The organism is Streptomyces sp. YS415, assembly GCF_023544665.1.
In the GTDB taxonomy this organism is placed as follows: domain Bacteria; phylum Actinomycetota; class Actinomycetes; order Streptomycetales; family Streptomycetaceae; genus Streptomyces.
In genome coordinates this window covers 338,350-391,227 of record NZ_JAMJFL010000002.1, presented here as the reverse complement: position 1 = coordinate 391,227, position 52,878 = coordinate 338,350, and the positions used below count along the sequence as shown (strand labels likewise).

Below are 52,878 nucleotides of genomic sequence, written 5' to 3'. Positions count from 1 at the left end.
TCGCGGTGGCACGTCCGAGATCGCGATGGCCACCGCCCGCCGGATGATCGCCCGGCGCACCCGCACGGTGTGGCTGGCGGGGCGTCCGACGCCCGCCCTGGAGGAGTCGGCCGAGCATCTGCGCGCGCTGGGCGCCCGAGTGCACACCGTCGCCTTCGACGCGCTGGACACCGAGTCCCACGAATGGGTGCTCGGCAAGATCTTCGCCGAGGGGGACATCGACCTCGTGCTGCTGGCGTTCGGCGTCCTCGGCGACCAGGCCCACGACGAGCGCGACCCGGCGGCGGCGGTGCGCGTGGCCCGGACGAACTACACCGGCGCGGTCTCGGCGGGCCTGATCTGCGCCCGCGCGCTCCAGGACCAGGGCCACGGCTCCCTGGTCGTGCTGTCCTCGGTGGCCGGCGAACGCGCCCGCCGCGCCAACTTCATCTACGGCTCCAGCAAGGCGGGCCTCGACGCCTTCGCCCAGGGCCTCGGCGACGCCCTGCACGGCACGGGCGCCCACGTGATGGTCGTACGCCCCGGCTTCGTACGCTCGAAGATGACCGCCGGCCTGGAGGAATCCCCCCTGGCGACGACCCCGGAGGCCGTGGCGACGGCGATCGAGCTGGGGCTCCGGCGGCGGTCGGAGACGGTGTGGGTGCCGGGTGTGCTGCGCGTGGTGATGTCGGCGCTGCGGCACCTGCCGCGTGGCGTGTTCCGGCGGCTGCCGATCTAGGCCTGCGGAGCTAATTCGCCGGGATGGACCCGCGCTCCACATGGCTCGCCTGCGGCGGCACCACCGCCCCGCCGAAGGCGTACTCCCGCAGCTTGCGCCAGACGCCGTCCGCGCCCTGCTCGTAGAGCGCGAACCCGGTGCAGGGCCACTCGGCCTCGTAGTCGGCGAGTTCCTCGAACGCGCGGTCCATCGCCGCGTCGTCGATGCCGTGCGCGACCGTCACATGCGGGTGGTACGGGAACTGCAGGTCACGCGAGACGGGACCGGACGCGTCCCGCACCTGCTTCTGCAGCCACGTGCACGCCTCCGCCCCCTCGGCGACCTGGACGAAGACGACCGGTGACAGGGGCCGGAAGGTGCCTGTGCCCGACAACCGCATCGGGAAGGGCCGCCCGGCCGCCGCCACCTCCCTCAGATGCGCCTCGATCGCCGGCAGCAGCGAGGCGTCCACCTCGGTCGGCGGCAGCAGGGTGACATGCGTGGGGATGCCGTGAGCCGCGGCGTCGCCGAAGCCCGCGCGCCGCTCCTGGAGCAGGCTGCCGTGAGGCTCCGGGACCGCGATCGACACGCCGATCGTTACGGTCCCCACGTCGTCTCCTGTCGTCGTGACGGTCGGTTCTCTCAGCCGTCGGCTATCGACTGTACGGCCACGGCTGTGCTGGGGGCAGGCGCAACCGAAGTGATGTGCAGCGCTCTGCCCAGTGGTACGTGTGTGCGGTGGTGCGCCTCAGTGCTTGGCGGGCAGGAAGCCGACCCTGTCGTAGGCCTGCGCCAGCGTCTCCGCGGCGACGGCACGCGCCTTCTCCGCGCCCTTGGCCAGGATCGAGTCGAGCGTCTCCGGGTCGTCCAGATACTGCTGGGTCCGCTCCCGGAACGGCGTCACGAACTCGACCATGACCTCGGCCAGGTCCGTCTTGAGCGCACCGTAGCCCTTGCCGTCGTACTTCTGCTCCAGTTCCGCGATTCCGGCCCCCGTGAGGGTCGAGTAGATCGAGAGCAGGTTGCTGACGCCCGGCTTGTTCGCGGCGTCGTAGCGGATGACGGTGTCGGTGTCGGTGACCGCGCTCTTGACCTTCTTCGCGGTGGCCTTGGGCTCGTCGAGGAGGTTGATCAGGCCCTTCGGCGTGGACGCCGACTTGCTCATCTTGATCGACGGGTCCTGGAGGTCGTAGATCTTCGCCGTCTCCTTGAGGATGTACGGCTTGGGGATCGTGAAGGTCGCGCCGAACCGGCCGTTGAAGCGCTCGGCGAGGTCGCGGGTCAGCTCGATGTGCTGGCGCTGGTCCTCGCCGACCGGGACCTCGTTGGCCTGGTAGAGCAGGATGTCGGCGACCTGGAGGACCGGGTACGTGAACAGGCCGACGGAGGCCCGCTCCGTGCCCTGCTTGGCGGACTTGTCCTTGAACTGGGTCATGCGGGAGGCCTCGCCGAAACCGGTGAGGCAGTTCATGACCCAGCCGAGCTGGGCGTGCTCGGGGACGTGGCTCTGGACGAAGAGCGTGCAGCGCTCGGGGTCGAGACCGGCGGCGAGGAGCTGGGCGACGGCCAGCCGGGTGTTCGCGCGCAGCTGCTCGGGGTCCTGCGGGACCGTGATCGCGTGCAGGTCGACGACCATGTAGAACGCGTCGTGGGTCTCCTGGAGGGCCACCCACTGGCGGACGGCGCCCAGGTAGTTGCCGAGGTGGAACGAGCCGGCGGTGGGCTGGATTCCGGAGAGCACGCGGGGTCGGTCAGAAGCCATGCTCACCATTCTCTCAGGTCCCGGCGCCCGATCCGGAACCGATCGGGAACTGGTCCGCAACAGGTGGGAACCGATCCGTCTGCCGCGGTGTAACAAGGGTGTGAGAACGCGGGAGGGGGGCCGCATCGTCGATGAGGCCGTGGTGATCGCTCGCGTACGCGCCGGGGATCCGGAGGCGTACGCGGAGCTGGTGCGTGCCCATACGGGCATCGCCCTGCGGGCGGCCGCCGCGCTCGGAGCCGGTGCGGACGCGGAGGACGTGGTGCAGCAGGCCTTCGTCAAGGCGTACTGCGCGCTGGGGCGGTTCCGGGACGGCTCTGCGTTCCGGCCGTGGCTGCTGTCGATCGTCGCCAATGAGACGAGGAACACGGTGCGCACGGCGGCCCGGCAGCGCACGCTCGCCGGCCGGGAGGCGGCCTTCGTGGAGGCCGAGCCGCTGATACCGGAATCGGCGGATCCGGCGGCGGCGACGCTGCGCACGGAGCGCCGCGCGGCCCTGCTGGCCGCCCTGGAGAAACTGAGCGAGGAGCATCGCCTGGTCGTCACCTACCGCTATCTGCTGGAGATGGACGAGCCGGAGACGGCCCAGGCACTGGGCTGGCCCCGGGGGACGGTGAAGTCCCGGCTCAATCGCGCACTGCGCAAGCTGGGAAGGCTGCTGCCGGACTTCGAGCCCGGGGAAGGGGGTGAGGAGCATGAGTGAGGAACGCGAGGCGTACGACGGTGACCGCAGCCGCGGGCTGCCGGAGGAGCTGCGGTCGCTCGGGCGGTCCCTGGACCGGCCGGGGGCGGACGGCGCCGAGACGATGGCCGAGCGGGTGCTGGGGCAGATACTCGCCGAGCGGATCCCGACGCCGGTGGCCGAGCCGGCCGGGGCCCGGGAGCGGGTGCGTGCGGCACGGCGGTGGGCGCGGGCGCGCCGGCGTTCGCTGACGGCGGGGCTGTGCGGTCTGCTCGCGGTGCTCGTGTTCACGCCCCCGGTGCGGGCGGCGGTCCTCGACTGGTTCGGCTTCGGCGGGGTCGAGGTGCGCTACGACCCGTCGGCCCGGCCCTCGGCGAGCGCCGAGTTGCCCCGCTGCGAGGGCACGGGGTCGGTGTCGCTCGCGCAGGCCGGGCGCCGGGCCGGGTTCGAGCCCGCCGTTCCCGACGCCCTGGGCGCGCCGGACGCGGTGACGGTGACCGGGGAGCCGCAGGGGCGGTTCCTGGTGAGTCTGTGCTGGCAGGAGGGCGGCCGGACGATCCGGCTGGACGAGTTCCCGGACCGGCTGGACACCGGTTTCATCAAGACCGTGCGGGAGCAGCCGCAGTGGCTCACGCTGGAGGGCTCCTCGGCGTTGGAGCCGGCGCTGTGGTTCGCACGGCCGCATCTGCTGAGTTTCTGGCTGGTGGGGGCGGACGGTGGCCCGTACGCCCGCAAGGAGCGGACCGCGGGGCCGACCCTGCTGTGGATGCACGGGACGGGCACGGCGGACGACGACGTCCTCACGCTGCGGCTGGAGGGGGTCACGTCGAAGGAGCGGGCGGTGGAGATCGCGACGTCGCTGGAGGCAGCGCAGTCGCCGGAAGAGACCTCCGAATAGTCCGACGGGGGTGGGAACTCCGGCGGGCCGGGCGGTGTACCAGAAGTGACACGCGGCTCGCGGACGGGCCGCTCGGTGATCGACTGCTTGGGGGTTCGGATGCGCAGGCGAGTGCTCGGCTCGAGAGGCGGACGGCGGCGGCTGACGGCGCTGGCGGGGGTGTTGACCATGGCGCTGGGGATGTCGGTGTGGGGTGCGGCGCCGGCCTCGGCCGGGGGGCCGACGAGTGCGTTCCTGGCCTCGCCGGAGACCGGGAAGGCGGCGGGGCTGTACACCACGGACCGCAAGTACGCCCAGCTGGACTCCCTCCTTCTGGCGGGCACCCTGGGCGCCCCGCCCAAGGACGCGATGGCGGACCGGCGCGTCACCGTCACCTGGCTGGTGCACGACACCTCTCCCTGGCGGGTCGATCACATCTTCCCCGCCACCGAGGGCACGGACGTCTGGGTGCACCGGGCCATGAACATCACCGAACCGACGGAGGGCAGCTGGCACCGCGCCCCGAAACCCGAGCGACTGCGGGCCCTGCTGACGGATCTGGGCGTGCTGGGCAGGGGGGACGACGGTGCGGACCTGACGTCCTTCTCGCTGGCGGAGATGTACACGACCGACGGGGAGCAAGGGAGTGTCCCGGATACGGATACGGAGGCGGGGACGGAGACCGAGGTGCCGGCGGAGGGCGTCGCGGCGGCCCGGCCCGCGGCGGCGCCGGGGACGAGCGAGGACACCGACTGGTGGTGGGCCCTGCCCGGCGGAGCGGCCGGGGCGGTGCTGGCGCTGACTCTGCGGCCCTTCGCCGCACGGTTGCCGCTGGGCGGCCGGAGAGGCGAGCCGGGGCCCCGGCAGGAGCTGCGGGACGCGTGACGGGCACGGGCGGACGGGATCGGCAGGGGGAGGTCGAGGGCGGATGAGCGTGCCCAGGGGGCGGATGGCCGCGCGGCTGGTGCTGCTGGGGCCGGTGTCGGTGGCGCTGGCGCTGTGCGGCGGGGCACCGGCGGCCGGGGCGGTGGGTGCGGCTCGGGCCCCCGATCTGGCGATGGTGGCCGCGGGTCGCGCGGGGCAGCCGACCGTGATGCGGTCCGGGGAAGAGCGGTTCGCCCGGCTGTGGCAGCTGCTGGAGCCGACGTACACCGGGACCGAGCGGGTGCCCGAGGCGTGGAGCGAGGGCCGGCATCCGCCGGTGCGGCTCACGGTGGTGTGGGGGCTGACGGGGGTGGGCGGCCGGTCCACGACCGGCAGTACCCCGCGCGGGGGCGTGGCCCTGGAGCGGCGGGATCAGCTGTTCGTCGCCGAGGACGGCACACCCTGGGTGCGGTCCGATCCGGCGCCGCATGTGGAGGACGACGATATCCGCTGGCATCGGGCGCCGCGCTCGGTCTTCGAGCGGCTGGACCGGTCGGGGCTGTTCGGCGGCCCGGTGCGCGGTGCCTCGGCCGGGGCCGGGGAACCGGTCCCGGCGGTGGACGCCGTGTGGTGGGCGATACCGGGACTGGCCCTGGGCTTCGCGGCCGGGGCGGGCGGCACCCTGGCGATACGCCGCGCGGCGGCCCGCCCTGGAGGGGGGCCGCCGCGGGAGGAGCCACGACAGGAGCTCATCGACCTGTGACCGTCATCGGTCTGTGAAGCGGCACCGGTCTGTGAGCGGCACCGGTCTTCGAGCGGCACTGATCTTCGAGCGGCACCGATCTTTGACAACTCGACAGGGAGCGCCGGTTCAGCCGAGGTCGATCTCCGGGTACAGCGGGAAGCCGGCCACCAGGTCGGTCGCCCGGCGGGAGATCTCGTCCGCGATCTTGGGGTCGAGGACGTGGGCGGCCTTGGAGGGGGCGCCGGACTTGGTGGTGCCGGCCTCCGCGGTGGTCAGGACGCGGTCGATGAGACCGGCGACCTCGTCCATCTCGGCGGTGCCCAGACCGCGGGTGGTCAGGGCCGGGGTGCCGATGCGGATGCCGGAGGTGTACCAGGCGCCGTTGGGGTCGGCCGGGATGGCGTTGCGGTTGGTGACGATGCCGGACTCCAGCAGCGCGGCCTCGGCCTGGCGGCCGGTGAGGCCGTAGGAGGTGGCCACGTCGATCAGGTTGAGGTGGTTGTCCGTGCCGCCCGTGACCAGGGTCGCGCCCCGGCGCATCAGCCCCTCGGCGAGGGCGCGGGAGTTGTCGACGATGCGCTGGGCGTAGTCCTGGAAGGAGGGCTGCCGGGCCTCGGCGAGGGCGACGGCCTTGGCCGCCATGACGTGCGGGAGCGGGCCGCCGAGGACCATCGGGCAGCCGCGGTCGACCTGGTCCTTGAGGGAGTCGTCGCACAGCACCATGCCGCCGCGCGGGCCGCGCAGCGACTTGTGGGTGGTCGTGGTGACGATCTGGGCGTGCGGGACCGGGTCGAAGTCGCCGGTGAGGACCTTGCCGGCGACCAGGCCCGCGAAGTGGGCCATGTCGACCATCAGGGTCGCGCCGACCTCGTCGGCGATCTCCCGCATGATCCGGAAGTTCACCAGACGGGGGTAGGCGGAGTAGCCGGCGACGATGATCAGCGGCTTGAAGTCGCGGGCGGAGGTGCGCAGCGCCTCGTAGTCGATGAGGCCGGTGGAGGGGTCCGTGCCGTAGGAGCGCTGGTCGAACATCTTGCCGGAGATGTTCGGGCGGAAGCCGTGGGTGAGGTGGCCGCCGGCGTCCAGGGACATGCCGAGCATGCGCTGGTTGCCGAAGGCCTGGCGCAGTTCGGCCCAGTCGGCGTCGGAGAGCTCGTTGACCTGACGGACGCCGGCCTTCTCCAGGGCGGGGGCCTCGACCCGGGCGGCGAGGACCGACCAGAAGGCGACGAGGTTGGCATCGATGCCGGAGTGCGGCTGGACGTAGGCGTGACGGGCGCCGAAGAGTTCCCTGGCGTGTTCGGCGGCGAGCGACTCGACGGTGTCGACGTTGCGGCAGCCGGCGTAGAAGCGGCGGCCGACGGTGCCCTCGGCGTACTTGTCGCTGAACCAGTTGCCCATCGCCAGCAGGGTGGCCGGGGAGGCGTAGTTCTCGGAGGCGATCAGCTTGAGCATCTCGCGCTGGTCGTGGACCTCCTGGCCGATGGCGTCGGCGACCCGCGGTTCCACGGCGCGGATGACGTCGAGGGCGGCGCGGAAGGCGGTGGATTCGTGGGAAAGGGGCTGCTCGGGCAAGTCGGCCTCCGGACGGCGTGGTTCCAGCGTTCACGGTTCGGCCCAGGCGCACGGCACACAGTCACGACCGGGCCGCTCCCCGATGGTCGGTCCCATCCCAGCGCGCCAGTCACGGCCCGTCGTCAGCCTACCGGGCGCGCCGCCGGGTGAAGGTCCCGCGTCCACCATCCGAGCAAGGATAGGAAGGGGGTCCGCTTGTCTCCCGGTGTCTTCTGGAGGTCCCGTGACCACTACGGAAACCCTCATCGCCGCGGCCGAGGCGCACGGTGCGCACAACTACGCGCCGCTGCCGGTCGTCGTCGCCTCGGGCGACGGGGCGTGGATGACGGATGTGGAGGGGCGGCGGTATCTGGATCTGCTGGCCGGTTACTCGGCGCTCAACTTCGGTCACCGCAACCGGCGGATCATCGAGGCGGCCAAGGCTCAGCTGGAGCGGGTGACGCTGACGTCGCGGGCGTTCCATCACGACCGGTACGCCGCGTTCTGCGAGGAGCTGGCGGGGCTGTGCGGCATGGAGATGGTGCTGCCGATGAACACCGGCGCGGAGGCGGTGGAGACCGCGGTGAAGACGGCCCGGAAGTGGGGCTACCGGGTCAAGGGCGTGCCCGCGGAGATGGCGAAGATCGTGGTCGCGGGCGGCAACTTCCACGGTCGTACGACGACGGTCGTCAGCTTCTCCACCGACCGGGAGGCGCGCGCCGACTTCGGGCCGTACACGGCCGGCTTCGAGATCGTGCCGTACGGGGATGCGACGGCGATGCGGGAGGCGATGACGGAGAACACGGTCGCGGTGCTGCTGGAGCCGATCCAGGGCGAGTCGGGGGTGATCGTGCCGCCGTCCGGTTATCTGCCGGCGGTGCGGGAGCTGGCCCGGGAGCGGAACGTGCTGTTCGTGGCCGATGAGATCCAGTCGGGGCTCGGGCGGACGGGGCGGACCTTCGCGTGTGAGCACGAGGGGGTGGTGCCGGACATGTATGTGCTGGGCAAGGCGCTCGGCGGCGGGGTGGTGCCGGTGTCGGCGGTGGTGTCGTCGGCCGAGGTGCTGGGGGTGTTCCGGCCCGGGGAGCACGGGTCGACGTTCGGGGGCAATCCGCTGGCCTGTGCGGTGGCGCTGGAGGTGATCGCGATGGTGCGGTCGGGCGAGTACCAGGCGCGGTCCGCCGAGCTCGGCGCGCATCTGCACCGGGAGCTGGCCGCCCTGGTGGACACCGGGCGGGTGACGCAGGCGCGCGGGCGCGGGCTGTGGGCGGGGGTGGACATCGCCCCGGCGTACGGGACGGGCCGGGAGGTGTCGGAGAAGCTCATGGAGCGGGGTGTGCTGGTGAAGGACACCCATGGCGCAACGATCCGGATCGCCCCGCCGCTGGTGATCGGCGAGGAGGATCTGGACTGGGGGCTCGCCCAGCTGCGGGCGGTGCTGGGGGTCTAGGGGCCTAGAGGATCACGTGCGGCAGGAAGCGGGCGTACTCGTCGGTGATCAGTCCCGCCGATTCGCGGATGCCCAGGCCCGCCGCTTCGTTCTCGACGACCCAGGCGCCGAGGACGACCCGGTTGCCGTCGAAGTCGGGCAGGGGTGCCAGCTCCTGGTAGCAGCAGGGCTCGTCGCGCGGGGCGGGGTCGGTGCCCGGTTCGTGGACGGTGACGCCCGCGCCCTCGCGGCCCAGCAGGGGCTTGGCGACGTAGCCGGTGGTGCGGGCGAGGTCGCGGGGGCCGTCGAGGTGGGCGGGGAGCAGGTTGGGGTGGCCGGGGTAGAGCTCCCAGAGGATCGCCAGCAGGGCCTTGTTGGACAGGAGCATCTTCCAGGCCGGTTCGATCCAGAGGGTGGATCCGGTGCCGCCGCCGTTGTCGAGGGTGGCCAGGACCTGCGGGGCGAAGCGGTCGGTGGTGAGCCACTCCCAGGGGTAGAGCTTGAAGCAGCTGCGGATGAAGCGGAGCCGGTTGTCGACGAAGCGGCCGGAGAGGCGGTCCCAGCCGATCTCCTCCATGGAGATCCAGTCGGTGTCGAGGCCGGCCTGCTCGGCGGTCTCCTTGAGGTAGGCGACCGTCATCAGGTCCTCGCCGAGTTCGTCGGCGGCGGAGTGCGCGAAGTACAGGGGGCTGCCGGGCGGGAGGAGGGCGGCCTGGTTCCTCCAGGCTGCGACCAGGCGTTCGTGCAGGGAGTTCCACTGGTCGGCGCCGGGGAAGCGCTCCTCCATCCAGAACCACTGCGGGGAGGCGGCCTCGACCAGGGAGGTGGGGGTGTCGGCGTTGTACTCCAGGAGCTTCGCCGGGCCGCGGCCGTCGTAGCGCAGGTCGAAGCGGCCGTAGAGGGAGGGGAGTTCGGCGCGGCGGTGCCAGGCCTCGGTGACCGCTTGCGCCACGCGCGGGTCGGTGATGCCGAGGTCGGCGAGGCGCCCGGAGGTGACGATGTGCTCCGCGGCGCGCAGGCACATGCGGTGCAGTTCCTCGACGACCTCCTCCAGCGCCTCGACCTCCTCCAGGGAGAAGACGTAGTGGGCGCTCTCGTCCCAGTAGGGGCGCAGGGAGTTGTCGGGGTAGCGGGTGAGCGGGTAGATCAGGCCCTGTTCCTCGACGGTCCGCTGCCAGCCGGGGCGGGGTTCGATGGTGCGGCGTTCCACGGTGGACGTCCCGACGGGCCGGGTCAGCCGCCGCCGCTGCCGGAGCCCGAGCAGCCGAAGCCGCCGCGGTCGACGGCGTCGCTGCGGCTGAAGGTGCCGTAGTCGGCGTAGCCGCCGTCGACGTCGGCGTCGTAGTACCAGGCGGCGTCGGTGCTGCCGCCCTTGCCGGTCTTCTTCTTGCCGCCCTTGCCGTACGAGGAGCCGGAGGAACCCGAGGAGCCCGACTTGCAGTTCTTGTCGGCGATGACCTTGTAGCCGTCCCAGGTGTAGCTGTCCCGGTCGACGCAGCGGCGGTCGGGTTCGGAACCGCAGGAGGTCAGTGCCGCCGCAACGACTCCCATCCCGCCCAGCACCACTGTGCTGGACCGCAGTCGGCGCTTCGTCCGAGCCATGTCCCGTCTCTCCCCCGTGTCCTTCGGCTGGACGAACACCTTACGGCAGCACCCTGCACAGGGCTTCGAGGGCCCCCGCCCAGGCATGGTCGGGCGGGGTGCCGTAGCCGACGACCAGGGCGTCGAAGGGCTCGGCGACGGCCTGTTCGTGGCGGAACCGCGCCAGGCCGAACAGGGACAGGCCCTGCCAGTGGGCCGCCTGGACGACCGAGGTCTCGGTGCCGGGCGGCAGACGCAGGACGGCGTGCAGACCGGCCGCGATGCCGGTGGCCCGGACCGTGGGTGCGCGTTCGGCGAGGGCGGTGACCAGGGCGTCCCGGCGTCGGCGGTAGCGCAGCCGGGAGGAGCGGACATGGCGGTCGTGGGCACCGTGGGTGATGAACTCGGCCAGGGTCAGCTGGTCGAGCACCCCGCAGCTGTCCACGTCGCCCTTGGCCCGGGTCACCGGTTCCACCAGGTCGGGCGGCAGGACCAGCCAGGCCAGGCGCAGGCCGGGGGCGAGGGACTTGCTGGCGGTTCCCAGGTAGACGACGTGCTCGGGGTCCAGGCCCTGGAGCGCGCCGACGGGCTGGCGGTCGTAGCGGAACTCGCCGTCGTAGTCGTCCTCCAGGATCAGGCCGCCGGTGCGGCGGGCCCAGTCCACGGCGGCCGCCCGCCGGGAGCGGTGCAGGACGGCGCCCATCGGGAACTGGTGCGCTGGGGTGAGCAGTACGGCGCCCTCGTCGGACAACCCGGCCGGGTCGGTGCCGAGTTCGTCGAAGGGCAGGGCGGTGGTGGCGAGGCCGGTATCGGCCAGGACGGCGCGGTGTTCGGGGAGTCCGTACGACTCGACGGCGATCGTTCGGGCTCCGCGGGCCCGCAGGACCGTGCCGAGGAGGCGCAGGCCGTGGGGGAAGCCGGCGCAGACGACGATGCGTTCGGGGTCGGCGCGGACGCCGCGGGCACGGGAGAGGTAGGTGGCGAGGGTGGTGCGCAGTTCGATGCGGCCGCGTGGGTCGCCGTAGCCGAGGACGTCGTAGGGGGCGGTGCTGAGGGCGCGGCGGGCCGCCTTGAGCCATTCGGCGCGGGGGAAGGCGGCGAGGTCGGGGGTGCCGGCGGTCAGGTCGTGGGTGGGGCGGGGGCGGAGGCGGCGGGCAGGAGCGGTGGCCGTGGGGGGTGTGGAGCGGCCCTCGGCGACTCGGGTGCCCGAGCCCTGGCGGGCGGTGAGCCAGCCCTCGGCGACGAGGTCGGCGTAGGCGTCGGCGACCGTGTTGCGGGCGATGCCGAGGTCGGCGGCCAGGGAGCGGGAGGAGGGCAGCCGGGTGCCGGGCGCCAGGCGGCCCGTGCGGACGGCCTCGCGCAGCGTGTCGGTCAGGCCCCGCCGCAGACCCGGTCCGGTGGCCGGGTCCAGGTGGAGGTCGATCCCCAGGGCGCTCGAAGTGGCCCACGCATCCGCCATGGAAATGGACCATACCCCTGGGTCTTTCCCTTCGTAGGGTCGAGGCATGACGATGACCAGTGATCACACCGCCCCCGCCGAAGCCACCGCTGAGTACGCGCCCGAGCACGCTCCCCGGCTGCGCTGGGCCGACCACGCGCCCGAGGTCTACAAGGCGATGGTCCGGCTCGACGCGGCGGCCCGGCGGGGCCTGGACCCGAAGCTGCTGGAGCTGGTGAAGGTCCGCGCCTCGCAGCTCAACCGCTGCGCCATGTGCCTGGACATGCACTCCAAGGACGCCCTGGCGGCCGGGGAGAGCGTGGAGCGGATCGTCCAGCTGTCCGCCTGGGAGGAGTCGGCGCACTTCTACACCGAGAAGGAGCTCGCGGCGCTCGCGCTGACCGAGGCGGTCACCGTCCTCACGGACGGTTTCGTGCCGGACGAGGTGTACGCGAGCGCCGCCGCCCACTTCGAGGAGCCGGAACTGGCCCAGTTGATCGCCGCGATCACGGTGATCAACGCCTGGAACCGGTTCGGCGTGACCTGCCGGATGACGCCGGGCCACTACAGCCCGGGCCGGCACTGACCGACGGGGCCTCGCCCGCCCGGGTCACCCCCGGGCGGTGAGCGTCAGGACAGCCACGGCCGCCAGGTGGACTCGTGGCTGTCCACCCACTTCTTCGCCGCCTCCTCGGGGGCCAGCTTCTGCTCGGCGATCAGCAGGGAGACCTCGTTCTGGTCCTCGGTCGTCCAGCGGAACTTCTTCAGGAAGGCCGCGGCCTCGCCGCCGTCCCGCGCGAAGCCGGCGTTGAGGTACTTCTGCAGCGGGGTGTGCGGGTAGGCGCAGGCGACCTTCTCCGGGTCCGCGTCGCAGCCCTCCTTGTAGGCGGGCAGCTTCACCTCGGTCATGGGGACCTTCCGGAACAGCCACTGGGGGGCGTACCAGTAGGTCAGGAAGGGCTTCTTCTCCTTGGCGAACTGCTTGATCTGGGTGATCTGGGCGGCCTCGGAACCGGCGAAGACGACCTGGTAGTCCAGGTCGAGGTTCTTCACCAGCGCCTTGTCATTGGTGACGTAGGAGGGCGAGCCGTCCATCAGCTGGCCCTTGCCGCCGCTCTCCGGGGTGCGGAGCCGGTCGGCGTACTTGTTGAGGTTCTTCCAGTCGGTGACGTCGGGGTGCTGCTTCGCGAAGTAGGTGGGGACGTACCAGCCGATGTGGCCGGTGACGCCGAGGCCGCCGCCGTTGACGATCGTCTTCTTGTCCTTGACGTACCGCTGTTCCTGGTCGGGGTGGCCCCAGTCCTCCATGATCGCGTCGACCCGGCCCTGGCTGAGCGCGTCCCAGGCGGGGACCTCGTCGACCTGGACGGTGTCGACGCGGTAGCCGAGTTCGTGCTCCAGCAGGTACTGGGCGACGGCCACGTTGGCCTGGGCGCCGACCCAGGACTGGACGGACAGGGTGACCGTCTTCGCGCCCTGGGCGTTGGCGAACGGCGAGGCCTGCCGGGTCATGTCGGCGGCGCCGCAGCCGGTGAGCAGGAGCAGCGCACCCAGCGCGGCGGTCGTGGTGACACGGACGCGCATGTCACGCTCCCTTCTTCGTGCGGCGTTCGGTCGGCTGGGTCACCCGGTCGAGCATCAGGCCGAGGCAGACGATCGCGGCGCCGGCCACCAGGCCGGTGGCCAGGTCGCCCTGGGCGAGGCCGAAGACGACGTCGTAGCCGAGGGCGCCGCCGCCGACCAGGCCGCCGATGATGACGACGGCGAGGACCAGGACCACGCCCTGGTTGACGGCGAGCAGCAGGGAGCGGCGGGCGAGCGGGAGCTGGACCTGCCACAGCTGCTGGGCCGGGGTCGCGCCGAGCGAGCGGGCCGACTCCAGGGCCGCGGGGTCGACGTGGCGCAGGCCCTGGGCGGTGATGCGGACGACGGCGGGCAGGGCGTAGACGACGGCCGCCGCCACGGCGGGGGCGCGGCCGACGCCGAACAGCGCGACGACCGGGATCAGGTACACGAACTGCGGCATCGTCTGGAAGACGTCCAGGACGGGGCGCAGAGCGCGGTCCACCCGGTCGCTGCGGGCCGCGGCGATGCCGGTCGCGACGCCCAGGACGAGGGTGACGGCGACGGCGGCGAGCACCTGGGACAGGGTGTCCAGGGACGGCTCCCACACGCCGAGCACGCCGATCGCGGCCATGGCGCAGGTCGCGGTGAGCGCGGTGCGCCAGGTGCCGATCAGCCAGGCGAGGGCGGCGACGACGAGCAGGACGGCCCACCAGGGCAGCCACTGCAGTCCGTCGCGTACCGGGTCCAGGACCCAGGTGGTGAAGCGGCCCGCCCAGTCGGCGGTGCCGCCGACGACGGGGACGCCCGAGTAGAGGTGGGCGGTCATCCAGTCGACGGCCCGGTTGACCGGCTCGGCGATGTTCAGCACCCAGGCGTCGGGCCAGTCCAGGCGCCCCATGAGGCGTCCGGCGACGGCGACGGCCAGGGCGGCGGCGAGGGCGTACGCCCCTGCCGTGCGGCCCGTCCGTTCGGTCCCGTCGGCCGCCGCGGCGGTGACCCGGTCCAGGACGACCGCCAGCAGCACGATCGGGATGCCGGCCGCGAGGGCCGCGCCCACGTCGACCGAGGCCAGTGCCTGGTAGACGCGGTCACCGAGGCCGCCGGCGCCGATGACGGACGCGATGACGGCCATGGACAGCGCCATCATGATCGTCTGGTTGACGCCGAGGAGGAGTTCCTTGCGGGCCAGCGGGATACGGGCGGTCAGCAGCCGCTGGCGGGCGGTGGCGCCGAGGGAGTCGACGGCCTCCAGCACCTCCTTGTCGGCGCCGCGCAGGCCGAGCGCGGTGAGGCGGGCCATGGGCGGGGCGGCGTAGACGACGGTGGCGAGGACGGCGGCGGGGACGCCGATGCCGAAGACCAGGACGACCGGGAGGAGGTAGGCGAAGGCGGGCAGGACCTGCATGGTGTCCATGACCGGCCGCAGGGCGCGGTCCATCCGGTCCGAGAGGCCCGCGGCGAGCCCGAGGAGGGCGCCGACGGCGACGGACGCCAGCACGGCGACCGCCATCAGGGCGAGGGTCTGCATGGCCGGCACCCACATGCCGAGGGCGCCGCAGGTCAGGAAGGCGGCCGCGGTGCCCAGGGCGAGCCCGGCGCCTGCCACGCGCCAGGCGAGGAGCGCGCCGAACGCGGTGACGCCGGCCCAGCCCGCGGCGAGCAGCACCAGGTAGACGGCGCGTACGGCGAGGACGACCGCGTTGCTGACGTGGCCCAGGAAGTGGAGGAACAGCGGGTGGCTGTCCCGGTTGTCGATGATCCAGTCGCTGGTCCTGGTCAGCGGGTCGGTGAGGTCGACGGTGAGGGCGGCGGGCCAGCTGCCGCTCGCCCAGCGGGCGTGGGCCAGCGGGACGATGACCGCGGCGGCGAGGGCGAGCAGGACGAGCTTGGCCGCGGCTCGGTTTCTCAGGACGCGCGGCAGGGCGCGGGGCGTCGGTGCGGTGATCGTCGCCATCAGACCGGCTCCGGGGTGGCATCGGTGGGCGCCGGACCGGCGGCGCGGCTGCCCGGGCCGGCGGCGGATGCGCCGGCCACGACGCCCAGCAGGGCGGCGGCGTCCACCACGCCGAGGCAGCGGCCGTTGTCCACGACCCGGGCCGGGCTGCCGGTGCGGGCGACCGCCTCGATGGCCTCGGACACGGTGGCGTCCGGGGCGACCGCCGGGCCGCTGCCGGCCTCCTCCGCGGACGCGGGCCGCATCGCCGTGCGCACCGTCATGACCTGCTCGCGCGGCACGTCCCGGACGAACTCCCGGACGTAGTCGTCGGCCGGGGAGCCCACGATCTGCTCGGGGGTGCCCAGTTGCACCACCTCGCCGTCGCGCATCAGCGCGATGCGGTCGCCCAGCTTCAGGGCCTCGTTCAGGTCGTGCGTGATGAAGACCATGGTGCGGCCCTCCTCGCGGTGCAGTCGGACGACCTCCTCCTGCATGTCCCGGCGGATCAGGGGGTCGAGGGCGCTGAAGGGCTCGTCGAAGAGCAGCACCTCGGGGTCCACCGCGAGGGCGCGAGCCAGGCCCACGCGCTGGCGCTGGCCGCCCGAGAGCTGGCTGGGCCTGCGCTGTTCCAGGCCGGCCAGGCCGACCTTGGTCACGATCTCGGCGGCCCGCTCCCGGCGCTCGGACCTGCCGATGCCCTGGATCTCCAGGCCGTAGGCGACGTTGTCGAGGACCGTGCGGTGCGGCAGCAGGCCGAAGTGCTGGAAGACCATCGCCGCGCGGTGGCGGCGCAGCCGGCGCAGCCGGGAGGTGTCCATGGCGCGGACGTCCTCGCCGTCGATGGCGATCGTGCCGGAGGTCGGTTCGATCAAGCGGGTAAGACAGCGGACGAGGGTGGACTTGCCCGAGCCGGACAGGCCCATCACCACGAAGACCTCGCCCTTGCGGACGTCGAAGGAGACGTTCCGGACGGCCGCCGTGCAGCCGGTGCGGGCGCGCAGCTCGGCGGGGGCGAGCGCGGCGAGTCCAGGGTCGGCGGGGACGCGGTCCGCCTTGGGGCCGAAGACCTTCCACAGGCCCTCCACGGAGAAGACCGGGGTGCCGTTCATCGCGCGTCACCGCCGATCAGGTCCACGGCGCGTTCCCCGACCATCAGCACGCCGATCATGGGGTTCACGGCGGGCATGGTCGGGAAGACGGAGGCGTCGGCGATGCGGATGTTCTCCAGGCCGCGGATGCGCAGTTCCGGGTCGGCCACGGCCAGTTCGTCGTCGGCCGCGCCCATCCGGCAGGTGCCGGCGGGGTGGTAGACGGTGTGCGCGGCCTTGCGGGCGTACTCGCTGAGTTCCGCGTCGCCGAGGACCTCGGGGCCCGGGCAGACCTCGCGCTTGAGCCAGCCGGCCAGCGGCTCGGTCCGGGCGATCTCGCGGGCGATGCGGATGCCGTCGACCAGCGTCCGCGCGTCGTAGTCGTCCTCGTCGGTGAAGTAGCGGAAGTCCAGCGCGGGCTTGACCGAGGGGTCCGGGCTCGTCAGGTACAGCCGGCCGCGGCTCTTCGGCTTGGGGATGTTCGGGGTCATCGAGACGCCGAACTCCGGGCGTTCGTAGCCGAGGCGCTCCGGGTTGTCCGTGAAGGGGATCTGGTAGAAGTGGAACATCAGGTCGGGGCCCGCCTGTTCGGGGTCGCGGCGCACGAACAGGCCCGCGTCGGAGTCCATCGCGGAGTTCTCCGGGATGGGACCGTCGGTCTCCCACACGATCACCGACTCGGGGTGGTCGAGCAGGTTCTCCCCGACGCCGGGCAGGTCGAGCGCCACGGGTATGCCGAGCGCCTCCAGGTCCTCGCCGCGCCCGATGCCCGAGTGCAGCAGCAGCCGCGGCGAGTCGACGGCGCCGGCGCACAGCAGCACCTCGTTGCGGGCGCGGACGAGGAACTCCTCGCCGTCCTGGGCGCGTACGTGCACGCCCTGCGCGCGGGTCCCGTCCAGCTCCAGCCGGTACGCCCAGGTCTCCAGCAGGATCGTCAGGTTGGGGCGCTCGTCCATCACCGGGTGCAGATACGCCACCGAGGCGGACGACCGCTTGTTGTTCTCCGGGTGGTAGGCGAGGTCGAAGAAGCCGACGCCCTCGGTGAACGGCTTCTCGTTGAAGCCCTCCACGCGCGGGACGCCGAGCGCCTCCTGGGCCGCGTCGACGAAGTCGCGGGCGATGGCGTTCCGGTCCTTCTCGTCGACCGGGACGATGTTGTTCAGCAGCCGCGTGTAGTACGCCTCCATCGGCACCGCGCCCCAGCCCTTGGCTCCGGCCGCCTCCCACTCGTCCCAGTCGGAGGGCAGCGGCTTGAAGGCGATCAGGGTGTTGTGCGACGAACATCCGCCGAGCACCCGGGCGCGGCTGTGCCGGATGTGGGAGTTGCCGCGTGGCTGCTCGGTCGTCGGGTAGTCGTAGTCGAGGTCGCCGCCGAGCAGGCCCATCCAGCGGCGCAGGGTCAGCACGTCGTCGCGGCCGACGTCGCTCGGGCCGCCCTCGATGACGGCGACGGTGACATCGGGGTCCTCGGTCAGCCGGGAGGCGATGACCGAGCCGGCGGTGCCGCCGCCGATGACGACGTAGTCGTAGACATGGGTGTTCGCGGACGCGGGGGGCACAGGGGGCATGGGGGCGCTCCAGAAGGTGCGGGGAGGAGGAGGTCGAGGAGGGGTCAGCCGGCGAACCAGCGGACGGGCTTCGGGGCGAGGTTCTGGTAGACGTGCTTGCTCTCGCGGTACTCGGCGAGGCCGGCGGGGCCCAGCTCGCGGCCGACGCCGCTCTTGCCGAAGCCGCCCCACTCCGCCTGCGGGAGGTAGGGGTGGAAGTCGTTGATCCAGACGGTGCCGTGACGCAGCCGGCCGGCGACCCGGCGGGCGCGGCCGGCGTCGGCGGTCCAGACGGCGCCCGCGAGGCCGTACTCGGTGTCGTTGGCGAGGGCGACGGCCTCGTCCTCGGTGCGGAAGGTCTCGACGGTGAGGACCGGACCGAACACCTCTTCGCGGACGACCTTCATCTCGCGGTGGCAGGCGTCGAGGACGGTCGGCTCGTAGAAGTAGCCGGCGCCGAGCCCTTCCGGGCGCTTGCCGCCGGTGCGCAGGATTGCGCCCTCCGCCAGCGCGGAGGCGACGTACGCCTCGACCTTCGCGCGCTGCTGCTCGGAGACGAGGGGGCCGCACTCGACGCCCTCGTCGGTGCCGCGGCCGAGCCTGATCCGGCCCGCCCGGCGGGCGAGTTCGGTGACGAAGCGGTCCCGCACCGACTCCTCGACGATGAGGCGGGCACCGGCCGAGCAGACCTGGCCGCTGTGGATGAACGCGGCGTTGAGGGCCTGGTCGACGGCGGTGTCGAAGCTCTCGTCGGTGGCGCAGGCGTCGGCGAAGACGACGTTGGGGTTCTTGCCGCCGAGTTCGAGGGCGACCTTCTTGACGCCCGGTGCGGCGGCCTGCGCCACCTTGGTGCCGCTGATCAGGCCGCCGGTGAAGGAGATGAGGTCGACATCGGGGTGCTCGGCGAGCCGGGCGCCGACCGAATGGCCCGGCCCGGTCACGATGTTGGCGACGCCGGCCGGCAGCCCTGCCTCGGCCAGCAGGCCGATCAGCGCGACGGTCGTCAGCGGGGTGATCTCGCTCGGCTTGACGACGAAGGTGTTGCCCGCGGCGAGCGCCGGAGCGATCTTCCAACTGGCCTGGAGCAGCGGGTAGTTCCAGGGGGTGATCAGGGCGCAGACGCCGACCGGCTCGTGCACGACGACGCTGTGGATGTCGGGCGAGCCCGCGTCCACCACCCGGCCCGGGGCCTCGGCCGCGACGAGGTCGGCGAAGTAGCGAAAGGCGTCGGCGACGCAGTCGATGTCGACGCGGCCCTCTTCCAGGGTCTTGCCCGCGTCCTGGCTCTCCAGCGCGCCGAGTTCCTCGCGGTCGCGCACCAGCAGGTCGGCGACGCGGCGCAGCAGCGCGGCACGTTCGACGGCCGGGGTGCGCGGCCAGTCGCCTTCGCGGAAGGCGCGGCGGGCGGCCTCGACCGCCAGGTCGGTGTCCTTCTCGTCGCCCTCGGCGACCACGGCGAAGGGCCGGGCGACCGCTGGGTCGATGATGTCGCGGGTCGCGCCGGAGACCGCCTCGCGCCACTCGCCGTCGACATGGATCGTCCGTCGTTCGTGCTGCCTTGCCATGATCGGTATTGCCTTCCGTTCCTGTTCGGCGCCCCTGAGTCACCTGGGTGTCACCTTCTGGGACCGGCAGCACCTGCCCTGGCTTCCTCGATGCATGCGCGATCGGGGCCGGAAGTGGGCGGCGTCACGGAACATGCGGACATATAGGGGCGAATGGCGTGCCTCACTTGCGCAGACACCTCGACGCCTTCGAGAACTTTGACTAAAGTCAAAGAAATATGGAGCCCGTGTCGACGGAGCAAGTGACGGCCTTCCGCCGCTTCAACCGCTATTTCACGCGCCGGATCGGCGCCCTCGACGACCGCTACCTCGGCCAGGACCGCCCCCTCGGCGAGGCCCGGCTGCTGTTCGAGATCGGTGACGGGGTGTCCCTGCGGGAGCTCAGAAGCCGACTCGGCCTGGACGCCGGGTACTTGAGCCGGATGACCAGGGCGCTGGAGGCGCAGGGCGTGGTCCGGGTCCGGGTGCATCCCGACGACAGCCGGTCACGGATGGTGGAGTTGACGCGCGCCGGACGGGTCGAGCTCAAGGAGCAGCAGCGGCGGGCCGACGCCCTGGTCGCGGACCTCCTCGGCGGCCTCACCCCGGGGCAGCGCGCCGAACTCACCGAGGCGATGGCCACCACCCGCCGCCTCCTGCGCCTCGCCGCCATCACCGTGCGGCACGTCGACGGCGCGAGCGGGGACGCCCGCGCGTGCCTCGACGCCTACGCCGCCGACCTCGACGCCCGCTTCCCGGAAGGCTTCGACCCCGGCGCCCTCGTTCGGCCCGAGGAGGTCTCCGGGGACGCCGGGGCGTTCTTCGTGGCGTACGAGGAGGGCGTGCCGGTGGGGTGCGGGGCACTGCGGCGGCTCGAGCCGGGCGTCGGCGAGATCCGACATGTGTGGGTGCACCCGGACGCCCGCCGCCTGGGGCTGGCCCGCCGGCTCCTCGGCGCGCTCGAACGCGAGGCGTCGGAACGGGACTTGGCGGTCGTACGACTGGACACGCACGTCGTGCTCACCGAGGCGCAGGCGATGTACCGGGCGTGCGGGTACCGGGAGATCCCGCGGTACGACGACAACGTGTACGCCGGGCACTGGTTCGAGAAGCGGCTCTGACGGCCCGTTCGGGGACGCGAACAGGCGACAGGCCCCGTTCCGGTGGAGACCGGAGCGGGGCCTGTGCGGGGTACTGACGAAGAACCGGGGCTCAGATGAGGCCGAGGGCGCGGACCGCCTCGCGCTCCTCCGCGAGCTCGGCCACGGAGGCGTCGATGCGGGTGCGGGAGAACTCGTTGATCTCCAGGCCCTGGACGATCTCGTACTTGCCGTCCTTGCAGGTGACGGGGAAGGAGGAGATCAGGCCCTCCGGGACGCCGTAGGAACCGTCCGACGGGATGCCCATGGAGACCCAGTCGCCGTCGGCGGTGCCGTTGACCCAGGTGTGGACGTGGTCGATGGCGGCGTTGGCGGCGGAGGCGGCCGAGGAGGCACCGCGGGCCTCGATGATGGCGGCGCCGCGCTTGGCGACGGTCGGGATGAAGTCGTCGGCCAGCCACTGCTCGTCGTTCACGACCTCGGCGGCGTTCTTGCCGGCGATGGTGGCGTGGAAGATGTCCGGGTACTGCGTGGCGGAGTGGTTGCCCCAGATGGTGAGCCGCTGGATGTCGGCGACCGTGGAGCCGGTCTTCTTCGCGAGCTGGGTCAGCGCGCGGTTGTGGTCCAGGCGGGTCATCGCGGTGAAGCGCTCGGCCGGTACGTCCGGGGCGGCGGCCTGGGCGATGAGGGCGTTGGTGTTGGCCGGGTTGCCGACGACGAGGACCTTGATGTCGTCCGCGGCGTTGTCGTTGATGGCCTTGCCCTGCGGCTTGAAGATGCCGCCGTTGGCCTCCAGAAGGTCGCCGCGCTCCATGCCCTTGGTGCGGGGGCGGGCGCCGACGAGGAGGGCGACGTTGGCGCCGTCGAAGGCGACGTTCGGGTCGTCGCTGATCTCGATGCCCTGGAGAAGCGGGAACGCGCAGTCGTCCAGCTCCATGGCCGTGCCCTCGGCGGCCTTCAGCGCCGGGGTGATCTCCAGGAGGCGCAGCTTGACCGGCACGTCCGCGCCGAGCAGCTGGCCGGAGGCGATGCGGAAGAGCAGGGCGTAACCGATCTGGCCGGCCGCGCCGGTGACGGTGACGTTCACGGGAGTGCGGGTCATGGCGTTCTCCGTATGACAGCTGGCGGTGGGGCGTCCCTGCCCCGGATGTTTGATCGATCTCTTGGCGTCAAGAGAGATCCAGCGGTCAGGCTATCGCGCCTCCGGCATCCCGGACGTCCGGGTCGGTGTGGCCCAGCCCACAGACCCCCAGAAGGGGGCGGCCGCCCGTCCGGGAGAGGTGGAACGGGGCGGCCGCCGAGTGGGGGTGCCGGGTTGCCGGACTCCCGTGGGGGTACGGTGCGCGTGCCCGCGATGGGGAGGGCTAATCCTCCGTCCCGGATTTTCTTTCCCGCTGCCGTCGCGCCCCGTCCCCTGACTCGGGGTCAGTCCGCCGCAGCGCCCGTCCCCCGTCGGGGGATGCCGCCCGGCCGCCCCCGCATCCCTGACGCGGGGAGACACCTGCCGCCCCGCCCGCTCACCACGGGTTTCACCGGCGCAGCGCACGTTTCCTGCCTGGGGAGGCACCGTGCCGCCCCCGCGCCCGGAACACATCCCACCGCGGTGCCTGACCCGCGCCCTGAACACACCCCGCCGCCTGCGCCGGGCCCTCGCCCGGAACGCATCCCGCCGCCACGTGTGCCCGGCGGCCCCGACCCGCCGCGCCACATGTGCCCGGCGGCCCCCGTGGCCCGCCACCTGCGCCCGGCCGCGCCGCCTCTGCCCGACCGCCCCCGTGACCCGCCCGCCGCTACTTCGTGCAGCCCTCCTGGCCCGCCGCGAGGGTTACGCAGGCCTTCGCGTCGCCCGCGTCCTTGACCGCGACCATCGGGGTGTACGCGATCGTGTCGCCGGTCACCGTGATCGCGCCGGTCTGTTCCGACTTGCCCGCGCTCACCCGGACCTGGTCTCCCTCGGCCCCCTGGGTGACACGGCCCCACGCGGCGTTGCAGGTCTTGCTGTACCGGACCTCCACCACCGTCGTGCCCACGGTCGCCGTCTTCGCGGTCGTCACCAGGTCGCCGCTGCACCCCATGGCCTCGGCGTCCTTGCCGGTGCAGGACGCCCCGCTGCACTCCACGCCCGGAGGCAGCTCCGCGTCCGTCGTCACCGTCGGCGCCGGGGACTTCGTACCGCTCTCGTTCTTCGACCCGCCCCCGCCGTCCGTCAGGAAGAACGCGGCGGCGACCACCACCAGCACGCCCACGACGCCCGCAAGGAACATCGTCAGCCGACGCTTGCCCCGGCTCTCGCCCGAAGGGGCGGCGGCGTGCCCGCCCCGAGGCCCGCGCGGGGGTTCGCTGTACGACGGAGTCGGCTGCGGAACCGGTGCCGGGCTCGCCGACGGTGTCGTACCGCCGCCGCCCGCACCCGCCGGCCGCGACGGGCCCCGGTACCCGGCCATGCCCCAGGAGTTGCCGCCCGACGCCGCCGCTTCCTCCACGGAGTCCCGGACGACATCGGCGTCCACGGACCGCGGCGGCACCGTCGGCGCCACCCCCGCCGGACCCGCGATGCCCGGCGTCGCCGTCGCGCTGCCGTTCCTGCGGGCCGTCCGGGCGCCCTTCGCGTTCGCCGGAGGCGCGCCGAACTCACCGAGCGCGGCACGCGCCTGGGAGATCCGGATCGCCTCCATCGTCATGTCGTGCCGCATCTCCGAACGGCTCCACGCGCGCTCGGCGAGCTCCCACATCGTCGTGAGGTGGACCGGATTGGTCCCGGTGACCTCCGCCAGCGCCACGATCGCGCCCTTGGGCGCGAGCAGCCGCCCGTTCAGGTACCGCTCCCAGGACGTCTTGCTGTAACCCGTCCGGTCGGCCACCGCGGCGATGCTCAGACCACTGCGGTCCACGAGCCGGCGCAACTGGCTGGCGAACTCTCTGACCTGCGGATCCAGTTCATCCGGCAAGTCCTTCCAACGAGGCATTGCTTCCCCCCTCTTCCCCCCGGTTCGTGCTGTCTGTTCCCCGCGCCTGCACCCTCTGCGAGTACCGTTCCTGGCTACCCAAAGGGATGCGCCGAGTCAGGATCTCAGTTCCCGGGGTGGGGGCGCACGGGAGCGTAGGGGGCCGTGGGCATGCACCGTCGCACGCCTGGCGGGCCGCGGTCCAGTCTCCCACCGCCCGTTCCCTCTGGGCCCCACTCCCCCCGGTGACATCGTCGACGGCCGTGCGGGACGTCCCGGACCGTCCCGATTGGCAACGCTAGCCCGACTGTCGTCCGACTTCCGTCGAAATCCGCAAACTTGTCAGCACATCGTCACACAGACCGCACATATCCCGTCACGGAATGCACATGACGCTGATCCCTCCCCACCGGTTCCCGACATCCGCACGCTGTGGCAGGCCGCGCACACCGTGGCGGAACGGTCACCGCTGTGCCACAGCGCCCTGCCAGCCGTTGAACAGGCGCTTCGAGGCGCGGGAAGGTGAACGCACGGCGGCGGCCCGTCCTTGCTCGGGGGAGAGGACGGGCCGCCGTCGTACGGACGTGCTAATTGTCGACCGTGAAGTGCAGGGTGTCCTTGAGGAACGGGATTTCCAGCAGGGGCTTCGGCTGCACCATCAGTGCCAGCAGGACGATCGCGGTGCCGAGCACGCCGTAGGTGACGATGTCGGTGAAGCGGGAGCGGACCGCGAGCATGCCGACGTCCGGGACCAGCCAGCGCAGCAGCCCGCCACCGATCAGGGCCACCCCGATCAGCAGGGTCCCGGCGCGGAAGGCGTCCAGGGCGGTCACGAGCAGGCCGGTGCCGACGAGTACGAGCACCAGCAGGATCGGCCACTGGCGGGCCGGCGCCGGGGCGTCGCCGGGTGCGGCACGGCCGCCGCCCTCGGGGCGCGCGGTGTCCCGCGTGAACAGAGGGAAGCGGCGGGTCGTACGGCGCGGCCTGCCCTCGGCGTCGGGGGCGCTGACCGCGTCCCGTACCTCGAGGTCGTCGTCCGGCTCGAAGGGCCGCTCAGCCGACACTGCGCTCCGCCGCCTCGACCACGTTGACCAGCAGCTGGGCCCGGGTCATCGGGCCGACGCCGCCGGGGTTAGGGGAGATCCAGCCGGCCACCTCCGCCACGTCGGGGTGGACGTCGCCGACGATCCTGCCCTCGGCGCTGCGCGAGACACCGACGTCGAGCACGGCCGCGCCGGGCTTCACGTCCTCGGCGCGGATCAGGTGGGCCGACCCGGCGGCCGCGACGATGATGTCCGCGCGCTTGAGGTGCGCCGACAGATCGCGGGTGCCGGTGTGGCACTGGGTCACGGTCGCGTTCTCGCTGCGCCGGGTGAGCAGCAGCGGCATCGGGCGGCCGATGGTCACACCGCGGCCGACGACCACGACCTCGGCGCCCTTGATCTCCACGCCGTAGCGGCGCAGGAGGGTGAGGACGCCGTTGGGGGTGCAGGGCAGGGGGGCCGGCTCGTTCAGGACGAGACGGCCGAGGTTCATCGGGTGCAGGCCGTCCGCGTCCTTGTCGGGGTCCATCAGTTCCAGGATGCGGTTCTCGTCGATGCCCTTGGGGAGCGGCAGCTGGACGATGTAGCCGGTGCAGGCGGGGTCCTCGTTCAGCTCCCGTACGGCCGCCTCGATCTCCTCCTGGGTGGCGGTGGCGGGCAGTTGGCGCTGGATCGAGGCGATGCCGACCTCGGCGCAGTCGCGGTGCTTGCCGGCGACGTACTTCTGGCTGCCGGGGTCGTCCCCGACCAGGATCGTGCCGAGGCCGGGCGTGACGCCCTTCTCCTTCAGCGCCGCCACGCGGGCGGTCAGGTCGGACTTGATCGCGGCTGCGGTGGACTTGCCATCGAGAATCTGGGCGGTCATGGCCCCATCCTCCCGGATGACGGGGTCCCTCTTCCAATCCGGGTCCCCGGCCGGCTGTCCGCCCGCGTCCGCCCATGATCAGCCGTGTTGCACTTGCACAACACATAGGGAGTACGGCTGGACAACGAACCGGCCGCTGAAGAACGATTGTGGCCACAGTGCCGCGGGCAGTACCGGGGGGACGAACCGCATCTGTTGACCTTCCTCCGAACCGTGCCGCTCGTCGTCCCCGCAGTCACACGGAGGAACACCGCCATGAGTTTCGGCGAACCCAACAGCCCCTACGGGCCCCCGCCCCAGCAGCCCAACCCCGGTTACGGCTATCCGCAGCAGGGCCAGCCGCCCGGCGTCCCGCCGCAGGGCTACGGCGGCTACCCCGCGGGTCCTCCGGTGCACCCCGGCGGTTACGGCTACCCGCCGGCCGGCCCGGCCCAGATGCCCGGCATCACCCGTGCCGCGCAGATCATGCTCGGCGTGATCGCCCTGTGCCACATCGTCATCGCCGCCGTGTACGGCGTGGCGCTGGCCGACTGGGACCAGACCATGCTCGAAGCGGGCGTCACCGGTGACGCCGAGGCCGAGCGCTACGCGGACCTGGGCAAGGGCGTCGTGGTCTTCTTCCTGGGCCTGGCCGCCGTCTTCGCGATCCTCGGGCTGGTGCTGCTGCTGCAGTACGCCAAGGGCCGCAACGGCGTCCGCGTCTGCTCGATCGTGTACGCGTCGTTCGCGATCGTCAGCGGCATCTTCGCACTCGGCATCTACCTCCTGGGCCTGCTCATCCTGATCCTCGCGATCCTGGTGATCGTCTTCGCGGCGAAGCGGTCGAGCGGGGAGTGGTTCAAGCGCCCGCGGTACTGAACAGTCGGCGCCCGAGCGCACCGAGGGCCGTGTCCCACCCGGATCAGGGGGACACGGCCCTTTATGCGCGGACTCAGTGGAAGAAGTGCCGCGTCCCCGTGAAGTACATCGTCACGCCCGCCGCCTTCGCCGCCTCGATCACCTGCTCGTCACGGACCGAACCGCCGGGCTGGACGACCGCCTTGACGCCGGCCGCGGTCAGGATCTCCAGGCCGTCGGGGAAGGGGAAGAAGGCGTCGGAGGCGGCGTAGGAGCCCTGTGCGCGCTCCGCGCCGGCCCGCTCCACCGCCAGCTTCGCGGAGTCGACCCGGTTGACCTGCCCCATGCCGACACCGACCGAGGCGCCGTCCTTGGCGAGGAGGATGGCGTTGGACTTGACCGCCCGGCAGGCCCGCCAGGCGAAGGACAGTTCGGCGAGCTCCGCGGGGGAGAGCGCCTCGCCGGTCGCCAGGGTCCAGGACGCCGGGTCGTCGCCCTCGGCCTGGAGGCGGTCCGTGACCTGGAGCAGCGCGCCGCCGTCGATGGGCTTGACCTCGACCGGGGCGGCCGGGGCCTCGGGGCAGCGCAGCACGCGGATGTTCTTCTTCTTGGCGAGGGCCTCCAGGGCCCCCTCCTCGTAGTCCGGCGCGACGATGACCTCGGTGAAGATCTCCGCGACCTGCTCCGCCATCTCCTTGGACACCGGGCGGTTGACGGCGATCACGCCGCCGAACGCGGACAGCGGGTCGCAGGCGTGGGCCTTGCGGTGCGCCTCGGCGACATCCGCGCCGACCGCGATCCCGCAGGGGTTGGCGTGCTTGATGATCGCCACGGCCGGCTCGGCGTGGTCGTACGCGGCACGGCGGGCGGCGTCCGTGTCCGTGTAGTTGTTGTACGACATCTCCTTGCCGTGCAGCTGCTCGGCCTCGGCGAGACCGCCGGACTCGGAGGTGTACAGCGCGGCCGGCTGGTGCGGGTTCTCGCCGTAGCGCAGGGTGTTCTTCCTCTCCCAGGTGGCGCCGAGGAAGTCGGGGAACGAGGAGTCGTCGAGGGGCGCGTACTCGGACGCGAACCAGCTCGCCACCGCGACGTCGTAGGCCGCCGTGTGCCGGAAGGCCTCCGCCGCGAGCCGCTTGCGCGTGGCGAGGTCGAACCCGCCGTCCCGCACGGCCGCCAAGACGTCGGCGTACCGCGAGGGGCTGGTCACCACGGCCACCGAGGGGTGGTTCTTGGCGGCGGCGCGGACCATCGAGGGGCCGCCGATGTCGATCTGCTCGACGCACTCGTCGGGAGAGGCGCCGGAGGCGACGGTCTCGCGGAAGGGGTAGAGGTTCACGACGACCAGGTCGAACGGCTCCACACCGAGCTCCGCCAGCTGCCGCTGGTGGTCCTCCAGGCGCAGGTCGGCCAGGATGCCCGCGTGCACGCGCGGGTGCAGCGTCTTGACGCGGCCGTCCAGGCACTCGGGGAAGCCCGTGAGCTCCTCGACCTTGGTGACGGGGACGCCGGCGGCGGCGATACGGGAGGCCGTGGAGCCGGTCGACACCAGCTCGACGCCGGCCTCGTGCAGCCCGCGGGCGAGGTCCTCGAGACCCGTCTTGTCGTAGACGCTGACGAGCGCCCGTCGAAGGGCCCGCTTGTTGCTCTCGGCGGTCACTGGATAACTACCTTTCGTCCCTCAATGCGATAGCCGTTGCGGGCGAGCCGCCCCACGACATCGACGAGCAGCCTGCGCTCGACTTCCTTGATGCGCTCATGCAGAGCGCTCTCGTCGTCCTCGTCCCGGACCTCCACCACGCCCTGCGCGATGATCGGTCCGGTGTCGACGCCGTCGTCGACGAAGTGGACGGTGCAGCCGGTGACCTTGGCGCCGTACGCGAGCGCGTCACGGACGCCGTGGGCGCCGGGAAAACTGGGCAGCAGGGCGGGGTGCGTGTTGACGAACCGGCCGCCGAAGCGCGCGAGGAATTCCTTGCCGACGATCTTCATGAACCCCGCGGAGACCACGAGGTCCGGCTGGTGCCCGGCGACGGCCTCGGCGAGCGCCGCGTCCCACTCCTCGCGGCTGCCGAAGTCCTTGGTCTTTCGTACGAAGGTCGGGATGCCGGCGCGCTCGGCGCGGGCCAGCCCCTCGATGCCCTCGCGGTCAGCTCCGACGGCCACGATCTCGGCGCCGTAGGCCTCGGTGCCGGCGGCGGCGATGGCGTCGAGCAGCGCCTGAAGGTTGGTGCCGGATCCGGAGACCAGCACGACGAGGCGCTTGACAGCCACAGCGGGGGCCTTTCTCGGGGGTGCGTCGGTACGGCGGCCGGACCCGCACCACGGTATGTGCGTTCATACGAATGCTTCGGGCCCCCGGATACGGGGAAGCCTACGAAGCGGCCGACCGTCAGCAACGATACCGGCACACCCGGCAGCCCCCTCGGGACGGGGGCGTGGCCGGAAGGTAGCGTCTGGGAGGGGCCCGGTCGGGAACGCCGGTCGTGGACGGTGCGTTCACAGGGTGACGGACCTGGTGCCGCCAGCAGTAGTCAGCCGTAATCACCTAGGGGAAGACGCTCACTTGATGCCGGACCGCAGCCTGCGACTCCTCACGCTCCCCCCGCAGTCGGTGCAGGGAGGGGAGCGCCGTGGCGTGCTGCTGCGCGAGCGGCCCTCCTCGCCGCCGGACGCGCCGTCGGGCGGGAACAGCGGCGACGGGCGGGACGACAGGCCGAAGGACGACAACCCCTTCGCCCCGCCGCCGGAGGGCACCCCGGACCGCCCGTGGCAGCCGCGCCGCCCGGCGTCGGGAGGCGGCGACTCCGGTGACTCGGGCGACGGCGACGGCGACCAGGGCTCGCCCTGGGGCAGCCAGTGGAGCGACCGCCAGCCCGGCCGGTCCTCCGGAGGCTTCGGCGAGCGCCCCGGCACCGGCCCGGAGACCCCGAGCGGCAAGGACGGCAGCCCCGGCACGAACATGCGCTGGGACCCGACGGACCCCTCGCAGCGCCGCGCGCGCTACGCCCTGCTCTGCGGCATGTGGGCCTTCTTCTTCGCACTGTTCAGCTGGCCGTACGTCGCCCTGATGCTCGGCGCGCTCGCCCTGTACTGGGGCATCACCGCCCTGCGGGCCAAGCCCCGCGCCTCCGACCCCGACACCCCGGCCCCGGCGAACACCGGCCGGCCCCAGACGACGGCCGCGGTGAGCGGTCTGGTCACGGCGTCCCTGGCGCTCGCCCTGGTGGCGGCGGGCTTCACGGCGAAGCTGGTGTACAGCGACTACTACACCTGCACCACCGACGCCCTGACCTACGAGGCGAAGCAGGCCTGCGAGGACCTGCTGCCGAAGGAGCTGCGCGGGGTCCTGGGGGACAACAGCTGAGGCGTTGACCCGGCCGGAGCTTCACCGGGGGTCCGGGGGTGGGCGTCATGAGGGCTCGGGGCTGTCACCCGGGCCCGACGGCTCCGGGGTCTCCCCCAGGCCCGATGCCTCCCGCAGTGCGGCCCAGCGGGCCTCCCGTGCCGCGTCGTCCGCGGGCCAGACCGGCGGCCAGACCGGCTCGGTCGGCAGGAAGTCGTAGGGTTCAAGGCTCTCGTCGTCGCCGTAGGAGATTTTTGCGGCCGGTGCGGCCGGTGGAGTCTTTCCGTCCTGGGAGGTCTTTCCGCCTTGGAGGGTCTTTCCGTCCTGGGGGGTCTTTCCGGCGTGCGACGCCTTCCCGGCGGCCTGCGTCTTCCCGCCCAGCGTGGCGTGTCCGGCGGCCTGAGTCTTCCCGCGGCGTGTTTCCTTTCCGCCCCGCTCCTCGGCCCGGGGCTTCCCCACCCGGGGCGCGTCCGCGTCCGCCCTCCCCCGGCATTGCCACCAGCGGACCAGCACCGCGACCGGCACCGCGACCGCCACGCCCCACGCCAGCGCGGCCACCCCCACCTGCCACCACACCGGCCCGAACCCGGCCAGCGCCGCCACGCCGAGCGCACCGCCCGCCATCGCGCCCAGCACCGCCATGGCCGCCGCGCCCAGCACCGCCGCCAGCACCGCCGCCCCGGCGGTCCGCCCCCGCGACCACACCGAGCCGTCGGCATCCGTGCTCGCCGCCCGTCCCACGAACCACCCCACGGTCACCCCGGCCACCACCGGCACCGCCCCGGCAGCCCAGTTCACCGGCGTCCCCGCCCCCGCCTCCGGCACCGCCGCCAGCAGGGGGAACGGCGGCAGCAGCGCGGCGGGTGACGAGGACAGCGGCCCCACGACATGCCCCGCGCCGAGGGAGAAGCCGGGGCCCAGGGCGTACGCCGTCCCCCACACCGCCGCGTTCGGCATCAGCGCCAGACACAGCAGCAGCACCGCGAACTGCCCCGACCACCCCTCCGTGAGCTGGAAGACCGACGCCCGCGCCGCGCCGCCGTGCCACACCAGCGACACCGCCAGCACCAGCGCCCCGCCCCCGAGCAGCACCGCCGTACCGGCCCCGGCCGCCCGTGCCGCGGCGTCGAGACGGGCCCGCGCCTCTCCCCCGACGACCAGTCGCCGCATCCCGGCCGGCAGCAGGATCAGCACCTCGTCCACCGCGTCCCGGGGCCGCCCGTACGCCGTCCACACCCCCGCCCCGGCCGCCCCGATCACGACCAGCGGCACCCACACCCCGGTCCACGCCCAGTCCGGCCGGAGCACCCCGCCCGCCGCGTACCCCGCGGCGGCCGCGCCCACGGCGAGGTAGCCGAGGACGACGCCCGCCCAGGCCGTACGACCCGAGACGGCTTCCTCCTCCCCCTCCACCGCGTCCCGGGCGGCGCGGTGCACCAGCCACACCGGCAGCGCGAGCAGCAGCAGCGGCGTGACGCCCACCGGCGCGGGCACGCCGGACAGCGTGTCGACGCGGACCAGTTCGGCGCCGTGCGCCAGCAGCCACAGCGCCGCGGCGACGTGCAGTGCGCCCGAGGGGCCGCTGTCGGGGTAGGGCGAGCTGATCCACAGCACCATCACCAGCACGGCGAGCGAGCCCAGACCGAGGCCCGCGGCCACCGCGCCACCCAGGAGGCTCGCGGCCAGTCCGGGGGATCGGTCGCGCAACCGGGTGAGCAGGGACGACAACGGCGATCGACGAACGGTCAGCTGGATCACGCCCGCCATGCTCCCAACGACACGCGCTTTCCCGTCGTAACAGGCGAACCTCCGTTGTGTCGCTCAATATACGTTTATGTACTTTTTCGTCCGAAGGGGCATCTCGTGACGCAGAGCCCTGCAACCCCGCTGCCCCCGCCCAAGGAGCGCCGACGCCTGCGCGAGGCGCAGTCGTTGACGCAGGCTCAGGTCGCGGCGCGGGTGGGCGTGACCCGGGAGACCGTGCGGGCGTGGGAGACCGGCCGTATGACGCCGCGCGGCCGGAAACGGGAGGCGTACGCGCGAGTGCTGAGCGAGCTGATCCAGGCGCCGGCCGCCCAAGAGGTCCCGGACGAGCCCGAGGTGACCACGCCTCAGCCGGGCGCCGACACCGCCGAACTCCCCGTACACGTCCAGCCGCACGAGCCGGTGCCCGCGCTGCGCCCGGAGCCCGTGGAGGCCGACTCGTCCGAGCGGCTGACGCCCGCTCAGGCCTTCGACGCGCTCTACGCGTTCTGCGCACCCGCCCTCGTACGGCAGGCCTATCTGCTCACCGGGCGGCGCGAGCTGGCTCGGGAGTCGGTCGAGCGGGCCTTCGAACGGGCCTGGCAGCGCTGGCCGGAGGTGGCCGTCGACCGGGATCCGGCGAGCTGGGTGCGGGCGACGGCGTACGAGTACGCCCTCTCCCCCTGGCACCGTTTCCGCCCCCGCTACCGGCACCCCGAACCACCACCCGCCAACCCCTCCGACCGCGCGCTGATGGACGTACTCCTCACCCTGCCGCCGCCGTACCGCCGCACCCTGCTGCTCTACGACGGCGTGGGCCTCGACCTGCCGGACACCGCGGCGGAGACGGAGGCGAGCACGCCCGCGGCGGCGAACCGGCTGCTGCACGCGCGCGAGGCGGTGGCCGCGCGGCTGCCGGAGCTGGCCGACCCGTCCGAACTCCACCAACGGCTGGCCGAGGTGGCGTCCGCGGAGCGCCTGCGTGCCGCGAAGCCCCCGACGGTACGCATCGGCAGCGAGCGCCGGGCCAGTTTCTGGACCCGCGCCGCCATCGCCTTCACGGTCGCCCTCATCGGCACCACGGCCCTGACGGTACGCACCGCCCCCCGGCAGTACGAGGCACCCATCTCGCCGGGCCGGACCGTCCAGGGCGTCCCTCCGAAGATCGCCCCCGGCCCGTTGTCGGAGACGGAGCAGGAGCTGCGGGCCAAGCTGCGGGAGGAGACGGTGAGCGGGCCGCAGCGGCTGGTACCGCTGCCGGGCTGACGCCGATGGGCCCGTCCCCCACTTCGGGGAACGGGCCCATCCGACGTGTCAGCGGTAGCTCGGGCGCCTCAGCCGAAGGCCCAGGCGCTGCAACGCTTCAACGCTTCAGCCGAAGGCTCAGGCGCTGAGGATCTCGCGCGCCAGCTTCGCCGTCTCGGTCGGCGTCTTGCCGACCTTGACGCCGGCGGCCTCCAGGGCCTCCTTCTTCGCCTGGGCGGTGCCGGACGAACCGGAGACGATGGCGCCGGCGTGGCCCATGGTCTTGCCCTCGGGCGCGGTGAAGCCCGCGACGTAACCGACGACCGGCTTGGTCACGTTCTTCGCGATGAAGTCCGCGGCCCGCTCCTCGGCGTCGCCACCGATCTCGCCGATCATGACGATCAGGTCGGTCTCGGGGTCGGCCTCGAACGCGGCGAGCGCGTCGATGTGCGTGGTGCCGATGATCGGGTCGCCACCGATGCCGACGGCGGTCGAGAAGCCGATGTCACGCAGCTCGTACATCATCTGGTACGTCAGCGTGCCGGACTTCGAGACCAGACCGATGCGGCCCGGCTTGGTGATGTCGCCCGGGATGATGCCGACGTTCGACTGACCCGGGGTGATGATGCCGGGGCAGTTCGGGCCGATGATCCGGGTCTTGTTGCCCTTCTTGCCGGCGTACGCCCAGAACGACGCCGAGTCGTGCACGGCGATGCCCTCGGTGATCACGACGGCCAGCGGGATCTCGGCGTCGATGGCCTCGACGACCGCGTCCTTGGTGAACTTCTCCGGCACGAAGATGACGGAGACGTTGGCCCCGGTGGCCTCGATGGCCTCCTTGACGGTGCCGAAGACCGGTACCTCGGTGCCGTCGAAGTCGACGGAGGTGCCCGCCTTGCGCGGGTTCACGCCGCCCACGACCGTGGTGCCGTCGCCGAGCATGAGCTTGGTGTGCTTCATGCCCGTGGCGCCGGTCATGCCCTGGACGATGACCTTGCTGTCCTTGTTGAGCCAGATAGCCATGGTGTGTTCTGTCCTCGTCCTGAGTGCTTACTTGGCGGCGTGGGCCAGCTCGGCGGCCTTGTCGGCCGCGCCGTCCATGGTGTCGACGCGCTGGACCAGCGGGTGGTTGGCGTCGGTGAGGATCTGCCGGCCGAGCTCGGCGTTGTTGCCGTCGAGACGGACGACGAGCGGCTTGGTGACCTCCTCGCCGCGGTCCTCCAGGAGCTTCAGCGCCTGGACGATGCCGTTGGCGACCTCGTCGCAGGCGGTGATGCCACCGAAGACGTTGACGAACACGGACTTCACGTCCGGGTCGCCAAGGATGATCTCCAGGCCGTTGGCCATGACCTGGGCGGAGGCGCCACCGCCGATGTCCAGGAAGTTGGCCGGCTTGACGTTGCCGTGTGCCTCACCGGCGTACGCGACGACGTCCAGGGTCGACATGACCAGGCCCGCGCCGTTGCCGATGATGCCGACCTCGCCGTCGAGCTTGACGTAGTTGAGGTTCTTCTCCTTGGCGGCGGCCTCGAGCGGGTTGGCCGCGGCCTTGTCGTGGAGCTCCTCGAAGTCGGGGTGACGGAACTCGGCGTTGTCGTCGAGCGACACCTTGCCGTCCAGGGCGATGACCTCGCCGGAGGCGACCTTGGCGAGGGGGTTCACCTCGACCAGGAGGGCGTCCTCCTTGATGAAGGTGTCCCACAGCTTGACGAGGACGTTGACGACCTTGTCGGCGACCTCGGCCGGGAACTTCGCGGCCTCGACGATCTCGCGGGCCTTCTCCTCGGTCACGCCGTCGATCGCGTCGATCGGCGTCTTGGCGACGGCCTCCGGACGGGTGGCCGCCACCTCCTCGATCTCCATGCCGCCCTCGACGGAGGCGATGGAGAGGAAGGTGCGGTTGGCACGGTCCAGCAGGAAGGAGACGTAGTACTCCTCCAGGATCTCCGGAGCCGTCTCGGCGATCATCACCTTGTGGACCGTGTGGCCCTTGATGTCCATGCCGAGGATGTCCGTCGCCCGCGCGACGGCCTCGTCCGCGGTGGCGGCGAGCTTCACGCCACCGGCCTTGCCACGGCCGCCGACCTTCACCTGGGCCTTGACGACGGACTTGCCACCGAGGCGCTCAGTGGCTGCGCGGGCCGCCTCAGGCGTGTCGATGACTTCACCGGCCAGCACCGGTACATCGTGCTTGGCGAAGAGGTCCCTCGCCTGGTACTCGAACAGGTCCACGCGCTTCCGTCCCTATCAGTGATCTCGCGGTTCGTTGGATGCGTGGGCGTGCCGCGAAGGGCAACGTGACGTCCGCTGTCACTAGGGAGGCGCACACGGTGTCCGAGCGCGCGGCATGTCCGTCTCGCAGGTTATCGCCGCTCGACGGGGGCTTCTAAATCAGGGGTCACACCTGAGCGGTGATACCTGTCACATGATGCCGCGATCACTGGCACGGGGTGCCTGGTGTGAAGGGCCTCACCGGGCTGGGGTTGGCCCGGTGAGGCCCCTTGAACAGCCCGAAGGGGCAGGAATCGGTACGCCCCCGGGGGCTTCGGCCGGGCGGTCCCCACCCCAATGGGGACCGCTCGGCCGTCCGTGAGGTCCCGGCCGGACGGTCCGACGGCTTTCGGCCGTCCGGGTCCTTCCGCCTCACGGAGTCGGGATTCAGAGGGAGCGGAGGTAGCCCGGGGTGACCGAGTCGGCGACGCCCTCGACGCCGGTGACGGCGTTGTCCGCGAGCGGGGTGCCGGTCAGGTTCTCGGCGACGGGGGCGGCCTGGCCGGCGACACCGTGGGCGAAGGGCCGGACGTCACCCGCGACGCCGTGGGCCACGGTCCCGGCGGCGTACGTGACCGGCTGGACCAGGTCCGCCACGGGGTGGGCGACATGACCGGCGGCGCTGTGCGCGAAGGGACCGGCCTCGGCGGCGACACCGGGGACGACCTGCCGCACATCACCCGCCAGGCCGGACGCCAGCGCGCCCGCGTCCGTCACGGCCTGCCCGGCGACCGGGGCGACCCCCCGCACCACCGTCTGCGCGAGGGGCGGCAGCACGGCACCCTGCGCGTCCGCGGCGACCTGGCCGAGGAGCCCGGTGGCGTACGGGGGTACGTCGGCGAGGGCGCCGTGGGCCACCGACTGGACGCCGGAGACGGGTCCGGTGGTGAGGGGGTGGACGTCCGCCACGGTCTCGGTTGCGACGGCGTGTACGTCGGCGAGGGCGCCGTGGGCGACCGGGTGGACGTCGGCCACCAGGCCGTATGCCGCGGCGGTGGCGGCGTCGGCCGCGTGGCCGGTCGCCGTACCGATGCCATGAGCCGCCTGTCCGGCGACCGGGGGCACGCCCTGCACCGCTGCGACGGACCGTTCGGCGACCGGCACGACACCGTGCACGGCGTGCGTGGCCGGGGGGAGGGCTCCGTCGACGGCTGCGGTGACGAGGGGCGGGGCGGCCGCGGTGGTCGTCTCGTCGAGGACCGGGGTGACGGTGCCGGGGGCCACTGCCGTGGTGGCTAGGGCCCGCTCCACCTCCGGGGCGAAGGCGGCGAGGGGGCCGAAGAGGTAGTCGACGGTGTCGGAGGGGGCGGCGATGTCCTGGGCGTCCGGCACCTCCGGGGTGGCCGGGATGTCTGAGATGTCCGGGACAGCGGGGGCCTGCTGCGGGAGGCTCGCCGCGGTGGCCTTCACGTGGTCGGCGGTCCGCTGCGCGGCCTGCGTGGCGCGGGCCGCCTTGACGCCCTCGGTGAGCTGCGCGGCGCCGCCCTTGAGCTGGGCGGCCTTGGTGACCTTGGTGGCCTTGGTGGCCTTGGTGGCGGTCGTGGTGGTCGTTTCGACGGGCGCCGTCTGCCTGGAGGTGGCGGTGACCGTCTCGGCCACACCCTCGGTGACGTCGTCCGTCACACCGGCCGGGTCGGTGGTGGCGTCCGGCACGGACAGGCTGGAGGAGGGCAGCTCGTCCGCGTTCGCGGCGGTGGAACCGAGCGCCCACGCGCCACTGACACCGGCGGCTATGACGAGGGAACGGCGGATGTTCTTGTTCATGCGTACGTCAGATCCTTAGAAGGTTCCGAGACGTCGGAAACGGAGGCGCGACACTCGGCCGGGGCCTCCGGCGACGAAGAGGGGAAGGGGACACGGGCAGACCTGTTCCGCCCCCGCGCGGCAGGTCCACTGCGCGGGAAAGGCCTGCTCTAGGCGGGGGATACGGGAATGTCCCGGTACGCGTCCCTGATCTCGGCGGCACCGACGTGCGCGGCGGCGCCGGGCACCAGCCGCAGCGGGGCCAAGTCGTGGGCGGTGACGGCATGAGCGTCGCCGTGCCTGGGCGTGCCGTTGTCCACCGTCGCGCGGTGGTCCGGGGCGCCGCCCGGATCACCTGCGGGCGCGTGCCGCGCGGGTGCGGGAGCGATGGTGTCGGCACGGTGGTGGTGAGGATGCGCCGAGGTGCGGTGCGCGGGCTCGGGCGTGGTGGTGTCGTACGGCGTAACGGTGTGCGGGGTCGCTGTTACGGCATCCTCCGCCGACGTCCCCGCGGAGTCCGCCTCATCGGCCGACGCGGAGGTCACCGGCGCCGGTTGTGGTGCCGGTGCGGGCAACGTCTGTACCGGCAGCGCGGGGAGTCCCGGCAGGCCGGGGAACACGGGCAGGCCCGGCTCCGGCGACTCGGGCAGCTCCGGCAGAGTCGGCGGCTGCGGCAGTTCGGGCAGCAGGGCGGGCGGCTCGGGCAACGCGGGGAGTTCGGGCGGCTCGGGCAGCGACCCCAGCGGCGGCACCGCGCCCCGCCCTTCCTCCAGCCCGTCGGTCACCGCGCCGACCGCTTCACCGACCACCTCGCCGACGGGCCGTACGACGCGCTCGGGCCGCACGACACGCTCGGTGACGGCCGGGACGACGTCCCCGGTGACGGACGGAAGCTCTCGGCCCTGAGTCTCCTCAGCCCCAGCCGTGCGTACGTCGGCCGACAGAGCCGTAGGCACATCCTCCGCCGCCTGTGCCCGCTGCCCGCCCAGGAGCCCGAACGCGAACAACCCGCCCACCAGCAGCGCCAGATACAGCGCACGCCGTCCGGCCACCGTGCGCGGTATGCGCACAGCGGCACCGGACAGGGCTGCTGGCCAGGTCAAGGGGGCGGGTCCTCCCGTACGGCGGCACGGAGTCGAAGGCGGTGGAGACATCGATCCTTGCACGGGACTCCTGAGGCCGCGCAAGCCCCCCGTGACGGATGCGTACTCATGTCCGTTTTGCTGTCGCAGGATCCGGCACGGGGATCGGCCGCTTCTCGATCGCCGCCGCCATCACCTCGGGGAACAGATCCGGCGTACAGGCGAACGCCGGTGCCCCCAGCGCGGCCAGCGCGGCCGCGTGTTCCCGGTCGTAGGCCGGTGCCCCCTCGTCGGACAGCGCGAGCAGCGCCACGAACTGCACGCCCGACGCCTTCATCGCCGCCACCCGTTTCAGCATCTCGTCGCGGATGCCCCCTTCGTAGAGGTCGCTGATCAGCACGACCACCGTCTCGGCGGGCCGGGTGATCTGCGACTGGCAGTACGCCAGCGCCCGGTTGATGTCCGTACCGCCGCCGAGCTGGGTGCCGAACAGGACGTCCACCGGGTCGTCGAGCTGGTCGGTGAGGTCGACGACCGCGGTGTCGAAGACGACCAGCCGGGTGTCGATCGACCGCATCGACGCCAGCACCGCCCCGAACACCGACGCGTACACCACCGACGCCGCCATCGACCCGGACTGGTCGATGCACAGAACGACTTCCTTCTTCACCGACTGGGAAGCCCGCCCGTAGCCGATGAGCCGCTCGGGCACGATCGTCCGGTACTCCGGCAGGTAGTTCTTGAGGTTGGCGGCGATCGTGCGGTTCCAGTCGATGTCGTGGTGGCGCGGCCGGTTGATCCGCGCGCTGCGGTCGAGGGCGCCGGTGAGGGTGGCCCGGGTGCGGGTGGCGAGCCGCTTCTCCAGGTCCTCGACGACCTTGCGCACGACGGCCCGTGCGGTCTCCTTGGTCGTCTCCGGCATGACCTTGTTGAGGGAGAGGAGGGTCCCGACGAGATGGACGTCCGCCTCCACCGCCTCCAGCATCTCCGGCTCCAGCAGCAGCGTGGAGAGTCCGAGCCGGTCGATGGCGTCGCGCTGCATGACCTGGACGACGGAGGAGGGGAAGTAGGTGCGGATGTCCCCGAGCCAGCGTGCCACGGACGGTGCCGACTCCCCGAGCCCCGCCGAACGGTCCTTCCCCGTCTGCGGCCTGTCCTGCTTTCCGTAGAGCGCGGCGAGTGCCCCGTCCATCGCGGCGTCCTGCCCGGCGAGCGTGCAGCCGGTGCCGTCGGCCTGCTCCCCGCCGAGCACGAGCCGCCAGCGCCGCAGCCGCTCCTGCGCCGGGTCCGTCACGTCCGCCGTCATCCGCGCATCCCTCCCTGCCGTTCCCACAGCGGGATCACCGGCACGGTCGTCGCCGGCCGTCCCCCCGCCCGCGCCTGCTGGTCCCGCCCCGGCGCCTGCCCCGCGGCGCGCACAGCCCGGGCCCTCCCGTTCTGCTCCACCCGTCCTCCGGCCGCCATCACGCCACCCCCACCAGGTCGTCGTCCGTGTCCAGCCCCAACAGCAGGCGCACCACAGGCAGCACGGCGTTTCCGCGCGCCTGATCCAGCTCGGCCGCGAACCCGGGTACGCCCGCACCCGCGGTCGCCGCCCCGCCCCGCTGCCCCGGCCCCCGCCGCACCAGCTCCCCGAGCGTTCTGCGCACGCCCGGCTCGTACGCCGAGAAGGTGCGCCTGAGCAGCGGCAGCACGTCGGTGAACGCGTCCGCCGGAACTCCGGTGAGCCAGGCGTCGACCAGGCCGAGCAGCCGCTCGTCGTGCACGAGCAGCATCCCGCCGCCCGAACCGCCGCCGACGAAGCCCTCGATCCAGGCCGCCGCGTCCCCGGGCGGGGTCCCCGGCGACAGCACCAGCCCCATGAGCCGGGCCGCCTCGTCCTGCGCCAACTCCCCCTCGTCCAGCAGCAGCCGCACCGCCCGGCCACGGATCACGCCGGGAACCGTGTCCCGCATGGACAGCACCTTCAGCACCGCCCGCCAGCGCCCGCGCAGATCGCCGTGGCCCGGCGCGGGCGCGTCACCGAGCAGCCCCACCGCCCGGTGCACGGCGTCCACATGGCGCCGTATCTCCTCGGCGGCGTCCGCGTCGAGTCCGGCACAGGCCGGGGGCAGTCCGACGAAGATCCGCTCGGCGAGGCCGGCGGCGACCTCCGCGAGCGCTCCGGTGTCGGTGCCGCGCACATCGCCGTACCGCAGGGAACGGACCAGGGCGGGCAGGGCCTGGGCGAGATGGCCGACGTCCGAGTCGAGCGCGGCCCGGTCGGCCAGCACCCGCATGACCATCGGCAACGCGTCCGGCAGCTCGGCCAGCAGGCACCGCTCGGCGAGCGCGGTGACGTCGGCGAGGTGCTGAGCCGAGATCGCGTCCGCCTCGGACTTGGCGGTCGCGGCGGCGAGCACGGTCGTCCCCCACACCCCGGCCTCGGCGATCCGCACCGCCAGCTCGGGCTCCCAGCGCAGCCGCCAGGTCTCCCGGAAGGTGCCCGTGCTCCCCCGCGAGGCGACCGGCTCTCCCCACGGCACGCCCAGCAGCCGCAGCCGGTGCAGCAGCCGGCTGCGCCCGGCGTCGGTGTCCTTGCGCAGGTCGAGCTCCAACTCCCGCTCCAGCGCCTCCGGCTTGAGCCGCAACCGGCGCTGGGTCCGGTCGAGGTCCCGCTGCAAGGGCACGGCGGGCGCGTCCGGCGGCACCTCCCCCAGCACATCGCCCACCACCAGCCGGTCGTGCACCAGCGCCAGCGGCACGTCCGAGCCGTCGCACATCACCGCCCGCACAGCGTCGGTGGTCTCGCCCAGGCCGGGCAGCGGGCGGCCGCGCATCACCGCGAGCGTCTCGGCCAGCCGTACCGCCTCGATGACATGGGCGGAGGACACCATCCGGTCCTCGGCCCGCAGCAGTCCCGCCACCTTGGTCAGCCACCGCTCGACGGGCCGGTCGGGGGCGCGGAACAGGTGCCCGTACCACCCCGGCGAGTCGATGCCCGCCCCGTAGCCGCTGGCCCGCGCCAGCCTGCGGTAGGTCCACGGCACCCAGGTCATGTCCGTCTTGACCTTGGGCAGGCCCTTGAGGAGGGCCCGATCGGCGGCGACGGTGCTCCGCCCGCCCAGCGCGGGCACATGCCAGGCCCCGCACACCACGGCCACCGCGTCCCCGAACTCCTTCTGTGCGGCCCGCACTTGGAGCCGCATGTACGCCTCGCGCACCAGGTCCCGGTCGTGCCCGCCGCTGCCGTACACCTCCCGCAGCGCCGCCATGGCCTCCGCCAGCACCGCGAACGGGGCGAGCGGATCCCCCGCCGCGCCGAGCCCGCGATGCTCGACGACGTCCTCCCACCAGCGCTCGGCGTCCTCGTACCCGGCGGCGTCGGCGAGGGCGGCGAGCGGGTCGACCCGGACGTCGGCGCGGCTCTCGGACGGCTCGGTCGGCTCGGTCGGGTTGTCCGGGGACTCGGACGCCGGCGCGCCCTCCCCCTTCCCCCCGTCGTCCCCCTTGTCCTCCTTCTCCCAGGCCAGCGTGTGGGTGGCCGGAAGGTCGATGAAGCGGGCCGGTACCTCGTGCTCCAGCGCCCAGCGGATGGCGACCCACTCCGGGGAGAACTCGGCCAGCGGCCAGAACGCCGAGCGGCCCGGCTCGTCCACGGCATGGGCGAGGAGGGCGACCGGCGGCCGCATGTCCTCCTCGGCGGCCAGCGGGATCAGCGCGTCCGCCTCGGGCGGCCCCTCGATCAGCACCACGCGCGGCCGGGCCGCGTCCAGCGCCGCCCGCACGGCCCGAGCCGAACCGGGCCCGTGATGCCGTACGCCGAGCAGCAGCGGCCCGGCGGTCGTGCCGGGGTCAGCTCCCGTCGTCACACCGTCCCCCTCGCCTGGCCGGCCACCTGGTGTCGTCGTCCTGCCTGCGGTGCCCCCGGTACACGGTCACGCGCTCACCTCCCGGCAGGCGCGGTAGAAGTCGGTCCAGCCGTCGCGCTCGCGGACGACCGCCTCCAGGTACTCCTGCCAGACGACCCGGTCGGCCGCCGGATCGCGGACCACGGCGCCGAGGATGCCCGCGGCGACATCGGCGGACCGCAGGACGCCGTCCCCGAAGTGGGCGGCGAGCGCGAGGCCGCCGGTGACGACGGAGATCGCCTCGGCCGTGGAGAGAGTGCCGCTGGGCGACTTCACCTTGGTCCGCCCGTCGGAGGTCACCCCGTCGCGCAGCTCGCGGAAGACGGTCACCACCCGGCGGATCTCGTCGACGCCGTCGGGCACGGCCGGCAGGTCGAGGGAGCGGCCGATCTGGTCGACGCGCCGGGAGACGATGTCGACCTCCGCGTCGACGCTCTCGGGCAGCGGCAGCACGACCGTGTTGAAGCGGCGGCGCAGGGCGCTGGAGAGATCGTTGACCCCGCGGTCGCGGTCGTTGGCGGTGGCGATGAGGTTGAAGCCGCGGACGGCCTGCACCTCCTGGCCCAGCTCCGGGATCGGCAGGGTCTTCTCCGACAGGATCGTGATGAGCGTGTCCTGGACGTCGGCCGGGATCCGGGTCAGCTCCTCGACCCGGGCCGTCATGCCCTCCGCCATGGCCCGCATGACGGGGCTCGGCACCAGCGCGTCCCGGCTCGGACCGTGCGCGAGCAGCTGCGCGTAGTTCCAGCCGTACCGGATCGCCTCCTCCGGGGTGCCGGCAGTGCCCTGCACCAGCAGGGTCGAGTCACCGCTGACGGCCGCCGCCAGGTGCTCGGACACCCAGGTCTTGGCGGTGCCGGGCACCCCGAGCAGGAGCAGGGCGCGGTCGGTGGCGAGGGTGGTGACGGCGACCTCGACGATACGGCGCGGTCCCACGTACTTCGGAGTGATCACGGTGCCGTCCGGCAGGGTGCCTCCGAGCAGGTAGGTCGCCACGGCCCAGGGCGACAGCTTCCAGCGGGCCGGGCGCGGACGGTCGTCCTGCGCGGCCAGCGCGGACAGTTCGGCCGCGAAGGCGTCCTCGGCGTGCGGTCGCAACGCCTCGGTCGGTGCGCTCTCGCGGGTTGTCTCGGACGTCGGGTCCACGGACACGGTCATGGCGAAGTCCCCCTCCAGCTCGGCCGGTTCGGATCTGTGACCAACCGTGCACCACGCCACTGACAATCCGTTCCGACCTGCGCAAACGCGCTCGCCGGGCCGATTGTCAGTGGGGGGATCTACCTTCGATGGCATGACTCAGCAGGGGGTGCGCTGGAGCGCGGAGCAGGTGCTGGCACTCGCGCCTGACACCGCGTCACGCAAAGCGGGCGGCAAACTCGGCGCGGCCGGGCCGTGGTCCGAGGCGGGCAGTACGGACGAGGGGACGGTGTGGGGGCTGTGCAAGGGCAGTGGCAGCAAGCCGTATCAGACGGTCGTCGACATCGCGGACGCGTCGGGGCCCGCGTACAAGTGCAGTTGTCCCAGCCGGAAGTTCCCGTGCAAGCACGCGCTCGGGCTGCTGTTGCTGTGGGCGGGCGGGGACGGGGCCGTGCCGCAGGGGCAGCCGCCGGACTGGGCGCGGGAGTGGATCGAGGGGAGGAAGAAGCGCGCGGAGCAGCAGCGGGCGGAGGGCGCTTCCGGTGCCTCGTCCGGCTCGGCCGATCCCGAGGCGGCGCGGCGGCGGGCGGAGCGCCGGGCGGAGAAGGTCACCGCGGGGGCGAGGGAGCTGGAGCAGCGGCTGGCGGATCTGCTGCGCGGCGGACTGGCCGGCGCGGAGCAGGCGGGGTACGGGATGTGGGAGGAGACGGCCGCCCGCATGGTCGACGCGCAGGCGTCGGGACTGGCGGCGCGGGTCAGGGAGTTGGGGGCGATTCCCTCGTCCGGGCCCGGCTGGCCGGTGCGGCTGCTGGAGGAATGCGCGCTGCTGCACCTTCTGGACCAGGGGTGGCTGAACCGCGAGCGGCTGCCTGAGGGCCTGGCGGCGACGGTCCGCTCCCGCATCGGCCTGCCCGCCTCGCCCGAGGGCCCGCCGATCCGCGACCGCTGGCTGGTCCTCGCCCAGTACGACACGGCGGACTCCCGCCTGACCACCCGCCGGATATGGCTCCACGGCGCCGACTCGGCCCGCACCGCCCTGCTCCTCTCCTACGGCGCCGCGGGCCGCGCCCCCGAGCTCGCACTCCCGGTCGGACTGGCCCTGGAGGCGGAGGTCACCCCTTACCCGGGCGCCGGACAGGTGCGGGCGTCCCTGGGCGAGCGGTTCGCCGCCCCCGTACCCACTTCACTGCGCCCGCCGGGGACGACGACGGCGCAGGCAGCCGCGCGTTACGGGGAGGCGCTGCGGCGCGATCCCTGGCTGGACTCGGTCCCGGTGACGCTGGAGCGGGTGATACCGACTCCGGACGGCGAGTCCTGGCAGCTGGCGGACGCCGACACCGACTCGGCCCTGCCGCTCACCCCCACGGCCCGCTCCCGTCCCGGCCTGTGGAAGCTGGTCGCCCTCTCGGGCGGCGAACCGGTGAAGGTCTTCGGCGAGTGCGGCCACCGCGGCTTCACCCCCCTCGCGGCCTGGCCGCAGGGTCCGGGCGAGGCGGTGCAGCTGTGCTGAGCCGCCGCAGGCCCGCCCCAAGCCCCGGCCCGGCACCCCACACACGCACCCCCAGTCCCCTGCCCGGCACCCCACAGAAGGGACGACCCTCGTGAACAGGACCCCGGACGCGCCCGCCTGGGAAGAGCTCGTCACCACCGCCCTCCTCGGCACCGATCGCCGCACCCCGCCGGACACCACCGCCCTCCTCGGCACCGGTCGCCGCACCCCGCCGGAGACCGGCCCGGCCCGCGACGCACCCGTCGCCCTGCTGGACGCGGCGGCCCTGGAGACCGTGCGCCGACGGGCGGGCCTGCTCCCGGCCCGCGCGGCGGCCCGCCTTGAGCCGGCGCCCGAGGACACCCGCCCCGCGCTGCCTCCGGCGGCGGCCCGCAGGCTGGCCCTGCTGCTGGCCGACCGGGGAGGCACCGGAGGCGGACGCAGAGGCACCGCCCCGGACCTCATGGAGCTGCTGCCCCAGTGGCTGACGGCGGCCAACGCCCACGGTTACGCGGCTCCGCCGCACATGCTGCCGGCGCTGCTGGACGCGGCCCGGGGCCGTACGGACCTGCGGCCCGCCGCCCTGCGCTTCGCGGGCACCCGCGCGGTGTGGCTGGCGCGGCTGAACCCGGACTGGCGGTTCGCCCTGCGCGCGACGCCCGGCGGCGGCGCGGCGCTGCCCCGGCCCGAGGAGCGGGAAAGGGTGCAGCGGTTGTGGCAGGAGGGCCTGTTCGCGGAGCGTGTCGCCCTGCTGGCCGCGATACGGGCGCGCGAGCCGGTCGCCGCACGGGAGCTGCTGGCGACGACCTGGGCGACGGAGCGGGCCGAGGACCGGCTGATGTTCCTGGACTCGCTGCGCACCGGCCTCGGCCCGTCGGACGAGCCGTTCCTGGAGCAGGCGCTGGCCGACCGCAGCCGCAATGTGCGGGCGACGGCGGCCGAGTTGCTGTCGGCGCTGCCCGACTCGGCGCTGGCCGGGCGGATGGCGATCCGGGCCGGGGCGTGCGTGGCCGTGGACCGCACCGGGGCCGTTCCGACGCTCACGGTCGAGGCACCGCACGAGTGTGATCCGAGTATGGAGCGCGACGGTGTCGTGTCTAAGGCTCCGGCGGGACGCGGGGAACGGTCTTGGTGGCTGGGACAGTTGGTGGAGGCGGCGCCGCTCGGCGTCTGGCCCGCGCGGCTGGGCGGCCGGACGCCCGCGGAGATCGTGGCGCTGCCGGTCGCGGACGACTGGCATGCCGAGCTGCACGCGGCATGGTGCCGGGCGGCCGTACGCCAGCGGGACGCCACGTGGGCGCGGGCGCTGCTCGGGACGCCGTCGGCGCCGGAGGCGGGCGGGCCGGGGGCGGTGTCGCTGGCCGAGCGGGCGAAGCTGCTGGGCACGCTGGACCCGGGCGAACGGGCCGAGTGGGTGGCCGGCTTCATCGCGCGGCACGGGCTGTCCGAGGCCTTCCAGCTGCTGGGCGTGTGCGCCGTGCCGTGGGCCGGGCCGCTCGGGCGGGCGGTGGTCGACGCGCTCAACATCGCGCGGGACGCGGGGAGTTACCCGTGGAGTTTCAGCGGGGTGATGGGGCTGGCCGAGCGCTGTCTGGACCCGGCCGAGGCGAGCCGCCTCGACGGTTTGCTGGCGGTGCCCGACGAGACGGAGGACGCCTCGCCGGGGGCCGGCGGGTACTGGGCGGAGGCGTTCCAGCGGCTCGTGACGACACTGCGGTTGCGGGCGGCGATGCTCGAGGAGCTCAGCGGGACAGCGCGGGCCGGCGATCCGCCCGCCCGCGCCTGAGGAACCGCAGGAACCGCTCAGCCGCCGGAGACGCTCGGCTGACGCACGTTGGCGCGGACCCAGTCCACGATCGACTGGGTGGTCGCCCCCGGGGTGAAGATCTCCGCGACGCCCTTCTCCTTCAGCGGCGCGATGTCCGCCTCGGGGATGATGCCACCGCCGAAGACCAGGATGTCCTCCGCGTCCCGCTCCTTGAGCAGGGCGATCACCGCGGCGAAGAGCGTGTTGTGGGCGCCCGAGAGGATGGACAGACCGATCGCGTCGGCGTCCTCCTGGATCGCCGTGTCGACGATCTGCTCGGGCGTCTGGTGCAGGCCCGTGTAGATGACCTCCATACCGGCGTCGCGCAGCGCCCGCGCGATCACCTTCGCCCCGCGATCGTGGCCGTCGAGCCCCGGCTTGGCCACCACCACGCGGATCGGACCGGCTGCCACACCCATCACTGCCTCCATGAAGCGACTACATCCATCCGTACCGTCAAGTACCGCACACATCACTCGCGCCGTACACGCCGCACACGCCGTGGCACGGACGCCCCGCGCCACAGCGCCCGGGGAAGTGAACGAACGTTATCGCCAGCATCCCGCAACCGGCAGTTTCACGGTGGAGACCGAGGGGGAAATCACACGGAGGGACACGTTCGCCGCGCACCGTTCCGATCCTCTGCGGCTCACGGACCGCAGACACAGGCGGCCGTCGGGCCACGACCGGAACGCGCGCAACGGGAGCCGCAACGAGATCGCCGCACCACCGCGCCGCAGGCCGCGCGGCGTGGGGTGCGGCGGGTCGACGAGGGCACGAAGAGCACGCAGGGCAGGGACGGCACGACAGCGGGGAGCCTCGTCGCCACACCGGCAGGGAATCTCGTCACGTCATCGGCGTCATGGACGTCACACGCCGCTCCCGCCCCGCGCCGCCCGCTCGCGCACCGCCGGCCCGCCTCGGCGCGACTTCCCATGAGGGCACACGGGGGACAGAGCCGTCCTCGGGTGTGCCGACAGGAGGTCGGCCATGACGGTCACCAAGGCAGTGCTGCCCCTTCTCCCGCTCTGTCAGCGGCTCCTCCCGAGCCGACTGGCCGGACTGTCCATGGCGCTGTTGAAGGCCACCGCCCTCGAGATCGCGATCCTCGCCGGACACCTCCTCCTCTATCCGTCCGGGATCCAGCAGGAGCGCAGGGCCCCCCTCCCCGCCCCGGGCTCCCCGGACACGCCCCGGCTGCCGGCGGAGGCGAAGCCACCGGTCGTGCTGCTGCACGGGTTCATCGACAACCGCTCGGTCTTCGTGCTGCTGCGCCGCAGCCTCGCCCAGCACGGCAGGCAGCACCTCGAGTCCCTCAACTACTCGCCGCTGACCTGCGACATCCGCACGGCGGCGGAGCTGCTCGGCCGGCACGTCGAGGAGATCTGCGCGCGCACGGGCAGCAGCCGGGTGGACGTCGTAGGGCACAGCCTCGGCGGCCTCATCGCCCGCTACTACGTACAGCGGCTCGGCGGTGACCTCCGGGTGCGGACGCTCGTCACCCTCGGCACCCCGCACTCGGGCACCCGCGTGGCGCCGCTGGCGAACGCGCACCCCATCGTCCGCCAGATGCGCCCCGGTTCGGCGCTGCTGGAGGAGCTGGCCCGGCCCGCGCCCGGCTGCCGTACGCACTTCGTCAGTTTCTGGAGCGACCTGGACCATCTGATGGACCCGGTGGAGACGGCGTGCATCGACCACCCCGACCTGCGCGCGCAGAACGTGCGGGTGAGCGGGGTCGGACATCTCGCCCTGCCCGTGCACCCGGCCGTGGCGGTCGGGATACGGCAGGCACTCGACACCGAGTGGATGGAAGCCGAAACGGCCCGCGCCGACGGTCTGACGGTGGCCTGAGCCGTCCCGCACCCGGCGCAATCCTCGAACAGTCTTCGAACACAAGGCCAAACTCGCGCCCGCAGTCCCCCGAAACACGGCCGAATGCCCGTTTCCTGGAAAGGCGAAACCTGCCGAAGATTGTCGCGCCCGCATACCGCCGGGTACAGTCGCCGCACTGCTCTGCCAGCCCCTGTTGTCGAGGCGAAAGAGAAGTTGGTGAACGACCGTCACCCGTCGGGGACCATGACCACCCCGGCTCCGGCCTCCGAGGCCGCCTCGGCGCATTACGCGTCGTACGGCACCCAGGAAGCCCAGTACGGCGACCTCACCACGCACGGTCACTACGACGCCACCGGTTTTCAGCAGCCCACCGGGACCTTCGCCACGGACCCGCTGTTCGGCTCGATGCCGGGCGAGAGCACCGGCACCTACGACGCGGGCCAGTGGGCCACGGTCGGCCAACAGACCCCGCACTACGACGCGTACGCGGCCCAGCACCACGCCGCCTATGACACCGGCGTCCACGAGACGACCGCCTGGTCCGCGGACTACCAGCAGCTGCCCGGCGTTCCGCACCAGGCCACCAGCCCCGACGCCAGTGGGCAGTGGGACGCCAACGCCTGGCTCCAGCCGGACCCGTCGGGCGGTCCCGCCGATCGGACCCAGCACTGGGACTGGGGCACGCAGACCTTCGACACCGGCACCTACGACGCCACGCAGTGGAACTCCGACGGCGCCGCCACCGGGTCCGACGACTACGAGCAGCGGGCCGAATCGTTCGACGAGCAGCCGGCGGCGACCTTCGAGCAGGTCCCGGCCGAGGAAGCGGCGTACGACCGGACGTCCTACGGCGAGACGCCGTACGAGGAACCCGCCTCCGGCGAGGGCGAGTCGGCCGACACCGGCGAACTCCCCGATGTGACCCCCCTCCTCGACGACGAGGAGGAAAGCGTCCCGGCGCCGGGTTCCCGCACCGCCGCCCGCACCGCGTCCCGTTCGCGCCGCCGTCCCCCCGCCAAGCGCTCCGCGCTGCTGACCATCGCCGTGCCGTCGGCGTGTGTCATGGGCGTGGCCGGGATCGCCGCCGCCTCCGTCGGCACGCTGACGGCCGACGGCACGGAGACCGCGACCACCGCGTCCGACGCGCAGCCGGTCAAGCCCGCGGCTGCCAACAACAAGCTGGACACCCAGCTGGAGAGCCTCTCGGCCGGCGCCGACGACTTCGCCGACCGGGCCAGCCGGACGCAGGAGCGCATCGACCTCAAGGCCGAGCAGGAGGCCGAGCGGAAGAAGGCGGCCGAGGAAGCGGCCCGCAAGGAGCGGCTGCGCCCGAAGTTCGCGCTGCCGGTGGCCCAGCACGGGCTCAGCGCCTACTACGGCCAGGCCGGCATCAACTGGATGTCCGTGCACACCGGCATCGACTTCCCGGTCTCGTACGGCACCCCGGTGCTGGCCGCGACCGACGGCACCGTGCGCACCCAGTGGAACAGCGCCTACGGCAACATGATGATCGTGACCGCGATGGACGGCACGGAGACCTGGTACTGCCACCTCTCCACGTACCAGGTTCCCTCCGGTACAGCCGTCAAAGCCGGCGACCAGATCGCGTTCTCCGGCAACTCGGGCAACTCGACCGGCCCGCATCTGCACTTCGAGGTCCGCCCGGGCGGCGGGTCGGCCGTCGACCCGCTGGCCTGGCTGCGCAGCCACGGCCTCGAGCCCTCGTAACTCCCCGGCAGTCCCCCGCCGTTCAGCAGCGGGGGACCCGCGGGACTACAGCTTCTCCACCGGCGCGTAGCGCAGCAGCAGCCGCTTCGGCTTGTCTCCGAAGTCGATCGTCGCCTCGGCGTTGGCGCCCGTGCCCTTGACCGCCATCACGGTGCCGAGCCCGAACTGGTCGTGCGTGACCCGGTCCCCGACCGCCAGCGAGACGACCGGCTGCTCGGAGGTGCGCCGGGTGGCGAAGCCGGACGCGCCGGACGCCGCGGACCGCGAACGGGACGACGACAGCGAGGCCGCCACCCCCGACGCGGGCCCGGAGGACACCGGCGAGGTGGCACCCGTGCGCTTCCAGTCGACGTGCTGCGCCGGGATCTCCTCCAGGAAGCGGGAGGGCGGGTTGTACGAGGGCTGCCCCCACGCGCTGCGCATCGACGAACGGGTCAGATACAGCCGTTCCCGCGCGCGCGTGATGCCGACGTAGGCGAGGCGCCGCTCCTCCTCCAACTCCTTGGTCTGCCCGAGGGCCCGCATGTGCGGGAAGACGCCGTCCTCCATGCCGGTGAGGAAGACGACCGGGAACTCCAGGCCCTTGGCGGTGTGCAGGGTCATCAGGGTGATGACGCCGGAGCCGTCCTCGGCCTCGTCGGGGATCTGGTCGGAGTCGGCGACGAGCGCGACCCGCTCCAGGAAGGCGGCGAGCGAGCCGGTCGCCTCGCCCTCGCCGGACTCCTGCTCGAACTCCAGGGCCACGGCGGCGAGTTCCTGGAGGTTCTCGATCCGGGTCTCGTCCTGCGGGTCGGTGGAGGCCTGCAACTCGGCGAGGTAGCCGGTGCGTTCGAGCACCGCCTCCAGGACGGTCGCGGGTCCGGCGCCGGACTCGACGATCGTACGGAGCTCCTCCATCAGCGTGTTGAACCGCTTGACGGCGTTGGTGGAGCGCGCGGCCATGCCGTACGCCTCGTCCACGCGCTTGAGCGCCTGCGGGAAGCTGATCTTCTCGCGCTGGGAGAGGGCGTCGATCATCGCCTCGGCGCGGTCGCCGATGCCGCGCTTGGGGACGTTCAGGATGCGCCGCAGCGGGACCGAGTCCTCGGGGTTGGCGAGCACGCGCAGGTAGGCCAGGACGTCCCGGACCTCCTTGCGCTCGTAGAAGCGGACGCCGCCGACGACCTTGTAGGGCAGGCCGACGCGGATGAAGACCTCTTCGAAGACACGGGACTGGGCGTTGGTGCGGTAGAAGACGGCGACGTCGCCGGCCTTCGCGTCGCCGGCGTCCGTGAGGCGGTCTATCTCGTCGGCGACGAACTGCGCCTCGTCGTGCTCGGTGTCGGCGACATAGCCGGTGATGCGCGCGCCCGCGCCCGCGTTGGTCCACAGGTTCTTGGGGCGGCGGGACTCGTTGCGCTCGATGACGGCGTTGGCGGCGGTGAGGATCGTCTGGGTGGAGCGGTAGTTCTGCTCCAGCAGGATCGTCGTCGCGTCCGGGTAGTCCTCCTCGAACTGGAGGATGTTGCGGATGGTCGCACCGCGGAAGGCGTAGATCGACTGGTCGGCGTCACCGACGACGCAGAGCTCGGCGGGCGGGAGGTCGTCCTCGCCGGGTGGTACGTCGACGGGGTGCTCGGCGGTGCCCACCAGCGCGCGCACGAGCGCGTACTGGGCGTGGTTGGTGTCCTGGTACTCGTCGACGAGGACATGCCGGAAGCGGCGGCGGTAGTGCTCGGCGACGTCCGGGAAGGCGCGCAGCAGGTGGACCGTCGTCATGATCAGGTCGTCGAAGTCCAGCGCGTTCGCCTCGCGCAGCCGGGACTGGTAGAGCGCGTAGGCCTGGGCGAGGGTCTTCTCGAAGCCGTCGGGGGCCTGGGCGGCGAAGTCCTCCTCGTCGATCAGCTCGTTCTTCAGGTTCGAGATCTTGGCGCTGAAGGCCTTGGGCGGGAAGCGCTTGGGGTCGAGGTCCAGGTCGCGGCAGACCAGGGCCATCAGGCGCTTGGAGTCGGCGGCGTCGTAGATCGAGAAGGAGGAGGTGAAGCCGAGCTTCTTCGACTCGCGGCGCAGGATCCGCACGCAGGCGCTGTGGAAGGTCATCACCCACATCGCGTGCGCGCGCGGGCCGACGAGCTGCTCGACGCGCTCCTTCATCTCGCCCGCGGCCTTGTTGGTGAAGGTGATCGCGAGGATCTGCCCGGGGTGCACATGACGCGCGGCGAGCAGATGGGCGATGCGGTGCGTGAGCACGCGCGTCTTGCCGGATCCCGCGCCGGCCACGATGAGCAGCGGGGTGCCGGAGTGCACGACGGCCGCGCGCTGGTTCTCGTTCAGCCCCTCGATGAGGGCGGCCGCGTCGAGGGCCGGGCGCGGGGCGCCGTCACGGTAGTAGGCGTCCCGGTCCGGGGGCACGTCGAACTTCCCGCCGAACAGATCGTCCGGAACCGACTCCGGAGCGTGATCGTCCTCGGGCGGCGGCGGGGGTTCCTCCCCATGGGCCCGAGGGGCCTGGAGGTCCGCCAGGAAGCTGTCGTCAAAGAGGCTGCTCATCGCTTTCCGAGTCTAGGGCTCCCCACTGACAGCCCGCCGCCGTCCCGGGAACATCCCCCGGATCAGCGGCCGGGGATCCTCCCGTCCCGCCCGCCCGGCAGGGGACCTTCATACCCTCATCCCTGCCGCGGAGACCTTGGTCACAGCGCTGGAGGGGCCGGCCGACACACAGGGTCGCCGCGCCCGTGATCGCCACCCGGCCCGGCGGACCGTGTGACTCCGGAGGGGCTCGGTACAAGCCGGAGCAGATCCGTCCAGATCGATCACACCCCGAGACGCCCTGACCTAAGGTCACGAAAATGTATCGGGCATATCACCCATCAACCTTCACAGGCGCCACACGAGTTGGCTACCGTGCCGCACAGGCCGTACGACCCCCACCGGCGAACCTCGCCGGGCCGCGCGGCCTCCGCCGAGTCGTCCGCTGCCGTCCAAGGCAGCCGAGCCGGGGACCCAACCGAACATTTGGGGTGAATCGACCCGACCCCCGCACGGGAGACGGTCGTAGGGCAACCCTTCCTAACCACCCGCCCGAACCCGACAGCTAACTCGGTAGGCGGACCATTGGAAGGAGTCGCCTCCCTTGGCGTCGCACCGCAAGTCGCGTCCCGCGGGTACGCGCGTAGCAGGCATACGGACCCCCGGCCTCGCCACGGCCGCCCTCACCTCCGTAGCCCTGCTGTCCCAGACGGCCAACGCCAGTCCGTCCACGGACGACAAGCCGAGCCTCGAAGAGGTCGAGAAGAAGGTCGACGACCTCTACCGCCAGGCGGAGACGGCGACCGAGAAGTACAACGCCGTCAAGGAGAAGACCACCAAGCAGCGCAAGCAGGTCGACACCCTCCTCGACGACGTCGCCAAGCGCACCCAGAAGCTCAACGACGCGCGGGAGGAACTCGGGTCCTTCGCCGCCGCGCAGTACCGGACCGGCGCCTCGG

Annotated in this window: 43 protein-coding genes and 2 riboswitches (1 of these 45 only partly in view); of the genes, 16 read left to right on the top strand and 27 right to left on the bottom strand. The window is 72.7% G+C overall.

The window, feature by feature from the left end:
• On the top strand, positions 1 to 718 hold a 718-nt coding region (locus M8H82_RS04790), incomplete at its 5' end, for a decaprenylphospho-beta-D-erythro-pentofuranosid-2-ulose 2-reductase (RefSeq protein WP_250071128.1).
• A gap of 10 nt (positions 719 to 728) precedes the next feature.
• On the opposite strand, the gene M8H82_RS04785 is transcribed toward M8H82_RS04790, so the two are convergent.
• A complete protein-coding gene (locus M8H82_RS04785; RefSeq protein WP_250071127.1) occupies positions 729 to 1,307 on the bottom strand; it encodes a 2'-5' RNA ligase family protein in 579 nt (192 codons plus the stop codon).
• 138 nt (positions 1,308 to 1,445) lie between these two features.
• A complete protein-coding gene (trpS, locus tag M8H82_RS04780; RefSeq protein ID WP_250071126.1) occupies positions 1,446 to 2,459 on the bottom strand; it encodes a tryptophan--tRNA ligase in 1,014 nt (337 codons plus the stop codon).
• A gap of 142 nt (positions 2,460 to 2,601) precedes the next feature.
• Here trpS and M8H82_RS04775 point away from each other — a divergent pair, with 142 nt between their 5' ends.
• The 4 genes from M8H82_RS04775 (at position 2,602) to M8H82_RS04760 (ending at position 5,645) form a co-directional block, all read left to right on the top strand.
• A complete protein-coding gene (locus tag M8H82_RS04775) occupies positions 2,602 to 3,162 on the top strand; it encodes an RNA polymerase sigma factor (RefSeq protein ID WP_250071125.1) in 561 nt (186 codons plus the stop codon).
• Positions 3,155 to 4,039 carry a hypothetical protein gene (locus M8H82_RS04770; protein WP_250071124.1) on the top strand — a complete coding sequence of 295 codons (885 nt, stop codon included), beginning with the start codon at positions 3,155 to 3,157 and terminating at the stop codon, positions 4,037 to 4,039. The genes M8H82_RS04775 and M8H82_RS04770 overlap by 8 nt, the downstream gene beginning before the upstream one ends.
• 99 nt (positions 4,040 to 4,138) lie before the next feature.
• A complete protein-coding gene (locus M8H82_RS04765; protein ID WP_250071123.1) occupies positions 4,139 to 4,903 on the top strand; it encodes a hypothetical protein in 765 nt (254 codons plus the stop codon).
• Positions 4,904 to 4,946: 43 nt separating this feature from the next.
• Positions 4,947 to 5,645: a hypothetical protein gene (locus M8H82_RS04760; RefSeq protein ID WP_250071122.1), complete on the top strand. Its 699-nt coding sequence runs from the start codon at positions 4,947 to 4,949 to the stop codon at positions 5,643 to 5,645.
• 108 nt (positions 5,646 to 5,753) lie between these two features.
• Here the strand turns inward: M8H82_RS04760 and M8H82_RS04755 are convergent, their stop codons facing one another.
• Positions 5,754 to 7,202, bottom strand: coding sequence for a glycine hydroxymethyltransferase (locus M8H82_RS04755; RefSeq protein WP_250071121.1), 1,449 nt, complete (start codon positions 7,200 to 7,202; stop codon positions 5,754 to 5,756).
• Between the two features lie 33 nt (positions 7,203 to 7,235).
• A riboswitch (ZMP/ZTP riboswitch) is annotated at positions 7,236 to 7,325 on the bottom strand.
• A gap of 100 nt (positions 7,326 to 7,425) precedes the next feature.
• Between M8H82_RS04755 and rocD the strand changes: the two genes are divergently transcribed.
• Positions 7,426 to 8,631 carry an ornithine--oxo-acid transaminase gene (gene rocD, locus M8H82_RS04750; protein ID WP_250071120.1) on the top strand — a complete coding sequence of 402 codons (1,206 nt, stop codon included), beginning with the start codon at positions 7,426 to 7,428 and terminating at the stop codon, positions 8,629 to 8,631.
• A 4-nt stretch (positions 8,632 to 8,635) separates the two neighbouring features.
• Here the strand turns inward: rocD and M8H82_RS04745 are convergent, their stop codons facing one another.
• Genes M8H82_RS04745 through M8H82_RS04735 form a run of 3 tightly spaced genes read right to left on the bottom strand, consistent with a single transcriptional unit; the run spans position 8,636 to position 11,650 of the window.
• Positions 8,636 to 9,820 (bottom strand): glutathionylspermidine synthase family protein, encoded by a 1,185-nt coding sequence (locus M8H82_RS04745; protein WP_250071119.1) that lies wholly within the window; start codon positions 9,818 to 9,820, stop codon positions 8,636 to 8,638.
• Between the two features lie 23 nt (positions 9,821 to 9,843).
• The gene (locus tag M8H82_RS04740) at positions 9,844 to 10,212 is read right to left on the bottom strand and encodes a hypothetical protein (RefSeq protein WP_250071118.1); all 369 of its coding nucleotides are present in this window, start codon (positions 10,210 to 10,212) and stop codon (positions 9,844 to 9,846) included.
• A gap of 40 nt (positions 10,213 to 10,252) precedes the next feature.
• The gene (locus tag M8H82_RS04735; RefSeq protein WP_250071117.1) at positions 10,253 to 11,650 is read right to left on the bottom strand and encodes a PLP-dependent aminotransferase family protein; all 1,398 of its coding nucleotides are present in this window, start codon (positions 11,648 to 11,650) and stop codon (positions 10,253 to 10,255) included.
• Positions 11,651 to 11,702: 52 nt separating this feature from the next.
• Here M8H82_RS04735 and M8H82_RS04730 point away from each other — a divergent pair, with 52 nt between their 5' ends.
• A complete protein-coding gene (locus tag M8H82_RS04730) occupies positions 11,703 to 12,215 on the top strand; it encodes a carboxymuconolactone decarboxylase family protein (protein WP_374211624.1) in 513 nt (170 codons plus the stop codon).
• Positions 12,216 to 12,259: 44 nt separating this feature from the next.
• On the opposite strand, the gene M8H82_RS04725 is transcribed toward M8H82_RS04730, so the two are convergent.
• From M8H82_RS04725 to M8H82_RS04705, 5 genes are read right to left on the bottom strand one after another with little or no spacing between them, the layout of a single operon-like run.
• Positions 12,260 to 13,213, bottom strand: coding sequence for an ABC transporter substrate-binding protein (locus M8H82_RS04725; RefSeq protein ID WP_250071115.1), 954 nt, complete (start codon positions 13,211 to 13,213; stop codon positions 12,260 to 12,262).
• 1 nt (position 13,214) lies between these two features.
• A complete protein-coding gene (locus M8H82_RS04720; protein ID WP_250071114.1) occupies positions 13,215 to 15,149 on the bottom strand; it encodes a proline/glycine betaine ABC transporter permease in 1,935 nt (644 codons plus the stop codon).
• Entirely contained in the window at positions 15,149 to 16,240 is a 1,092-nt protein-coding gene (locus M8H82_RS04715) for a glycine betaine/L-proline ABC transporter ATP-binding protein (RefSeq protein WP_250071113.1), read from the bottom strand. Before M8H82_RS04715 ends, M8H82_RS04720 begins: the two co-directional genes overlap by 1 nt.
• Entirely contained in the window at positions 16,237 to 17,787 is a 1,551-nt protein-coding gene (locus M8H82_RS04710) for a GMC family oxidoreductase (protein WP_250071112.1), read from the bottom strand. Before M8H82_RS04710 ends, M8H82_RS04715 begins: the two co-directional genes overlap by 4 nt.
• A gap of 44 nt (positions 17,788 to 17,831) precedes the next feature.
• Positions 17,832 to 19,331 (bottom strand): aldehyde dehydrogenase family protein, encoded by a 1,500-nt coding sequence (locus tag M8H82_RS04705; RefSeq protein ID WP_250071111.1) that lies wholly within the window; start codon positions 19,329 to 19,331, stop codon positions 17,832 to 17,834.
• Positions 19,332 to 19,549: 218 nt separating this feature from the next.
• Between M8H82_RS04705 and M8H82_RS04700 the strand changes: the two genes are divergently transcribed.
• Positions 19,550 to 20,431, top strand: a complete 882-nt coding sequence (locus M8H82_RS04700) for a GNAT family N-acetyltransferase (RefSeq protein ID WP_250071110.1) — start codon at positions 19,550 to 19,552, stop codon at positions 20,429 to 20,431.
• A 91-nt stretch (positions 20,432 to 20,522) separates the two neighbouring features.
• Here the strand turns inward: M8H82_RS04700 and M8H82_RS04695 are convergent, their stop codons facing one another.
• The 4 genes from M8H82_RS04695 to M8H82_RS04680 form a co-directional block, all read right to left on the bottom strand.
• Positions 20,523 to 21,512, bottom strand: a complete 990-nt coding sequence (locus M8H82_RS04695; protein WP_250071109.1) for a malate dehydrogenase — start codon at positions 21,510 to 21,512, stop codon at positions 20,523 to 20,525.
• A 688-nt stretch (positions 21,513 to 22,200) separates the two neighbouring features.
• Positions 22,201 to 23,376 (bottom strand): XRE family transcriptional regulator, encoded by a 1,176-nt coding sequence (locus tag M8H82_RS04690; RefSeq protein WP_250071108.1) that lies wholly within the window; start codon positions 23,374 to 23,376, stop codon positions 22,201 to 22,203.
• A gap of 566 nt (positions 23,377 to 23,942) precedes the next feature.
• Positions 23,943 to 24,419 (bottom strand): DUF3017 domain-containing protein, encoded by a 477-nt coding sequence (locus M8H82_RS04685; RefSeq protein ID WP_250071107.1) that lies wholly within the window; start codon positions 24,417 to 24,419, stop codon positions 23,943 to 23,945.
• Entirely contained in the window at positions 24,409 to 25,263 is an 855-nt protein-coding gene (locus tag M8H82_RS04680) for a bifunctional methylenetetrahydrofolate dehydrogenase/methenyltetrahydrofolate cyclohydrolase (protein ID WP_250071106.1), read from the bottom strand. Before M8H82_RS04680 ends, M8H82_RS04685 begins: the two co-directional genes overlap by 11 nt.
• Before the next feature lie 255 nt (positions 25,264 to 25,518).
• Here M8H82_RS04680 and M8H82_RS04675 point away from each other — a divergent pair, with 255 nt between their 5' ends.
• Entirely contained in the window at positions 25,519 to 26,121 is a 603-nt protein-coding gene (locus M8H82_RS04675) for a hypothetical protein (protein WP_250071105.1), read from the top strand.
• Between the two features lie 73 nt (positions 26,122 to 26,194).
• Here the strand turns inward: M8H82_RS04675 and purH are convergent, their stop codons facing one another.
• Positions 26,195 to 27,757, bottom strand: coding sequence for a bifunctional phosphoribosylaminoimidazolecarboxamide formyltransferase/IMP cyclohydrolase (gene purH / locus M8H82_RS04670; protein ID WP_250071104.1), 1,563 nt, complete (start codon positions 27,755 to 27,757; stop codon positions 26,195 to 26,197).
• A complete protein-coding gene (purN, locus tag M8H82_RS04665; protein WP_250071103.1) occupies positions 27,754 to 28,371 on the bottom strand; it encodes a phosphoribosylglycinamide formyltransferase in 618 nt (205 codons plus the stop codon). Before purN ends, purH begins: the two co-directional genes overlap by 4 nt.
• A gap of 295 nt (positions 28,372 to 28,666) precedes the next feature.
• Here purN and M8H82_RS04660 point away from each other — a divergent pair, with 295 nt between their 5' ends.
• Positions 28,667 to 29,464 (top strand): hypothetical protein, encoded by a 798-nt coding sequence (locus M8H82_RS04660; protein ID WP_250071102.1) that lies wholly within the window; start codon positions 28,667 to 28,669, stop codon positions 29,462 to 29,464.
• Positions 29,465 to 29,509: 45 nt separating this feature from the next.
• Here M8H82_RS04660 and M8H82_RS04655 read toward each other — a convergent pair whose 3' ends face one another.
• Positions 29,510 to 31,210, bottom strand: coding sequence for a DUF6350 family protein (locus tag M8H82_RS04655; RefSeq protein WP_250071101.1), 1,701 nt, complete (start codon positions 31,208 to 31,210; stop codon positions 29,510 to 29,512).
• A 96-nt stretch (positions 31,211 to 31,306) separates the two neighbouring features.
• On the opposite strand from M8H82_RS04655, the gene M8H82_RS04650 reads away from it, so the two are divergent.
• Positions 31,307 to 32,452: a helix-turn-helix domain-containing protein gene (locus tag M8H82_RS04650; RefSeq protein WP_250071100.1), complete on the top strand. Its 1,146-nt coding sequence runs from the start codon at positions 31,307 to 31,309 to the stop codon at positions 32,450 to 32,452.
• 117 nt (positions 32,453 to 32,569) lie between these two features.
• Here the strand turns inward: M8H82_RS04650 and sucD are convergent, their stop codons facing one another.
• The 7 genes from sucD to M8H82_RS04615 all read right to left on the bottom strand — a co-directional run bounded on the left by sucD (position 32,570) and on the right by M8H82_RS04615 (position 42,575).
• A complete protein-coding gene (sucD, locus tag M8H82_RS04645; RefSeq protein ID WP_250071099.1) occupies positions 32,570 to 33,454 on the bottom strand; it encodes a succinate--CoA ligase subunit alpha in 885 nt (294 codons plus the stop codon).
• A 27-nt stretch (positions 33,455 to 33,481) separates the two neighbouring features.
• Positions 33,482 to 34,663, bottom strand: coding sequence for an ADP-forming succinate--CoA ligase subunit beta (sucC, locus tag M8H82_RS04640; RefSeq protein WP_250071098.1), 1,182 nt, complete (start codon positions 34,661 to 34,663; stop codon positions 33,482 to 33,484).
• A 426-nt stretch (positions 34,664 to 35,089) separates the two neighbouring features.
• Entirely contained in the window at positions 35,090 to 36,466 is a 1,377-nt protein-coding gene (locus M8H82_RS04635) for a hypothetical protein (RefSeq protein ID WP_250071097.1), read from the bottom strand.
• Positions 36,467 to 36,615: 149 nt separating this feature from the next.
• Complete coding sequence (locus M8H82_RS04630) at positions 36,616 to 37,548, bottom strand: hypothetical protein (RefSeq protein WP_250071096.1); 933 nt, start codon at positions 37,546 to 37,548, stop codon at positions 36,616 to 36,618.
• A 106-nt stretch (positions 37,549 to 37,654) separates the two neighbouring features.
• Positions 37,655 to 38,833: a VWA domain-containing protein gene (locus M8H82_RS04625; protein WP_250071095.1), complete on the bottom strand. Its 1,179-nt coding sequence runs from the start codon at positions 38,831 to 38,833 to the stop codon at positions 37,655 to 37,657.
• A 157-nt stretch (positions 38,834 to 38,990) separates the two neighbouring features.
• The gene (locus tag M8H82_RS04620) at positions 38,991 to 41,378 is read right to left on the bottom strand and encodes a DUF5682 family protein (protein ID WP_250071094.1); all 2,388 of its coding nucleotides are present in this window, start codon (positions 41,376 to 41,378) and stop codon (positions 38,991 to 38,993) included.
• 66 nt (positions 41,379 to 41,444) lie between these two features.
• Positions 41,445 to 42,575, bottom strand: a complete 1,131-nt coding sequence (locus M8H82_RS04615; RefSeq protein WP_250071093.1) for an AAA family ATPase — start codon at positions 42,573 to 42,575, stop codon at positions 41,445 to 41,447.
• 133 nt (positions 42,576 to 42,708) lie between these two features.
• Here M8H82_RS04615 and M8H82_RS04610 point away from each other — a divergent pair, with 133 nt between their 5' ends.
• Together M8H82_RS04610 and M8H82_RS04605 are read left to right on the top strand one after the other, a co-directional pair.
• Entirely contained in the window at positions 42,709 to 44,064 is a 1,356-nt protein-coding gene (locus M8H82_RS04610) for an SWIM zinc finger family protein (RefSeq protein ID WP_250071092.1), read from the top strand.
• A 91-nt stretch (positions 44,065 to 44,155) separates the two neighbouring features.
• Positions 44,156 to 45,829, top strand: coding sequence for a DUF5691 domain-containing protein (locus M8H82_RS04605; protein WP_250071091.1), 1,674 nt, complete (start codon positions 44,156 to 44,158; stop codon positions 45,827 to 45,829).
• Between the two features lie 17 nt (positions 45,830 to 45,846).
• Here the strand turns inward: M8H82_RS04605 and M8H82_RS04600 are convergent, their stop codons facing one another.
• Positions 45,847 to 46,269: a cobalamin B12-binding domain-containing protein gene (locus M8H82_RS04600; protein ID WP_186281212.1), complete on the bottom strand. Its 423-nt coding sequence runs from the start codon at positions 46,267 to 46,269 to the stop codon at positions 45,847 to 45,849.
• Positions 46,270 to 46,840: 571 nt separating this feature from the next.
• On the opposite strand from M8H82_RS04600, the gene M8H82_RS04595 reads away from it, so the two are divergent.
• Together M8H82_RS04595 and M8H82_RS04590 are read left to right on the top strand one after the other, a co-directional pair.
• Positions 46,841 to 47,701: an alpha/beta fold hydrolase gene (locus M8H82_RS04595; RefSeq protein ID WP_250071090.1), complete on the top strand. Its 861-nt coding sequence runs from the start codon at positions 46,841 to 46,843 to the stop codon at positions 47,699 to 47,701.
• Between the two features lie 198 nt (positions 47,702 to 47,899).
• Positions 47,900 to 49,411, top strand: a complete 1,512-nt coding sequence (locus M8H82_RS04590) for a M23 family metallopeptidase (RefSeq protein WP_250071089.1) — start codon at positions 47,900 to 47,902, stop codon at positions 49,409 to 49,411.
• A gap of 45 nt (positions 49,412 to 49,456) precedes the next feature.
• Here the strand turns inward: M8H82_RS04590 and pcrA are convergent, their stop codons facing one another.
• Complete coding sequence (pcrA, locus tag M8H82_RS04585; RefSeq protein WP_250071088.1) at positions 49,457 to 51,940, bottom strand: DNA helicase PcrA; 2,484 nt, start codon at positions 51,938 to 51,940, stop codon at positions 49,457 to 49,459.
• A gap of 400 nt (positions 51,941 to 52,340) precedes the next feature.
• A riboswitch (cyclic di-AMP (ydaO/yuaA leader) is annotated at positions 52,341 to 52,516 on the top strand.
• 7 nt (positions 52,517 to 52,523) lie between these two features.
• On the opposite strand from pcrA, the gene M8H82_RS04580 reads away from it, so the two are divergent.
• A protein-coding gene (locus M8H82_RS04580) for a C40 family peptidase (RefSeq protein ID WP_250071087.1) crosses the window boundary here: on the top strand, positions 52,524 to 52,878 show its 5' end (the start). Its footprint extends 836 nt past the window's final position; only the first 355 of its 1,191 coding nucleotides appear in the window; the start codon lies at positions 52,524 to 52,526; its stop codon lies off the right edge, out of view.

Bases quoted from the DNA above. Each gene is read 5' to 3' on its own strand.
- trpS (WP_250071126.1), bottom strand. From the start codon at position 2,459: ATGGCTTCTGACCGACCCCGCGTGCTCTCCGGAATCCAGCCCACCGCC.
- M8H82_RS04770 (WP_250071124.1), top strand. From the start codon at position 3,155: ATGAGTGAGGAACGCGAGGCGTACGACGGTGACCGCAGCCGCGGGCTG.
- M8H82_RS04765 (WP_250071123.1), top strand. From the start codon at position 4,139: ATGCGCAGGCGAGTGCTCGGCTCGAGAGGCGGACGGCGGCGGCTGACG.
- M8H82_RS04760 (WP_250071122.1), top strand. From the start codon at position 4,947: ATGAGCGTGCCCAGGGGGCGGATGGCCGCGCGGCTGGTGCTGCTGGGG.
- M8H82_RS04740 (WP_250071118.1), bottom strand. From the start codon at position 10,212: ATGGCTCGGACGAAGCGCCGACTGCGGTCCAGCACAGTGGTGCTGGGC.
- M8H82_RS04735 (WP_250071117.1), bottom strand. From the start codon at position 11,650: ATGGCGGATGCGTGGGCCACTTCGAGCGCCCTGGGGATCGACCTCCAC.
- M8H82_RS04730 (WP_374211624.1), top strand. From the start codon at position 11,703: ATGACCAGTGATCACACCGCCCCCGCCGAAGCCACCGCTGAGTACGCG.
- M8H82_RS04725 (WP_250071115.1), bottom strand. From the start codon at position 13,213: ATGCGCGTCCGTGTCACCACGACCGCCGCGCTGGGTGCGCTGCTCCTG.
- M8H82_RS04720 (WP_250071114.1), bottom strand. From the start codon at position 15,149: ATGGCGACGATCACCGCACCGACGCCCCGCGCCCTGCCGCGCGTCCTG.
- M8H82_RS04715 (WP_250071113.1), bottom strand. From the start codon at position 16,240: ATGAACGGCACCCCGGTCTTCTCCGTGGAGGGCCTGTGGAAGGTCTTC.
- M8H82_RS04710 (WP_250071112.1), bottom strand. From the start codon at position 17,787: ATGCCCCCTGTGCCCCCCGCGTCCGCGAACACCCATGTCTACGACTAC.
- M8H82_RS04705 (WP_250071111.1), bottom strand. From the start codon at position 19,331: ATGGCAAGGCAGCACGAACGACGGACGATCCATGTCGACGGCGAGTGG.
- M8H82_RS04700 (WP_250071110.1), top strand. From the start codon at position 19,550: ATGGAGCCCGTGTCGACGGAGCAAGTGACGGCCTTCCGCCGCTTCAAC.
- M8H82_RS04695 (WP_250071109.1), bottom strand. From the start codon at position 21,512: ATGACCCGCACTCCCGTGAACGTCACCGTCACCGGCGCGGCCGGCCAG.
- M8H82_RS04690 (WP_250071108.1), bottom strand. From the start codon at position 23,376: ATGCCTCGTTGGAAGGACTTGCCGGATGAACTGGATCCGCAGGTCAGA.
- M8H82_RS04680 (WP_250071106.1), bottom strand. From the start codon at position 25,263: ATGACCGCCCAGATTCTCGATGGCAAGTCCACCGCAGCCGCGATCAAG.
- M8H82_RS04675 (WP_250071105.1), top strand. From the start codon at position 25,519: ATGAGTTTCGGCGAACCCAACAGCCCCTACGGGCCCCCGCCCCAGCAG.
- M8H82_RS04660 (WP_250071102.1), top strand. From the start codon at position 28,667: ATGCCGGACCGCAGCCTGCGACTCCTCACGCTCCCCCCGCAGTCGGTG.
- M8H82_RS04655 (WP_250071101.1), bottom strand. From the start codon at position 31,210: ATGGCGGGCGTGATCCAGCTGACCGTTCGTCGATCGCCGTTGTCGTCC.
- sucD (WP_250071099.1), bottom strand. From the start codon at position 33,454: ATGGCTATCTGGCTCAACAAGGACAGCAAGGTCATCGTCCAGGGCATG.
- M8H82_RS04635 (WP_250071097.1), bottom strand. From the start codon at position 36,466: ATGAACAAGAACATCCGCCGTTCCCTCGTCATAGCCGCCGGTGTCAGT.
- M8H82_RS04625 (WP_250071095.1), bottom strand. From the start codon at position 38,833: ATGACGGCGGACGTGACGGACCCGGCGCAGGAGCGGCTGCGGCGCTGG.
- M8H82_RS04615 (WP_250071093.1), bottom strand. From the start codon at position 42,575: ATGACCGTGTCCGTGGACCCGACGTCCGAGACAACCCGCGAGAGCGCA.
- M8H82_RS04610 (WP_250071092.1), top strand. From the start codon at position 42,709: ATGACTCAGCAGGGGGTGCGCTGGAGCGCGGAGCAGGTGCTGGCACTC.
- M8H82_RS04600 (WP_186281212.1), bottom strand. From the start codon at position 46,269: ATGGGTGTGGCAGCCGGTCCGATCCGCGTGGTGGTGGCCAAGCCGGGG.
- M8H82_RS04595 (WP_250071090.1), top strand. From the start codon at position 46,841: ATGACGGTCACCAAGGCAGTGCTGCCCCTTCTCCCGCTCTGTCAGCGG.
- pcrA (WP_250071088.1), bottom strand. From the start codon at position 51,940: ATGAGCAGCCTCTTTGACGACAGCTTCCTGGCGGACCTCCAGGCCCCT.